This window comes from Microbacterium jejuense, assembly GCF_039544225.1.
In the GTDB taxonomy this organism is placed as follows: domain Bacteria; phylum Actinomycetota; class Actinomycetes; order Actinomycetales; family Microbacteriaceae; genus Microbacterium; species Microbacterium jejuense.
Map to the genome: position 1 here is coordinate 86,056 of NZ_BAABLG010000008.1, position 56,190 is coordinate 142,245.

General features: G+C 71.2%; 53 protein-coding genes and 1 tRNA gene (1 of these 54 only partly in view). 16 read left to right on the top strand and 38 right to left on the bottom strand.

Annotated elements, in window-relative coordinates; translation table 11 throughout:
- From ABEA46_RS13080 to ABEA46_RS13090, 3 genes are all read left to right on the top strand, one after another.
- Nucleotides 1–629 (top strand): YqaJ viral recombinase family protein (locus ABEA46_RS13080; protein ID WP_345544993.1); only part of this gene is annotated, 629 nt, incomplete at its 5' end.
- 144 nt (nt 630–773) lie between these two features.
- Entirely contained in the window at nt 774–2,519 is a 1,746-nt protein-coding gene (locus tag ABEA46_RS13085; protein ID WP_345544994.1) for an MDR family MFS transporter, read from the top strand.
- A gap of 11 nt (nt 2,520–2,530) precedes the next feature.
- Nucleotides 2,531–3,001, top strand: coding sequence for a MarR family winged helix-turn-helix transcriptional regulator (locus tag ABEA46_RS13090; RefSeq protein ID WP_345544995.1), 471 nt, complete (start codon nt 2,531–2,533; stop codon nt 2,999–3,001).
- A 6-nt stretch (nt 3,002–3,007) separates the two neighbouring features.
- Here the strand turns inward: ABEA46_RS13090 and ABEA46_RS13095 are convergent, their stop codons facing one another.
- Genes ABEA46_RS13095 through ABEA46_RS13125 form a run of 7 tightly spaced genes read right to left on the bottom strand, consistent with a single transcriptional unit; the run spans nt 3,008 to nt 11,038 of the window.
- Complete coding sequence (locus ABEA46_RS13095; RefSeq protein WP_345544996.1) at nt 3,008–4,015, bottom strand: sugar phosphate isomerase/epimerase family protein; 1,008 nt, start codon at nt 4,013–4,015, stop codon at nt 3,008–3,010.
- Nucleotides 4,016–4,057: 42 nt separating this feature from the next.
- Nucleotides 4,058–4,915 (bottom strand): sugar phosphate isomerase/epimerase family protein, encoded by an 858-nt coding sequence (locus ABEA46_RS13100; RefSeq protein ID WP_345544997.1) that lies wholly within the window; start codon nt 4,913–4,915, stop codon nt 4,058–4,060.
- Between the two features lie 58 nt (nt 4,916–4,973).
- Nucleotides 4,974–6,191, bottom strand: coding sequence for a substrate-binding domain-containing protein (locus ABEA46_RS13105; protein WP_345544998.1), 1,218 nt, complete (start codon nt 6,189–6,191; stop codon nt 4,974–4,976).
- Between the two features lie 2 nt (nt 6,192–6,193).
- On the bottom strand, nt 6,194–7,273 hold the full coding sequence (locus ABEA46_RS13110) for an ABC transporter permease (RefSeq protein WP_345544999.1): 1,080 nt from the start codon (nt 7,271–7,273) through the stop codon (nt 6,194–6,196).
- A complete protein-coding gene (locus tag ABEA46_RS13115) occupies nt 7,270–8,370 on the bottom strand; it encodes an ABC transporter permease (RefSeq protein ID WP_345545000.1) in 1,101 nt (366 codons plus the stop codon). The genes ABEA46_RS13110 and ABEA46_RS13115 overlap by 4 nt, the downstream gene beginning before the upstream one ends.
- The gene (locus ABEA46_RS13120; RefSeq protein ID WP_345545001.1) at nt 8,367–9,935 is read right to left on the bottom strand and encodes a sugar ABC transporter ATP-binding protein; all 1,569 of its coding nucleotides are present in this window, start codon (nt 9,933–9,935) and stop codon (nt 8,367–8,369) included. The genes ABEA46_RS13115 and ABEA46_RS13120 overlap by 4 nt, the downstream gene beginning before the upstream one ends.
- Nucleotides 9,932–11,038 carry a Gfo/Idh/MocA family oxidoreductase gene (locus tag ABEA46_RS13125; RefSeq protein WP_345545002.1) on the bottom strand — a complete coding sequence of 369 codons (1,107 nt, stop codon included), beginning with the start codon at nt 11,036–11,038 and terminating at the stop codon, nt 9,932–9,934. The genes ABEA46_RS13120 and ABEA46_RS13125 overlap by 4 nt, the downstream gene beginning before the upstream one ends.
- A gap of 114 nt (nt 11,039–11,152) precedes the next feature.
- Between ABEA46_RS13125 and ABEA46_RS13130 the strand changes: the two genes are divergently transcribed.
- Entirely contained in the window at nt 11,153–12,346 is a 1,194-nt protein-coding gene (locus ABEA46_RS13130; RefSeq protein WP_345545003.1) for an ROK family transcriptional regulator, read from the top strand.
- Between the two features lie 55 nt (nt 12,347–12,401).
- Here the strand turns inward: ABEA46_RS13130 and ABEA46_RS13135 are convergent, their stop codons facing one another.
- Nucleotides 12,402–12,704, bottom strand: a complete 303-nt coding sequence (locus tag ABEA46_RS13135) for a Dabb family protein (protein ID WP_345545004.1) — start codon at nt 12,702–12,704, stop codon at nt 12,402–12,404.
- A 142-nt stretch (nt 12,705–12,846) separates the two neighbouring features.
- Here ABEA46_RS13135 and ABEA46_RS13140 point away from each other — a divergent pair, with 142 nt between their 5' ends.
- Nucleotides 12,847–13,869, top strand: a complete 1,023-nt coding sequence (locus ABEA46_RS13140) for an NADP-dependent oxidoreductase (protein WP_345545005.1) — start codon at nt 12,847–12,849, stop codon at nt 13,867–13,869.
- A 9-nt stretch (nt 13,870–13,878) separates the two neighbouring features.
- Here the strand turns inward: ABEA46_RS13140 and ABEA46_RS13145 are convergent, their stop codons facing one another.
- A complete protein-coding gene (locus tag ABEA46_RS13145; protein ID WP_345545006.1) occupies nt 13,879–14,775 on the bottom strand; it encodes a LysR family transcriptional regulator ArgP in 897 nt (298 codons plus the stop codon).
- 68 nt (nt 14,776–14,843) lie between these two features.
- On the opposite strand from ABEA46_RS13145, the gene ABEA46_RS13150 reads away from it, so the two are divergent.
- Nucleotides 14,844–15,500: a LysE/ArgO family amino acid transporter gene (locus tag ABEA46_RS13150; RefSeq protein ID WP_345545007.1), complete on the top strand. Its 657-nt coding sequence runs from the start codon at nt 14,844–14,846 to the stop codon at nt 15,498–15,500.
- Nucleotides 15,501–15,504: 4 nt separating this feature from the next.
- Here the strand turns inward: ABEA46_RS13150 and ABEA46_RS13155 are convergent, their stop codons facing one another.
- Complete coding sequence (locus ABEA46_RS13155) at nt 15,505–15,882, bottom strand: iron chaperone (RefSeq protein WP_345545008.1); 378 nt, start codon at nt 15,880–15,882, stop codon at nt 15,505–15,507.
- 45 nt (nt 15,883–15,927) lie between these two features.
- Here ABEA46_RS13155 and ABEA46_RS13160 point away from each other — a divergent pair, with 45 nt between their 5' ends.
- The gene (locus ABEA46_RS13160; protein ID WP_345545009.1) at nt 15,928–16,203 is read left to right on the top strand and encodes an acylphosphatase; all 276 of its coding nucleotides are present in this window, start codon (nt 15,928–15,930) and stop codon (nt 16,201–16,203) included.
- Between the two features lie 12 nt (nt 16,204–16,215).
- Here ABEA46_RS13160 and ABEA46_RS13165 read toward each other — a convergent pair whose 3' ends face one another.
- The 7 genes from ABEA46_RS13165 to ABEA46_RS13195 form a co-directional block, all read right to left on the bottom strand.
- Complete coding sequence (locus tag ABEA46_RS13165) at nt 16,216–17,262, bottom strand: NAD(P)H-dependent flavin oxidoreductase (RefSeq protein WP_345545010.1); 1,047 nt, start codon at nt 17,260–17,262, stop codon at nt 16,216–16,218.
- An 84-nt stretch (nt 17,263–17,346) separates the two neighbouring features.
- Nucleotides 17,347–18,039: a 50S ribosomal protein L1 gene (gene rplA, locus ABEA46_RS13170; protein WP_345545011.1), complete on the bottom strand. Its 693-nt coding sequence runs from the start codon at nt 18,037–18,039 to the stop codon at nt 17,347–17,349.
- A 14-nt stretch (nt 18,040–18,053) separates the two neighbouring features.
- Nucleotides 18,054–18,485 carry a 50S ribosomal protein L11 gene (rplK, locus tag ABEA46_RS13175; protein WP_018172800.1) on the bottom strand — a complete coding sequence of 144 codons (432 nt, stop codon included), beginning with the start codon at nt 18,483–18,485 and terminating at the stop codon, nt 18,054–18,056.
- A gap of 104 nt (nt 18,486–18,589) precedes the next feature.
- A complete protein-coding gene (nusG, locus tag ABEA46_RS13180) occupies nt 18,590–19,693 on the bottom strand; it encodes a transcription termination/antitermination protein NusG (protein WP_345545012.1) in 1,104 nt (367 codons plus the stop codon).
- Nucleotides 19,694–19,773: 80 nt separating this feature from the next.
- Nucleotides 19,774–20,046, bottom strand: coding sequence for a preprotein translocase subunit SecE (gene secE / locus ABEA46_RS13185; protein WP_345545013.1), 273 nt, complete (start codon nt 20,044–20,046; stop codon nt 19,774–19,776).
- Between the two features lie 89 nt (nt 20,047–20,135).
- Nucleotides 20,136–20,208: transfer RNA gene (locus tag ABEA46_RS13190), tRNA-Trp, on the bottom strand.
- Nucleotides 20,209–20,362: 154 nt separating this feature from the next.
- Nucleotides 20,363–21,451: an FAD-dependent monooxygenase gene (locus ABEA46_RS13195; RefSeq protein ID WP_345545014.1), complete on the bottom strand. Its 1,089-nt coding sequence runs from the start codon at nt 21,449–21,451 to the stop codon at nt 20,363–20,365.
- 64 nt (nt 21,452–21,515) lie between these two features.
- Here ABEA46_RS13195 and ABEA46_RS13200 point away from each other — a divergent pair, with 64 nt between their 5' ends.
- A complete protein-coding gene (locus ABEA46_RS13200; protein ID WP_345545015.1) occupies nt 21,516–22,121 on the top strand; it encodes a TetR/AcrR family transcriptional regulator in 606 nt (201 codons plus the stop codon).
- Between the two features lie 16 nt (nt 22,122–22,137).
- Here ABEA46_RS13200 and ABEA46_RS13205 read toward each other — a convergent pair whose 3' ends face one another.
- Nucleotides 22,138–22,575, bottom strand: a complete 438-nt coding sequence (locus ABEA46_RS13205) for a pyridoxamine 5'-phosphate oxidase family protein (protein WP_345545016.1) — start codon at nt 22,573–22,575, stop codon at nt 22,138–22,140.
- 64 nt (nt 22,576–22,639) lie between these two features.
- Between ABEA46_RS13205 and ABEA46_RS13210 the strand changes: the two genes are divergently transcribed.
- Complete coding sequence (locus tag ABEA46_RS13210) at nt 22,640–23,254, top strand: hypothetical protein (RefSeq protein ID WP_345545017.1); 615 nt, start codon at nt 22,640–22,642, stop codon at nt 23,252–23,254.
- Nucleotides 23,255–23,352: 98 nt separating this feature from the next.
- Here ABEA46_RS13210 and ABEA46_RS13215 read toward each other — a convergent pair whose 3' ends face one another.
- The 5 genes from ABEA46_RS13215 to gabT all read right to left on the bottom strand — a co-directional run bounded on the left by ABEA46_RS13215 (nt 23,353) and on the right by gabT (nt 30,027).
- Nucleotides 23,353–24,714, bottom strand: a complete 1,362-nt coding sequence (locus tag ABEA46_RS13215) for an NAD-dependent succinate-semialdehyde dehydrogenase (RefSeq protein WP_345545018.1) — start codon at nt 24,712–24,714, stop codon at nt 23,353–23,355.
- 40 nt (nt 24,715–24,754) lie between these two features.
- A complete protein-coding gene (locus ABEA46_RS13220; RefSeq protein WP_345545019.1) occupies nt 24,755–26,323 on the bottom strand; it encodes an APC family permease in 1,569 nt (522 codons plus the stop codon).
- Nucleotides 26,320–27,201, bottom strand: coding sequence for a universal stress protein (locus tag ABEA46_RS13225; protein WP_345545020.1), 882 nt, complete (start codon nt 27,199–27,201; stop codon nt 26,320–26,322). Before ABEA46_RS13225 ends, ABEA46_RS13220 begins: the two co-directional genes overlap by 4 nt.
- Nucleotides 27,198–28,559 (bottom strand): flavin monoamine oxidase family protein, encoded by a 1,362-nt coding sequence (locus tag ABEA46_RS13230; RefSeq protein WP_345545021.1) that lies wholly within the window; start codon nt 28,557–28,559, stop codon nt 27,198–27,200. The genes ABEA46_RS13225 and ABEA46_RS13230 overlap by 4 nt, the downstream gene beginning before the upstream one ends.
- Nucleotides 28,560–28,665: 106 nt before the next feature.
- Nucleotides 28,666–30,027 (bottom strand): 4-aminobutyrate--2-oxoglutarate transaminase, encoded by a 1,362-nt coding sequence (gene gabT / locus ABEA46_RS13235; RefSeq protein WP_345545022.1) that lies wholly within the window; start codon nt 30,025–30,027, stop codon nt 28,666–28,668.
- 104 nt (nt 30,028–30,131) lie between these two features.
- On the opposite strand from gabT, the gene ABEA46_RS13240 reads away from it, so the two are divergent.
- Both ABEA46_RS13240 and ABEA46_RS13245 read left to right on the top strand, forming a co-directional pair.
- Nucleotides 30,132–31,664: a PucR family transcriptional regulator gene (locus tag ABEA46_RS13240; protein WP_345545023.1), complete on the top strand. Its 1,533-nt coding sequence runs from the start codon at nt 30,132–30,134 to the stop codon at nt 31,662–31,664.
- A 176-nt stretch (nt 31,665–31,840) separates the two neighbouring features.
- The gene (locus tag ABEA46_RS13245) at nt 31,841–33,232 is read left to right on the top strand and encodes an NAD(P)/FAD-dependent oxidoreductase (protein WP_345545024.1); all 1,392 of its coding nucleotides are present in this window, start codon (nt 31,841–31,843) and stop codon (nt 33,230–33,232) included.
- A gap of 2 nt (nt 33,233–33,234) precedes the next feature.
- Here ABEA46_RS13245 and ABEA46_RS13250 read toward each other — a convergent pair whose 3' ends face one another.
- Complete coding sequence (locus ABEA46_RS13250) at nt 33,235–33,582, bottom strand: ArsR/SmtB family transcription factor (protein WP_345545025.1); 348 nt, start codon at nt 33,580–33,582, stop codon at nt 33,235–33,237.
- 24 nt (nt 33,583–33,606) lie between these two features.
- Between ABEA46_RS13250 and ABEA46_RS13255 the strand changes: the two genes are divergently transcribed.
- Nucleotides 33,607–34,815: an MFS transporter gene (locus ABEA46_RS13255; RefSeq protein WP_345545026.1), complete on the top strand. Its 1,209-nt coding sequence runs from the start codon at nt 33,607–33,609 to the stop codon at nt 34,813–34,815.
- 124 nt (nt 34,816–34,939) lie between these two features.
- Here ABEA46_RS13255 and ABEA46_RS13260 read toward each other — a convergent pair whose 3' ends face one another.
- Nucleotides 34,940–36,418, bottom strand: coding sequence for a helix-turn-helix domain-containing protein (locus tag ABEA46_RS13260; RefSeq protein WP_345545027.1), 1,479 nt, complete (start codon nt 36,416–36,418; stop codon nt 34,940–34,942).
- Between the two features lie 231 nt (nt 36,419–36,649).
- On the opposite strand from ABEA46_RS13260, the gene aceB reads away from it, so the two are divergent.
- Both aceB and ABEA46_RS13270 read left to right on the top strand, forming a co-directional pair.
- Complete coding sequence (gene aceB, locus ABEA46_RS13265) at nt 36,650–38,290, top strand: malate synthase A (RefSeq protein ID WP_425563198.1); 1,641 nt, start codon at nt 36,650–36,652, stop codon at nt 38,288–38,290.
- A 25-nt stretch (nt 38,291–38,315) separates the two neighbouring features.
- Nucleotides 38,316–39,911, top strand: coding sequence for an isocitrate lyase (locus tag ABEA46_RS13270; protein WP_345545028.1), 1,596 nt, complete (start codon nt 38,316–38,318; stop codon nt 39,909–39,911).
- A 106-nt stretch (nt 39,912–40,017) separates the two neighbouring features.
- Here the strand turns inward: ABEA46_RS13270 and ABEA46_RS13275 are convergent, their stop codons facing one another.
- The 7 genes from ABEA46_RS13275 to pnuC are packed head-to-tail and all read right to left on the bottom strand — an operon-like array spanning nt 40,018 to nt 47,917.
- Complete coding sequence (locus tag ABEA46_RS13275; RefSeq protein ID WP_345545029.1) at nt 40,018–41,376, bottom strand: AMP-binding protein; 1,359 nt, start codon at nt 41,374–41,376, stop codon at nt 40,018–40,020.
- On the bottom strand, nt 41,369–41,977 hold the full coding sequence (locus ABEA46_RS13280; RefSeq protein WP_345545030.1) for a phosphohydrolase: 609 nt from the start codon (nt 41,975–41,977) through the stop codon (nt 41,369–41,371). The genes ABEA46_RS13275 and ABEA46_RS13280 overlap by 8 nt, the downstream gene beginning before the upstream one ends.
- Nucleotides 41,970–43,964 (bottom strand): VWA domain-containing protein, encoded by a 1,995-nt coding sequence (locus ABEA46_RS13285; protein WP_345545031.1) that lies wholly within the window; start codon nt 43,962–43,964, stop codon nt 41,970–41,972. The genes ABEA46_RS13280 and ABEA46_RS13285 overlap by 8 nt, the downstream gene beginning before the upstream one ends.
- Nucleotides 43,961–44,614 carry a potassium transporter Kef gene (locus tag ABEA46_RS13290; protein WP_345545032.1) on the bottom strand — a complete coding sequence of 218 codons (654 nt, stop codon included), beginning with the start codon at nt 44,612–44,614 and terminating at the stop codon, nt 43,961–43,963. Before ABEA46_RS13290 ends, ABEA46_RS13285 begins: the two co-directional genes overlap by 4 nt.
- Complete coding sequence (locus ABEA46_RS13295; protein ID WP_345545033.1) at nt 44,611–46,185, bottom strand: AAA family ATPase; 1,575 nt, start codon at nt 46,183–46,185, stop codon at nt 44,611–44,613. The genes ABEA46_RS13290 and ABEA46_RS13295 overlap by 4 nt, the downstream gene beginning before the upstream one ends.
- Nucleotides 46,186–46,194: 9 nt before the next feature.
- On the bottom strand, nt 46,195–47,298 hold the full coding sequence (locus ABEA46_RS13300) for an AAA family ATPase (RefSeq protein ID WP_345545034.1): 1,104 nt from the start codon (nt 47,296–47,298) through the stop codon (nt 46,195–46,197).
- Nucleotides 47,291–47,917, bottom strand: a complete 627-nt coding sequence (gene pnuC / locus ABEA46_RS13305) for a nicotinamide riboside transporter PnuC (RefSeq protein ID WP_345545035.1) — start codon at nt 47,915–47,917, stop codon at nt 47,291–47,293. Before pnuC ends, ABEA46_RS13300 begins: the two co-directional genes overlap by 8 nt.
- 153 nt (nt 47,918–48,070) lie before the next feature.
- Between pnuC and ABEA46_RS13310 the strand changes: the two genes are divergently transcribed.
- A complete protein-coding gene (locus ABEA46_RS13310; RefSeq protein WP_345545036.1) occupies nt 48,071–49,273 on the top strand; it encodes a pyridoxal phosphate-dependent aminotransferase in 1,203 nt (400 codons plus the stop codon).
- A gap of 345 nt (nt 49,274–49,618) precedes the next feature.
- Nucleotides 49,619–50,503: an endonuclease domain-containing protein gene (locus ABEA46_RS13315; RefSeq protein ID WP_345545037.1), complete on the top strand. Its 885-nt coding sequence runs from the start codon at nt 49,619–49,621 to the stop codon at nt 50,501–50,503.
- Between the two features lie 296 nt (nt 50,504–50,799).
- Here the strand turns inward: ABEA46_RS13315 and ABEA46_RS13320 are convergent, their stop codons facing one another.
- The 6 genes from ABEA46_RS13320 to ABEA46_RS13345 all read right to left on the bottom strand — a co-directional run.
- Nucleotides 50,800–51,936, bottom strand: coding sequence for a UDP-N-acetylmuramate dehydrogenase (locus ABEA46_RS13320; protein WP_345545038.1), 1,137 nt, complete (start codon nt 51,934–51,936; stop codon nt 50,800–50,802).
- Between the two features lie 3 nt (nt 51,937–51,939).
- On the bottom strand, nt 51,940–52,356 hold the full coding sequence (locus ABEA46_RS13325; RefSeq protein WP_345545039.1) for a MaoC/PaaZ C-terminal domain-containing protein: 417 nt from the start codon (nt 52,354–52,356) through the stop codon (nt 51,940–51,942).
- Nucleotides 52,353–52,802, bottom strand: coding sequence for an FAS1-like dehydratase domain-containing protein (locus ABEA46_RS13330; protein WP_345545040.1), 450 nt, complete (start codon nt 52,800–52,802; stop codon nt 52,353–52,355). The genes ABEA46_RS13325 and ABEA46_RS13330 overlap by 4 nt, the downstream gene beginning before the upstream one ends.
- A gap of 56 nt (nt 52,803–52,858) precedes the next feature.
- Nucleotides 52,859–53,665, bottom strand: a complete 807-nt coding sequence (locus ABEA46_RS13335; RefSeq protein WP_345545041.1) for a sulfite exporter TauE/SafE family protein — start codon at nt 53,663–53,665, stop codon at nt 52,859–52,861.
- Nucleotides 53,662–54,492 carry a DUF2510 domain-containing protein gene (locus ABEA46_RS13340; protein ID WP_345545042.1) on the bottom strand — a complete coding sequence of 277 codons (831 nt, stop codon included), beginning with the start codon at nt 54,490–54,492 and terminating at the stop codon, nt 53,662–53,664. The genes ABEA46_RS13335 and ABEA46_RS13340 overlap by 4 nt, the downstream gene beginning before the upstream one ends.
- 89 nt (nt 54,493–54,581) lie before the next feature.
- On the bottom strand, nt 54,582–56,190 hold the 3' portion of the coding sequence (locus ABEA46_RS13345) for a heavy metal translocating P-type ATPase (protein ID WP_425563187.1). 593 nt of this gene lie beyond the right edge of the window; only the last 1,609 of its 2,202 coding nucleotides appear in the window; its start codon lies off the right edge, out of view; the stop codon is at nt 54,582–54,584.

Consider the following 56,190-nt stretch of genomic DNA (forward strand, 5'->3'; position numbering starts at 1 on the left):
ATTCGCGCGACCGGGTCGCGTGGGTGCGGGCACGCTCCCGCGGGATCACCGCGACCGACGTCGCGACGCTCACGAGCGAGAACGCCATCGCCCGCGCGGCGGATGCGAAGCTGCTGGGCTCCGGCTTCTCGGGCAACGCCTACACCGCCCACGGGCGGGCGCGCGAGCCCGAGATCGCCGGCTGGGTCGCGGCCACGCACGGCATCCAGCCGTCGTCGGCGCTCTTCCACGCGATCGTCGAGAAGCGCCACCTGGCCACGCCCGACGGCATCGCCGTAGACGCGGCGGGGCGCGTGACGCTCGCCGAGATCAAGACGACGAACAAGGCGTGGCGGAGCATCCCCCGCTCCTACATGCGGCAGGTGTGGTGGCAGCAGCACGTGCTGGGCGCCGAGCGCACGCTCGTCGCGTGGGAGCAGCACGACGCCTTCGTGCCCGTCGGCGACGAGCCGCGCTGCGCCTGGGTCGATCGCGACGAGGTCGAGATCGCCAAGCTGGTGCACCTGGCGACCGCGCTCATCGATGAGCTCTACGTGCGTCACACCCGCGCGCGGCAGCGTTCCGAGGAGATGCCGCAGCCGCCCGCTCCCCCGCAGGAGCCCTTCCGCGCACTGGCGCTGGCCGACTGACCTTCGCCTCTCACCCCGGGAGGAATGGTTGACGTTCGTCAACCATGGGAGTATCGTTGACTTTCCTCAACTGTTGATGTTCATCAACCACTTCATGCGTCACCGTCGCCGCAGATCCCTTCCCTCCTGAAACGAAGGACCCCTATGGCCACGTCCACTTCGGCGACCGGAACCGTCGCCGCCACCGCCGCTGGCAGCAGTACCAGCACCGACGAGAAGCGCCGGCACCGTCAGGTGCTGCAGGCTCTCACCGGTCTGCTGCTCGGCATGTTCGTGTCGATGCTCGCCTCGACCGTCGTGTCGACCTCGCTGCCCGTCATCGTCCACGACCTCGGCGGCGACCAGGCCGCCTTCACGTGGGTCGTCACCGCCACCCTGCTGACCACGGCGATCTCGACGCCGATCTGGGGCAAGCTCGCCGACCTGTTCAACCGCAAGCTGCTCATCCAGATCGCCATCGTGATCTTCGTGCTCGCCACCGCGGCCGCGGGCTTCTCGCAGGAGCCGGGCACGCTCATCGCGTTCCGCGCCGTGCAGGGCATCGGCGCCGGCGGTCTGGCAGCGCTCAGCCAGGTCATCATGGCCGACATCATCAGCCCCCGCGAGCGCGGCCGGTACATGGGTCTGTTCGGCGCCGTCATGGCCGTCGCCACGGTCGGCGGCCCGCTCCTCGGCGGATTCATCACCGACACGATCGACTGGCGCTGGAACTTCTTCATCGCCCTGCCGTTCGCCGTGGCCGCGCTCATCATGATGCAGCGCACGCTGCACCTGCCGCCGCGCCCCAAGAAGAAGGCGCGCATCGACTACTTCGGCATCGTGCTGCTGTCGACGGCCGTCTCGCTGCTGCTCATCTGGGTGACCAACGCGGGCAAGGACTACGACTGGTGGAGCACCGAGACGATCCTGATGGTCGGCGGCGCCCTCGTCGCGGCGATCCTGTTCGTCGTCGTCGAGTTGCGCTCGAAGGAGCCGCTCGTCCCGCTCACGATGTTCCGCAACCGCACCTTCACCCTCGCGGTGGTCGCATCGATCTCGATCGGCATCGCGATGTTCGGCACGTCGGTGTTCCTCAGCCAGTACATGCAGCTCGCGCGCGGGGCCACGCCGACCGAGGCCGGCCTCATGACGATCCCGATGATCGCCGGCCTGCTGCTGGCCTCGATCGTCATCGGCGGTCTCGTGACCCGCACCGGGCACTGGAAGCCGTACCTGATCGTGGGCGGCGTGCTGCTGATCGCGGGCTCGTACCTGCTGTCGACGATCCACTACGACACGAACTTCGTGCTCGTCTCGGTGTACATGTTCCTGCTGGGTGCGGGCGTCGGCATGACGATGCAGAACCTCGTGCTCATCGTGCAGAACACCTCCAAGCCGTCGGAGATCGGCGTCGCGAGCTCGGGAGTCACGTTCTTCCGCAGCCTCGGCGGCACCATCGGCGTCTCGGTGATGGGCGCGGCTCTTGCGACCTCGGCGACGAACCTGTTCACCGAGCGCAAGGACGACATCGTCGCGGCCATCATGACGCTCGGCGCGAAGGGCGCCGCCATCGGCGAGCAGCTCCAGTCCGGCACCATCCCCCAGGTGTCGTCGCTGCCCGAGGCGATCCGCGTGATCGTCGAGGACATCTACGCCCAGGCCATCGCCCACTCGTTCCTGATCGCCGTGCCGCTGGCCGTCATCAGCCTCATCGCGATCATCTTCCTGCCGAACAAGCCGCTCACCCGCATGACGACGAGCGAGCGCGTGCAGGCGAGCGAGGCCGACCTCGCGACGGTCACCACGGCCGAGGCCATGGAGACGCTGGCGCCGAACGACGCCGACGAGACGGCCGAGGATGCCGCGCCCGGCGCCGAGCCGGCGGACGAGGCATCCAGCTCCCGGCGCTAATGTCGATCACGATGATCTCCGACGACACCCGAGCGGCGCGCACCGAAGCGGTGCGCGCCCTCGAGGCGGAGTTCGGCGAGCTGATCAACCGCTTCCGCCGGATCATCACCGAGAACGCGAACCGGGTGAGCCCGGGCCTGCTCCCCGGCGCCTACAAGGTCTTCACGACCATCGTGCGTCGCGAGAGCATCACGCTGTCGGGGCTCGCGGAGTCCCTGATGGCCGACAAGGGCCAGATCAGCCGCACGGTGCGCGAGCTGGAGGGCCTGGGGCTGATCCGGCGCACCCCCGATCCCGCCGACGGGCGCTCGAGTCTGCTCTCGCCCACGCCGTTCGGACTGGAGCGGCTCGAAGCGGCCCGCACACCGCAGGAGAACCTGCTGGTCGACGCGCTGGAGGAGTGGCCGATCGACGACATCCTCAACCTGACGCGGCTGCTGCACGCCCTCACCGCCGACGAGCTGCCGCGCACGGCCGACTGACGGCCGTCACTGGTTGCGGAAGGCGGCGTCGAAGGACGCCGCCGGCGCGTCGAACAGCAGCGACCGCACGAAGGCGAGCGCTTCGGGGGCGCCGTGGAGCCGGTCCATGCCGGCGTCCTCCCACTCGATCGAGATCGGCCCCGTGTAGCCTGTCGCATCCAGCGCGCGGAACGCGTCCTCCCACGGCACATCCCCGTGCCCGGTCGACACGAAGTCCCAGCCGCGCCGCGGGTCGCCCCACGGAAGGTGCGATCCGAGCACCCCGGCCCGGCCGTTGCGGGGGCGCAGCCGCGTGTCCTTGCAGTCGACGTGGTATATCCGGTCCTGGAAGTCCCAGATGAACCCGACGGGGTCGATGTTCTGCCACATCATGTGCGACGGGTCCCAGTTGAACCCGAACGCCTCGCGGTGCCCGATCGCCTCCAACGCCCGCACCGAGCTCCAGTAGTCGTACGCGATCTCGCTCGGGTGCACCTCGTGCGCGAACCGCACCCCCTCGCCGTCGAACACGTCGATGATCGGGTTCCACCGGGCCGCGAAGTCCTCGAACCCGGCCTCGATCACCGTCGCCGGGACGGGCGGGAACATCGCGAGATACGGCCAGATCGACGAACCCGTGAACCCCACCACGACGTCGATGCCGAGCTTGCGCGCCACCCGCGCAGACCGCTTCATGTCTTCGGCGGCGCGCTGCCGCACCCCTTCGGCATCCCCGTCGCCCCACACGTAGTCGCGCAGGATCGCCTGGTGCCGGAAGTCGATCGGCGCATCGCACACCGCTTGACCTGCGAGGTGGTTCGAGATAGCGAACGCCTTCAGCCCGTGGCGGTCGAGGATCTCGCGCCGGGAGGCCACGTAGTCGTCGTCCTCGTCCGCGCGCTTCAGATCGAGATGATCGCCGGATGCCGCGATCTCCAGCCCGTCGTAGCCCCACGAGGCGGCCAGCCGCGCGACCTCCTCGAACGGCAGGTCTGCCCACTGCCCGGTGAACAGGGTGACGGGATGCACGGCCATGACTCCTCCTCGAGTCGGACAGCGTTACGTCGACAGTAGTGGTCAGCGCGACGCCCCCAGCGCAGTGAGATATCGCAGTGAGCGCTCGGCGAGATCGTCCTGGCTGGACGCGAGCGGACGCCACACCGAAGCGGCGACGGCGATGGTCGCGTTCTCGCCGGTGAAGCTCTCCAGTCCCAGGATGCCGTCATAGCCGGCGTCGTCCAGCGCCGCGAGCATCGCGGGCCAGTCGGTGTGGTCGTCGCCGACAGCTCCGCGGTCGCTTCCGCACACCTGCACGTGAGCGATGTGCCCCGCGGCGGCTCGCACCGCGGATTCCGGTCGCTTCTCCTCGATGTTGAGGTGGTAGGTGTCCAGCGCCAGGCCGAGGCCGGGGCCGAACAGCGGTCCGAGTGCGTCGAGGCCCTGCTCGACGGTGTTGATGACGCTCGTCTCGTAGCGGTTGAGCGGTTCCACGGCGAGCGCGATACCGGCCGCGGCCGCCTCGTCGGCGAGCGGTCCGAGGTTGCGGCGCAGCTGCGCGACGACCTCGGTGCGCTCGTCGGGCGTCATGCGCCACGTCACACCGGTCGGCGCGTAGAAGGGGCCCGCGACGACCGCTGCTCCGAGCTCGTGCGCCGCGGCGAGGCAGGTGCGCAGATACGCCTGGGTGGCCGGGACGTTTCCGGCCCGGTCCACGAGAGAGCGCCCCGGACCCATCGCGCCGATCACGACCGGCACGAGGTCCAGCTCGTCGAGCAGGTCACGCGTGCGGGCGGCATCCCAGTCCCTCGCGTTCTCGAGCGGCAGTTCGATCGCCCCGAAGCCCATGCGTGCGATCTTGGGGGCGAGCGCTGCCAGCGACTCGTCGGTCAGTGGCGAGGTCCACACCCAGGTGTTGACGCCGATCGTGTGCGGCATGCGGGTCCTTTCGAGAGCGACGGGTCCCGCCCCAGGAGGGGGCGGGACCCGCTGCGGATCACGGGATCTGGCGCTGCTGCCACACCTCGGGGTAGCCCGGCAGGTTCTCGCCGCCGAACTTCGCGTAGTGGCCGTCGGGCATGCCGTCATTGGCCTCGAGGTATACATCGACCTCTTCGGCCGTGATGGGGTTCTGCGGCAGCACCCACTCCTTCGGGATCTGCTCGCCGGCGAAGATCATCTTCGCGGCCAGCAGCGGCGTGCGCCACTGGAAGTTGGAGTACACCGGAGCAAGGCCGGTGAGACCCGTCTCCTTCCACTTCCGCAGGAAGCTCATCTCGTCCTCGCCCGTCATGACGGGGTAGTCGACGCCGGCGTCCTCGAACGCCTCGATGGCGGCGACGGCGCCGTCACCGGCATCCATCCAGATGCCGTCGACGTCTCCCTTGGCGAGCTCGTCCGAGATGAAGCTCTTGATCTCGGCCGGGTCGGCGCCGGTGAAGTGGTCCACCGCTTCGATGCCGGCATCCGCGAACATCTTCTCGGCAGCCGCCCAGCGCTGTTCGAGCACGTCCACGCCCGGAAGGATGCGCAGGCCGACCACCTTGTCGCCCTCGTCGAGGTTGTCGATGAGGAACTGCGCGGTGTCGATGCCCCACGCGAAGCCGCCGATCGGGTGGATGAACGTCACCGGGCAGTCCGTCTGCACGCCACGGTCGAACACGATGACGGGCTTGCCGGTGTCGCACGCGCGTTCGACCGCCGGAGTCATCGCCGCCGTGCTGTTGGGCGAGATGATGAAGACGTCGCAGTTGCCCTCCGAGATGAAGTAGTCGATGTCGGCGATCTGCGTGTCGTCGTTGTCCTGTGCGTCGCGGGTCTCCATCTCGCTGATGACGCCCTCGTCCTGCAGCACCTTCAGCTGCTGGTTCATCGTGATCCAGCCGGTCTGGCGCCACGGGTTCGAGATCGACGCGTTCGCGAAGCACGCCTTCTTGGCGCCCGTGCTCGCGTACTGCGAGGTGTCGATCATCTCGGCGTCGATGTGCTGCAGGTAGGGCTCGTCCTCAGGCCCCTCGGGAACGACCTCCCGCTGCGCCATCTGGGTGTCGAACAGCTCCTGGTCGAACCACTCGTTGGCGTCGCTGCCGCCGTCGTCGGTCGGCGCGGCCGACGAGTCGGGCGGAGCCACGTTGGGATCGGTCGTACACCCTGCGAGGGCGAAGAGGCCGACGAGCGCCACCGCTGTGGTGGCGATCTTCACTGATCGTCGCATTGCTAGTCTCCTCTGTTCTGTGTGGCGCCCTCGCCTGCGAGGGCCGGTGATGCGGACGACTCCTCGGCGCCCTCGGGCGCGTCGGGTTCCTTCCCCGGAGAGGGAGAGGTCTGTGGCGCGCCGCCGCGCCTGCGGGACCGGAACACCAGGCCCGAGTACGCGACGGCGGCGATGATGATGACGCCCTGCACCGCGTCGCGCAGCGACGACGGCACACCGGCGATGTTGAGCAGCACGAACAGCGCTTCGAGCACGAACGCCCCCGCGACGGCCGCCACGATCCAGCCGCGTCCGCCGCCGAGCACGACGCCGCCCAGCACCACGGCGGTGATCGCGACGAACTCGTAGCCGCGGCCGACCGAGGGGTGCACGCCCGCGTAGCCGACGAGCAGCACCGCCGACGCTGTCGCCGACAGCGACGAGATCATGAACGCGCGCGTCGTGATCCACCAGTCGCGGGCACCCGAGTAGCGGGTCGCGCGCGCATTGTCGCCGATCGCGATGAGCAGCTTGCCGAGCGGGCGCTTGGTGATCCAGATGCCCAGCGCGAGCCAGACCGCCAGCACCAGCACCGACCACGGCAGGAAGTCGATGACCGGGAGGTCGCGCAGGCCGCCGCGGCCGATCTGGCGGAAGCTGTCGGCGGGGTTGCCCGTGGCCGCGCCGCCGGTCCACCACAGCACCAGGCCGAGCAGCGCGAGCATCATGCCGAGGGTCACGATGAACGACGGCACCTTCAGCAGCGTCGTGAGCAGACCGTTGACCAGCCCCACGAACAGGCCCAGCACGACCATCAGGCACAGCACCGGCACGGTGCGCGAGTCGTCCTGACCGACGAGGTTGCCCGCGACGATCACCTGCGCGGTGATGAGCGAGCCCTGCGACAGGTCGAACTCCCCCGCGACGATCACGAAGTACTGTCCGATCGCGACGATCGCGACGGGGGCCACGCGCTGGATGTAGCGCATGATCTGGCCGGGCTCGGCGAAGGCGGGGTTGAGCAGCATCACGGCGACGAGCAGGATCACCAGCAGCAGGAACACCGCGCCGCGCGGGCTGACGAGCGCCTTCAGGAACCTCATCGCGCACCTCCTTGCGCTGCGGGGGCGTCCGGGGTGGCATCGGCCTCGGCCTCGAGGGCTCGGGATGCCGCCACCATGGCCGGCGCGGCGGCCGCTGCCGTGGCATCTCCTCCGGTCCTCGTCCCGCCCGGGCCGAACCGGCTGCGACGACGCACGATTGCACGACGGCTGTAGACGGCGACGGCCGCGACGATCACCACACCGCGGACGACGTCCTTGAGGAACGGGTTGACCTGCATCACGCTCATGACGTTGTCTACGACGGCGAAGATCGCGACGCCGCCGATCGTGCCCCACACCGAGCCGCGGCCGCCGAGCAGCAGGGTTCCGCCGAGCACCACCGCCGCGATCGACAGCAGCGCGTAGCCGCCCTGCTGGCCGACGGTCGGGCTCCCGACGCCGAGCCGGCTCGCCAGCAGCAGTCCCGCGAGCCCCGCGAACACCGAGCACAGCACGTGCGCCGCGATGAGCGGCGGACGCGTGCGGACGCCCGACAGACGCGCCACCTCGGGGTCGCCGCCGACCGCGAACAGGTGGGCGCCGGTCCGCGTGCGATCCAGGAGCAGCCACACCACGACCGCGAGCGCGATCATGATGAGGGTCGACACCGGGATCGGGCCGACGCCCGTCGCCCCGATGAGCTGGAACGCCCACGGCACCGCGCCTGCGCTCCCCTGGAAGTTCGTGTTCAGCACCCCCTGGAGGATCAGCCCGACGCCCAGGGTCGCGATGAAGCCGTTGACCCTGAGCACCGTCACGATGAGGCCGTTGACGAGGCCGATCGCCGCGCAGACGAGCAGCGTGAGGGTGACCGCCCAGGGGATGTTCGCGGCGTTCCCGTTCATCGTCGTCGCCGCGATGAGGCTCGCGAGGCTGATGACATAGGTCACCGACAGGTCGAGCGACGCGCCCAGGATCACGAGGGTCTGCCCGATCGCGACCAGACCGAGCACGCTCATGCCGGTGAGGATGTCGCGGATGTTGCCCGGGCTGAAGAAGCTGCGCCCCACGGTGGCCACGAGGACCGCCCCGACCACGATGACGAGGATCAGGATGCCGAGCACGATGACCGTCGAGTCGACACGGATGCGCTTCATGCCCAGCCCCCCTCGTCCTCGGGCCGCGTATCGGCGGGCGCCTCCGGGGCCGATCCTGTCGCCGCCGCAAGCACCTCGTGCTCGGCCGCGCCGGCGGGCAGCTCGGCGACGAGTTCGCCGTCGCGCATCACCAGGATGCGGTCGCTCATGCCGATCACCTCGGGCAGTTCGCTCGAGACCATGAGCACGGCCTTGCCCTCGGCGGCGAGCTGCCGCATCAGCTGGTACACGGCGACCTTGGCTCCCACGTCGATGCCGCGCGTCGGCTCGTCGAACAGGACGATCTGCGGGTCGGTGACCAGCCACTTCGCGAGGACGACCTTCTGCTGATTGCCGCCGGAGAGGAACCTGACCTCCTGGTCGACGCCGCGCGAGGACACCTCGAGGGAGCTCAGGATGCCGGGCACGCGCCTGCGGGAGGAACCGGTGCGACCCGCGAACACGCTGCGGACGACCAGCAGCGAGTTGTCGAGCACCGACTGGCCGAGGGCGAGACCGTGCGCCTTGCGATCCTCCGTGACGAGCGCGAGCCCTGCCCGGACCGCCGCCCGGGGGCTGGTGAAGCGCGCCGGTCGTCCGTCGACGCTCATCCGGCCACGGGTGAAGCCGTTGACGCCGAAGACGCCTTCGACCAGTTCGGTCCGCCCGGAGCCCTGCAGGCCCGCCACGCTGACGATCTCGCCGGCGCGGAGCGTCAGCGACACGTCGTCGACGAACTGGTTGCCGCAGCCCGAGAGCTCGAGCCTCGGCTCTGCGACGACAGTGCCGGGCACCGCCGGCGGGAAGTAGGACTGCAGCGGACGGCCGACCATGCGGCGCACCAGCTCGGCGTCGGTCAGGTCGGCGGCGGCATCCGTCGACACCAGCGATCCGTCCTTCAGGATCGTGATCCTGTCGCACAGGTCGAAGATCTCTTTCAGCCGGTGCGAGACGTAGATGACGGCGACCCCGCGCGCCGTGAGCTTGCGGATGATGGCGTAGAGCAGCTCGACCTCGTGGTCGCTGAGCGCCGCCGTCGGCTCGTCCATCGAGATCACGCGCGCCTCGAACGACAGCGCCTTGACGATCTCGACGATCTGCTGCTCGGCGACCGTGAGCGAGCCGACGCGCGAGCCCGGTTCGATGAAGGCCACGCCGAGGCTCTCGAGCAGGTCACGGGTGCGCCGCTCCATGCCCTTCTTGTCGACGAAGCCGGCGCGGCGCGGCTCGCGGCCGAGGTACACGTTCTGGGCGACAGTGCGCTCCGGCAGCAGGTTGAACTCCTGGAACACCGTGACCAGTCCGGCATCCATCGCCTGACGCGGGTGCGCGAACGACACCGCCCGCCCCTCGAACTCCACCGTGCCGGCATCGGCATGGTGGACGCCGGCGAGCACCTTCATCAGCGTGGACTTGCCGGCACCGTTCTCGCCGACCAGCCCGTGCACCTCGCCGCGGCGGACGTCGAAGTCGATCTCCGAGAGCACGCGGACCCCGAAGAACGACTTCGAGATGCCGAGGGCCCGCAGCACGACGTCGGGGCCGTCGGCGGGCACGGGAGTGTCGGCGAGCATCGTGTCGGTCATGCGGGAACCTCGATCCAGGTCCGGGATGCGGATGCTTCCAGCACGGCTTCGGTGAGCACCGCCGCGCGCAGCCCGTCGGCGAAGGTCGGCATCCCCTCGGGCGATGCACCGGCGATCGCCGCGTACACGTCGGCGACGAAGCCGTCGAACGCGTCCTGGTAGCCCATCGGATGCCCCGCCGGAAGCCGTTGCAGGCGGGCGGAGTCGGGCGCAGCGGTGGCGGGGTCGCGCAGCAGCAGCCGCGACGCCTTGCGCGCGCCGATCCACAGCTCCTCGGGCCGCTCCTGCTCGAAGCGGATGCTGCGCCGCGTGCCGTGCAGCTCGATCACGAGCGCGTTCTTGCGACCGGGCGCCATCTGCGAGACGAGCAGGGTGCCGAGAGCCCCCGACCCGGTCTCGACGAGGAGCGCGGCGAGGTCTTCGTTCGACACCGGGCGTCCCGCGCGCTCGTCGTACACCCGGCGGGTCCGTGCGGCCAGGCGCACGATCCGCTCGCCGGTGACGAACTCGACCAGATCGCACAGGTGGGAGCCGATGTCGGCGAAGGCGCGCGACGGGCCCCCGGCTGCGGCATCCGCCCGCCAGTCGTCGTCGTCGCGGCGCAGCATCCAGTCCTGCAGATACGACGCCTCCAGCGTGAGGAGCGCGCCGACCCCGCCGGACGCCGCTCGCGCGCGGGCCTCGCGCACCAGCGGGTGATACCGGTACACGAAGGGCACGGCGGCGACGACGCCGGCGTCGTCGGCGGCGCGCACGAGTGCCCGCGCATCAGCGGCCGAGATCGCGAGGGGCTTCTCGCACACGACGTGCTTTCCTGCGGCGAGCGCGGCGGCCGCCAGCGGGGCATGAGTCGCATTGGGGGTGCAGATGTGGACCACGTCGACATCTGGCGCCCCGATCACGCGTGCGGCATCGTCCTCGACGCGCGCCACCCCGAGCTCCTGCGCCACGAGCTGAGCGCGCGAAGGGCTCGAAGACGCCACGGCGGTCAGAGCGGCTCCCGCGCGCCGGGCCGCGGCGGCGTGGACTCGCGTCATGAACCCGCCACCCACGAACCCCGTGCGGACGGTATCGACGACGATGTCGATGACTTCCGTAGTCATGCGGTGATCATGGCATGGAGCGAACGACTTTTGCTAGTGCGCCGTCAAAAGTGATCTTGTCGTGATGTTAAGTCGGCACCCGAGCAGCCAGAAGGCTTGTGCTTTACTGTCGCCATGGTCGATGCAGTGCGCAGCGCCGGGACCGCCGTCGGCACCGGCGCGGGTGAGATCTTCCAGATCCTCCGCGACGGTCGCGCGCGCACGAAGGCCGAGCTCGCCACGCTCACCGGGCTCGCCCGCTCCACCGTGTCGGGCCGCGTCGACGCCCTGCTGGCCGCCGGTCTGGTGCGTCCCGCCGGCGAAGCCGCGTCGACCGGCGGGCGCCCTCCCGCGCGCGTGGCCTTCAACCCCCTGGCAGGGGTGATCATCGCCGTGGATCTGGGCGCCACCCACGCCACGGTGGCGATCGCCGACCTCGCGGCCGACATCCTCTCGGCCGACACGCACCCGCTCGACATCTCGGACGGCCCCGAAGCCGTGCTCGACGGCGTGATCGCTGAGGCGAACGCGCTCCTGCAGCACAAGGGAATCGACCCGGCGCGCGTCGTCGGGGTGGGCATCGGCGTACCGGGCCCGGTCGAGCACTCCACCGGCCGACCGACGAATCCGCCGATCATGCCGGGCTGGGACCGCTTCGACGTGCCGCACTACGTGCAGCGCACGTTCGATGTGCCGGTCCTCGTCGACAACGATGTGAACATCCTCGCGCTCGGCGAGCAGGCGCTCAGCTGGCCCGGCGTCTCAGACCTCATCTTCGTCAAGGTGTCGACGGGCATCGGCGCGGGGATCATCTCCGGCGGGACGCTGCAGCGCGGCGCCCAGGGATCGGCCGGCGACATGGGTCACGTGCAGGTGCCCTTCAGCCACGACTCGCCGCGGCCTCCCGGCGATCAACGCGACCTCGAGGCGATCGCGAGCGGCACCGCGATCGCCGCCGACCTGCGCGCGCAGGGCATCGACGCCGCCGGCAGCTCAGACGTCGTCACGCTCGTGCGGACGGGGCACCCCGCCGCGATCACGGCCACTCGCCAGGCCGGACGCGAGGTCGGCGAAGTGCTGGCGACAGTCGTGAACATGCTCAACCCCTCGGTCATCGTCATCGGCGGGAGCGTCGCGCGGGCCGGGGAGCATCTGCTCGCAGGGGTGCGCGAGGTCGTGTACCGCCGCTCGATCCCGCTCGCGACGCAGCACCTCGGCATCGTCCAGTCGCAGGCCGGCGAGACGGCCGGTGTGCTCGGGGCGGCGATCATGGTCACGCACCAGGTGCTGTCACCGGCGGCTGTGGAGGTGCGCGCAGCACGGGCCTGATGCACTCACACCGCAGCCTGACGGGCTCCGCACACCTCGCCGGGCGGCCGTGGCGTCAGCCGCGGACCGCGACGAAGTCGTACTCCTGGAACGCGGCGACCTCGGGCACCCAGCGCTCCGCGACGAACGCGACGTGGGCCGGATGCCCGTTGTACGCGTCGTAGGCGGCCTGGTCGGCGAACACCATGGCGAACTGGAACGCCAGCTCGCTCTTCGCACTCACCTGCCGGCTGATCCGGAAGTCCTCGACACCGGGGATCGACGTCAGCGCCTGCCACGCGTCGTCGAGGAACGCGCCCTCCTCCGGCGAGCCGGGTGCGTGGACGAGGCGGAAGACGACGGTGTGGGCGATCGGCATCCCTCCAGTGTTCCCCATCTTCCGGGCCCGGCGTCGCGCAGCGGTAGCGCCCGCGTAACACGGGCGAGACGAACGCGCTGTTGACTGGGGTCACCGGGTTTTGTCCGTGCCGACGGCGGCACGCCCGCGGAGGGAGTTCGCGATGAGGATCAGGTCGCTGCGATCGACGTCGGCACCGCCGCTCGAGCCGGTCTCCGCGCCGCCCGCCGAGATGCGGGCGATGGTCGTCGAGGCCCCGGGCGGTCCGGACGCACTGGGTGCGGCATCCGTCCCCGTCCCGGCGCCTGTGCTGAGCGAACTGCTCGTGCGTGTCGTGGCCGCAGGGATCAACCCGATCGACGCGAAGACACGAGCCGGGGCCGGCGTCTCGGCGTCGACCCCGTTCCCCGCGACTCTCGGGTACGACTTCAGCGGCGTCGTGGTGAAGAGCCCGTACGAGGCGCATCCGCTCCCGCCCGGGACGCCGGTGTTCGGCATGGCGTCGTTCCCGCGCACCGGCGGCACCTATGCCGAGTACGTCGTCGTGCCGACGCTGTCGGTCGCGCGCAAGCCGGCGGCGCTGTCGCACGTCGAGGCGGCGGGCGTGCCGCTGGCCGCACTGACCGCGTGGGGGCTCGTGGTCGAGACCGCCCACGCGCACGAGGGCCAGCGCATCCTGATCCATGCGGCCAGCGGCGGTGTCGGTCACTTCGCTGTGCAGTTCGCGGCGTACTTCGGCGCTCATGTGACCGCCACCGCGTCGGGGCGCAACGCGTCGTGGGTGCGTGAGCTCGGCGCCGCGGTGGTGATCGACCACACCACGACGCGGTTCGAAGACGTGGTCGCCGACGTCGACGTGGTGATCGATCTGGTCGGCAACGTGCACGGCGACACCGGCACGCGTTCGCTGAAGGTGCTCCGGCCCGGCGGGCTGTACGCCGTCGTCCCGACCGGCTCGTGGCAGGGGTACGCCGAGGCGGCGGACGAGGCGGGCGTCCGCGCGACCTCGTACAAGGTCGTGCCCGACGGCGGCGCGCTCGCGACGATCGCCCGGCTGCTCGACTCGGGCGCCGTGCAGGTCTACATCGACCGGGTGTTCGACCTGGGCGACGCGGCATCCGCCCATCGCGAGCTCGAGCTCGGCCACACACGCGGCAAGATCGTGCTGCAGGTCGCGACCGGCTGAGGCTGCCCGTCAGTCGACGGGCGCGAGGACACGCCGCCCCTCGGCGACGATCTCGTCGGCGATCGCGTCGAGCAGCGGCGAGCGCAGGTTCCACTGCTGCCAGTGCAGCACCACGTCGACCGGATCGCCGCCGAGCAGCACCAGCTCGCCGGCATCGAGGGCGTCCTGCGACTGCAGCCGCGGCAGCATCGCCCACCCGAGACCGAGGATCGTCGCGGTCGCGAAGTCGTTCGACGCCGGCACGTAGTGCCGCGGCGGTCGCGCCGGATCCACGCCCTGCGCGAGGAGCCACGCGTTCTGCAGGTCGTCGCGGCGGTCGAAGTCCACGAGGGGCGCCGCAGCCAGATCGACGGCCCGTTCGCCGCCGAGCCAGTGCGCCGCGAACGCGGGCGTCGCGACCGCCTCATAGCGCATCGCCCCGAGCACCGAGACGAGGCATCCGCTCAGCGCGCCGGCGCGCGACGTGACCGCGCCCATCACCGTCCCCGATTCCAGCAGCCCCGCAGTGAAGTCCTGATCGTCGCGGTGCAGGTCGAAGACGACGGGATGCCGCCGCCCCAGCCGTGCGAGCGGTTCCAGGAACCACGTGCCGAGGGAGTCCGCGTTCACGGCGAGCGGCACGCGCATGAGGGAGCCGTCGGCCGGGCCGTCCCCGAGCGCGGCGAGCGTGTCGTGCTCGAGCAGCGCGGCCTGCCGCGCCAGCCGCACGATCGCGGCACCGGCCTCGGTCGCGCGGACCGGCTTGGAGCGCACCAGCACGAGCCTGCCGAGCTGATCCTCGAGGGTCTTGATGCGCTGGCTCACCGCCGACGGCGTCACATGCAGCCGTCGCGCGGCGGCGTCGAGCGTGCCCTCGTCGACGACGGCGGCGAGGGTCTCGGCGAGCTCGAACGGGATCCGCGACATAAGCAGAGCTAATGCTACTGAAGAATCATGAGCTGGACTGCGGATGCCGCCCGCCCTACCGTCGAGGAGTGCTCACGCCCCTCGCCGCCGGTCTCGGTCTCGGCCTCTCGCTCATCGTCGCCATCGGCGCGCAGAACCTCTTCGTGCTGCGCCAGGGGCTGCGCCGCGAGCACGTGTTCGTCGTCGCCGCGATCTGTGCCGCGTCGGATGCCGTGCTGATCGTCCTGGGCGTCTCGGGCATCGGACTCGTCCTGCAGGCGGTGCCGTGGCTCGTGGGCGTCGTGCGCTGGGCGGGCGCACTGTTCCTGGTCGCCTACGGCCTGCTCGCCGCGCGGCGCGCGTGGCGCCCGTCCGGCGAAGGGCTGGGGGGCTCCGCGGGACCGGGGGCGGCAGCATCCGGCAGAGCATCGACGGGCGTCGCGACACGGACGCGGCCGGCTCCTGTCGTGCTGACGTGCCTGGCGCTCACCTGGCTCAACCCGCACGTGTATCTCGACACCGTGTTCCTGCTCGGCACTGTGGCGAACACGCACGGCGCGGACCGGTGGATCTTCGCCGCCGGGGCGATGGCGGCCAGCGCGGTCTGGTTCTTCGCTCTCGCGTTCGGGGCGCGGCTGCTCGGGCGCTGGCTGTCGACGCCACGGGCCTGGCGCATCCTCGACGCGGTGATCGCGGTCGTGATGATCGCGCTCGGCGTCTCGCTCGTGCTGCCGAACGCGGGGTGAGGGCTCACGCCTTGCGGAGCGATGGGTCCTCGATCTCGGCGACCCGCGCGGCCACGATCGCGCGGATCGTGGCATCGGGCAGCGGCGCGTCGGGCTGGAAGCGGATGGTGCCCTTGTCGTGCTCGAAGCCCGCGCGCTCGGCATCGGGCAGCCCGGCGGCCACCACGTCGGGCACGCGCCCGCTGAACGGGTACACGCCGATGTGCTTCTTCGTGCGCATGACCGCGATGAGCGCCTTGCCTCGGTACAGCAGCGCCGGCATCCCGTAGCTCTTGCCCTGTTCGACATCGGGCAGCTCGGCACGCACGACGTCGAACACGTGCGCGACGACGGCGCGGTCATCGGGGTCGAGGCTCTCGAGGTACTCGTCGACGGTTCCCATACCGGCATCCTGGTCTGCACCGCCGTGCCGCGGCAAGATGGCGGCATGAGACGCGTGCACGTGATCGTCGGCGGCGAGGTGCAGGGCGTCGGCTACCGGTACACGATGCAGCTGGTGGCGCGTGAGGCCGGCGCCGCGGGCTGGGTGCGCAACCGCCGCGACGGCACCGTCGAGGCCGAGGTCGAGGGCACACCCGGTCAGGTCGACGAGGTGCTCGCGTGGATGGCTGCGGGCCCGCCCGGCGCACAGGTCGCGTCCGCGGCGGTGACGGATGCCTCGCCCACGGGCGCACGCGGCTTCGAGGTGCGCCCGACGGCGTGACGGCCCGGGCTCTCAGGCCGGAAGCCCCGCCGCGAGCTCGGCGAACACCTCGGTGGCGTCGTCGCTGGGCGCGAGACCGGCTGCCTGGCCCGCCCACAGTGACACCAGCTCACCCTCGCCGCGACGCCCCGCCTCGGCCCGGAACTGCCCGGTGAGCCAGTTCTGCGCCGGGAAGGGCGAGATGACCCCGGCGGTCTCGATCGCGCGCATCGCGCGATTCGGGATGCCGCGGGCCAGCCGCCCGCTCATCGCCCTGGTGAGCACCGTCGAGGTGTCGGTCGCTGCGGCGATCGCCTGCCGGTGGGCCTCGGTCGCGGCGGACTGCCGGGTGCGCAAGAACGCCGTGCCGACCTGCACGCCTGACGCGCCCAGCGCGAAGGCCGCGGCGACGCCCCGGCGGTCCGCGATGCCGCCGGCGGCGATCACCGGCACGCCCACGGCATCGACGACCTGCGGCACGAGGGCGAAGGTGCCGACGAGCGACGCCTCGGCCGGCTGCAGGAACGACACCCGGTGGCCCGCCGCCTCAGCCCCGGTGGCGACGATCGCGTCCACACCGGCGGCATCCAGTTCGACAGCCTCGGCGACCGTCGTCGCCGTCCCGAGGATCCGGATACCACGGCTGTGCGCCGCTTCGACCAGGCGATGATCGGGCACACCGTAGACGAGGCTCAGCACGGCGGGGGCGGCATCCATCACCGCCGTCAGCTGCGAGGCGACATCGGGAAGGAACTCGACCGGAGGCTGCGGCACCGGGATCCCGAGCGCCTCGTACAGGGGCGCGACGGCCGCGAGCGCCGGTGCCAGGTCGACGTCGCCCGGCGAGACCTCGTCGCCCGTCGGCAGCCAGAGATTCACGGCGAACGGGCGCGACGTGGTCGTCCGCAGCGCGGCGACGGTGTCGCTGATGCGGTCGGCGTCATAGCCGTACAGGCCGTACGAGCCGAGGCCGCCCTGGTCGCTCACCGTCGCGGTGAGCTCGATCGACGACAGCCCCCCGAACGGGCCGAGAACGATCGGCGCGTCGATTCCGAGGAGCTGCTGCAGTGTATCGGCCATGCCTCCGACGCTACTCCGGGCCCGGCGGACGACGAAGCCCCCGACCGGCGGACCGGTCGGGGGCTTCGTGCGGAATGCTTCGCGTCAGACGAGCGTGTTGACGTCCAGCGGGATGCCGGGGCCGAACGTGGTCGACACGGCGCCCTTCTGGATGTAACGGCCCTTCGAGCTCGAGGGCTTCAGACGCACGATCTCTTCGAGCGCGGCCTTGAGGTTCTCGTCGAGCTGGTCGGCCGAGAACGACGCCTTGCCCACGACGAAGTGCACGTTGGCGTGCTTGTCGACGCGGAACTCGATCTTGCCGCCCTTGATCTCCTCCACGGCCTTGGCCGGGTTGGGGGTCACGGTGCCGGTCTTGGGGTTGGGCATGAGGCCGCGGGGGCCGAGCACCTTACCCAGACGACCGACCTGGCCCATGAGCTCGGGCGTCGAGACGGCCGCGTCGAACGCGGTCCAGCCGCCGGCGACCTTCTCGATGAGCTCGGCGCCGCCGACCTCGTCCGCACCCGCGGCGATCGCGGCCTCAGCGGCCGGACCCGTCGCGAACACGATGACACGGGCGGTCTTGCCGGTGCCGTGCGGGAGGATGACGGTGCCGCGCACCATCTGGTCCGCCTTGCGGGGGTCGACCGAGAGCTTGAGCGCGACCTCGACGGTCGAGTCGAACTTCGCCGAACCGGTCTCCTTCGCGAGGGCGACAGCCTCGGTCGGGGTGTAGAACTTGTCCGCCTCGATCTTGGCGGCAGCAGCCTGGAAGGCCTTGGACTTGGTAGCCATAGTCGTTATTCCCCTCAGTCCTCGACCGTGATGCCCATGGAACGGGCGGTGCCGGCGATGATCAGCGAGGCGGCCTCGATGTCGTTCGCGTTCAGGTCGGGCATCTTCGTCTCGGCGATCTGGCGCACCTGCTCCTTGGTGAGCTTGGCGACCTTGACCGTGTGAGGCGTCTTCGAGCCCTTCTGGACGCCCGCAGCCTTCTTGATGAGCTCAGCGGCCGGCGGGGTCTTCAGGATGAACGTGAAGCTGCGGTCCTCGTAGACGGTGATCTCCACGGGGATGACGTTGCCGCGCTGCGACTCGGTCGCGGCGTTGTACGCCTTGCAGAACTCCATGATGTTGACGCCATGCTGACCGAGCGCGGGGCCGATCGGCGGCGCCGGGTTGGCTGCACCGGCGTTGATCTGAAGCTTGATCAGGCCGGTCACCTTCTTCTTCGGTGCCATTCTTCTTTCCTTTCATCGAGCGGATGCCTGACGGCATCCGTTCTCCCGCACACCCGGCATCTCCGGGCAGCGGTTCCCCCGGGACGATACCCGGGAAGTCTGTGTCAGAGCTTGGTGACCTGGTCGAACGACAGCTCGACCGGGGTCTCGCGCTCGAAGAGCGAGACGAGGACCGTGAGCTTGCCGCTCTCGGGCTTGATCTCGCTGATCGTGCCGGGCAGGCCCGCGAACGAGCCTTCCTTGATCGTGATGGTCTCGCCGACCTCGAAGTCGACTTCGGCGATGACGCGCGCGGCCGCGGGCTGGCCCTTCTTGGCGGCACCCTTCGCGGTGGCGACCTCCTTGACCTCGACCAGGCTCTTCAGCATGTTGAAGGCCTCTTCGAAGCGCAGCGGGGTCGGGTTGTGCGCGTTGCCCACGAAGCCGGTCACGCCCGGCGTGTGACGCACGACCGACCAGGTGTCCTCGTTGAGCTCCATGCGCACGAGCACGTAGCCGGGGATCCGGACGCGCGTGACCATCTTGCGCTGCCCGTTCTTGATCTCGACGACGTCCTCCATGGGGACCTCGATCTGGTAGATGTCTTCCTCGACCTCGAGCGTCGACTTGCGCTGCTCGATGTTGGCCTTCACCTTGCGCTCGAAACCGGCGTACGAGTGGATGACGTACCACTTGCCCGGCAGGGTGCGCAGCTCGAGGCGGAACGCCTCGTAGGGGTCCTCGTCCTCGTCGGCCTCTTCGACGGCGTCCTCGTCGGCCTCTTCGTCGGCCTCGACCTCGTCGACCACGGCGGCGGCGGCATCCACCTCGGCGACGAACTCGTCGTCGAGGACGGGCTCGTCCTCGTCGCCGTTCACGTCGGGGCCGTCGTAGGGGGTGACCTCGTCGGCGGCCTCGGCCTCGAGCTCGGCCACCTCTTCGGCGATGGAGTCGTTGATCACTTCGGCTGCAGCCTCGGTCTCAGCCGCTTCGTCCAGGTTCAGTGCGTCGTTCACGATCGCGTCGGCCTCCGGGTCGTCGATGTCGATGTCGTCCAGGTCGGAGTCGTCCTCGGCCTCGTCGTCCACCACGTGGATCGCGAGGTGCTCTGCGGCCTCGACCGAGTGCTCCTCCGCCGCCAGGACGTTGCCCTCCTGGGCCTCGTCGTCCTCGGACGACTGCTCTGCAGCCGTCGCCCAATCCGCGTCGTCCGAATATCTTTCCGTCACGTGAGTTCTCTTCCGTTCCGTCCGCTGCCGGACCTGCGGTCCGCCCGTGTCATGCCCTGGCGTGAGCCGGGCGCTCGGGATCAGGAGCCGGGCACTCCGAAGACGTTCGCCGTGATCCACACGAACAGCACGTCGAGGCCATAGACCACGAGCATCATCACCACGACGAAGCCGAGCACCACCAGCGTGTACTTCAGCAGCTCCTGGCGCGTCGGCGTGACGACCTTGCGGAGCTCCGCGAAGACCTGACGGATGAACAGGGCGATGCGAGCGAAGACGTTGGGCTTCTTCTCGCGAGGCGTGGTCGTTCCCGCAGCGGGGACGACTTCGCCCTTCGGCTCGTCCTGAACCATCGATGCCACCTGATTACCTTCCGTGAGCCGACACGGATCGGCACACTGTGTTTGTCAACCACCGGACGCTGCCGGTGTTGCGCTGAGCGCAGGGCGGACAGGAATCGAACCTGCAACCTGCGGTTTTGGAGACCGCTGCTCTGCCAATTGAGCTACCGCCCTAGAGACCCGGAGGTCTCGTCGAACCCGCACTCCTCCCCCGTCGTGAGACCGGGGAGCACCGTTCCTGACCAGCAGGCACAGCGAAAGAATGCAGACTTCAACTGCACGATCAAGTGTACGGCATGCCCGAGGGCCTCGCGAACCGAGCCGACCGTCAGAGCCGTCGCAGCGCCCGGGCCACGAGATCGCGGATGCCGAGTCCGACCGCTCCGGCGGGCACGAGGAATGCCGCACCCAGCGCGGCGCCGCTCTGCGCCCGCTCGACGACGGGCCGGTGACGGGCCTCGTACGCGGCGAGCGCGGCCGGCACATCCGGCGCTTCGCGCAGCGCGCGATCGAGTGCACGCGCCCCGAGGATCGCCATGCTGGATCCTTCTCCGAGGATCGTGAGGCTCGACGCCGCGTCGCCGAGCAGCGTCACCCTGCCGTGCGCCCACGAGCGCGCGGCCACACGACGCACGCGGTCGAAGTACAGGTCAGGGACGTCGTCCAGCACAGCCAGGAACTCGGCGGCGCGCCACCCGGTGGACGCGTAGCGGCGCCGCAGCAGCGCGATCTGGGCCGCGCGGTCCACGGGCGCATCGGCCGTCCGGAAGATGAAGGCGACGCCCGGCCGACCGCCGGCCGGATGGATCGTCAGTGAGACACCCGGCTCGTTGTACATCGCCACCACGCGTGGATCCTCGATCTCCAGCGACAGCGGCGCGGTGGCGATGGCCAGGCGCGGCGCACGCCGGTAGGCGGCATCCACACCCCACAGCATGCGGCGGGTCGCGGAGTTCTGCCCGTCGGCCCCGATGACGAGGTCGAAGCGCGCGTGCCGGCCTGAGGTGAACCGTACGCCGACGCCGCCGGCATCCGCAGCCAGGTCCGCGAAGGTGTCGTCGAACCGCACTTCGGCGACCTCCGCCGCCGCACCGGCCAGCACGGATGCCAGGTCGACGCGGGCGATCTCGATGTCGGCGGGGTCGCCGCGCATCCCGACGGTGGTGAACGGGCGGCCGTCGCGCCCCACCAGCGCGAGCGTGCGGGCTCCGGTGTCGCGTTCGCGAGCGACGGCCTCGAGACCGAGGTCCCGAACGACCCCGAGCGCCTCCCCTCGGATGTCGACGGGACTGCCGCTGGAGCGGACGCCCGCACTGCGTTCGACGAGGGTCACGTCGTGCCCGCTGCGTCCGAGCAGTGCTCCAGCGGCCGCTCCCGCGATCCCCGCGCCGACGATGAGGATCCGATATTTCTGCATGCACTGCAGATTAGCATTCAGTGCATTTCTGCACCACATGCAATTCGTGCGCTAGTCTGCGGGGATGACGGGACTGCGCGAACAGAAGCGCGAACGCACGCGCCGACAGCTCGTCGACGCCGCCGACCGCCTGTTCCGCGAGCGCGGGTATGCCGAGACGACCGTGGCCGACATCGCCGCCGCTGCCGGCGTCTCGACGCGGACCGCGTTCACGTACTTCGCGACGAAGGACGACCTGCTCTTCCCGGACGCCGACGAGCGCGTCCGTCTGGCCGTCGACGCGCTCGAGCAGCGTGCCGGGGACGACGAGCCCATCCCGGCCCTCCTCCGGGCGCTGCAAGGAGCCGACATCGCGGTCACCGACCTGATCGGAGACCGCGCCGCGCTGCGGGTCGCCCTCGTCGAGCGCGAGCCGTCGGTCCGCGGCCACGCGCTGCGCCGGCTCGCCGACGCGCAGACGGCCATCGGCGACGCCCTGCACCGCGCCTACCCCGACCGCTACTCCCCCGTGCAGGCGGCGGCGCTGGTGGGCGCGTTCGTCGGTGCGGCCTCGGCGGCCGCGGCCGCCGTCGCGCGCGAGGCGGAGGGCATGACGGAGGCCCAGCGGCACGCTGCGCTGACCGCTGCCGTCGGCGACGCGTTGGCGCCCTGGACGACCGAGCGCACCTGACGCCTGCCGGCGCCGCTCAGTACTCCTGGACCCCGTAGCGGTCGGGCTCGGGCGCACGGTCGAACGCGCGCCCCGAGACGACGGTGGGCTCGACCCTGACGTACGTGTACTTGAGCGTCGGGATCCAGGGACGCAGCCCCAGCCCGTCCGCGCGCTCGACGTCGGCGGAGCGGTCGAGCGGGTGCGCGCGGCCGCGCAGGATCACGCTCCAGGCATCGGTGTCGGTGTGGTCGTCGACCTCGAACAGCACCTCGTCGTTGACGGTGAGCTCGAACAGCTTGCTCCCCTGCGCGGTGCGGAACAGCACGCTCTCGCCGTCGACCACGTAGTTGACCGGAAAGATGTCGAGCACGTCGCCCACGTGCGTCACGAGGCGGCCGAGCTCCTGCATGCGCAGACGCTCCCAGCACTGCTCGTCCGACAGGGCGATCACGGGGTCGGATGTGTCAGCCATGGCTCCATCCTCGCTCTCGGCGCCCCGGCGCGACACCCCCGGATGTCGGGTCTAGCATTCCGGCATGGCTCTCCTGCAGGCGCGGCTCGACAAGCTGTGGGACTTCTCGGACCCCGTCACGTCGGAGGCCAGGCTCCGGCGCGCGGCCGACGACGAGCCGGATGCCGGCGTCCGCGCCGAACTGCAGACGCAGGTGGCCCGGTCGCTGGGGCTGCAGGAGCGCTTCGCCGAGGCCGACGAGACGCTCGACGCGGTGGCGATCGCCGACGACGCCGTCGCGGCACGGGCCGCACTGGAGCGCGGGCGTGTGCGCAACTCCGCCGGCGACCCCGACGCGGCGATCCCCTACTTCACCGCAGCGGTGGATGCGGCATCCCGTCCCGATCTCGTCTTCCTGCGGGTCGACGCGTTCCACATGCTCGCGATCGCCGACGCGGGGCAGGCCGACGAATGGACCGAGGCCGCGCTCGGGGCGCTCGAGGCCGTCGAGGACCCGCGGACGCTCCGCTGGCGCGTCGCGCTGCACAACAACACCGGCTGGCGCCGCCTCGACGAGGGGCGCGTCGAGGACGCCATCGCGTCGTTCGAGACGGCGAGGGATGCCGCCACCCGGTGGGGCACGCCGCAGCAGGTGCAGTGGGCCGACGAGGCCCTCGCCGAGGCGCGCTTCCTGCTCTGACGGACTCCGGTCGTCGAGCGAGCCGAGCGGGACGAAACGCGCCCGATTCTGCGCGAGGTCAGGCGCGTTCCGTCTCGCTCGCTCAACGACCGGTGCGGTCAGGCGCCGACGCGGATGAGCTTCTTGTTGACGAACTCGTCGGCGGCGAGGAAGCCCATCTCGCGGGCCGTGCCCGAGCGCTTCACGCCGCCGAAGGGCAGCGCGGGCTCATCGGCGAGGACCACGTTGACATAGACCATGCCGGCGTCGATCCTGTCCGCGACACGGGCTGCCTGCTCCTCGTCGGTCGTGAACACGTACGACCCGAGGCCGAAGCTCGTGTCGTTCGCGAGGGTGACCGCGGCGTCCTCGTCGGCGACCTTGTAGACGACGCCGACCGGGCCGAAGAACTCCTCGCGGTACGCGTCCATGTCGCTCGTGACGTCGGCGAGCACCGTGCCCGGGTAGTAGGCGCCGTCGCGGACGCCACCGGCGACGAGAGTCGCGCCCTGTGCCACGGCGTTGTCGACCTGCGCGGCCAGCCGCTCGGCGGCCGTGAGCGACGACAGCGGGCCGAGCACGGTGTCGTCGGCGAACGGATCGCCGACCTTCGCGCCGGCCATGGCGGCCGTGAACTTCTCGAGGAACGCGTCGTACAGGCCCTCGACCACGATGAAGCGCTTGGCGGCGTTGCAGGACTGCCCGTTGTTGTCGAGGCGCGCGGCGACCGCGGCGTCGACCGCGGCGTCCAGGTCGTCGGTCGACAGCAGGATGAACGGGTCGGATCCGCCGAGCTCCAGTGCGACCTTCTTCAGGTTGCGTCCGGCGATCTCGGCGACCGCGGCGCCCGCGCGCTCGGACCCCGTGACCGACACGCCCTGCACGCGACGGTCGGCGATCACGGCGGCCGCCTGGTCGTTGGTGGCGTAGATGTTCGTGTACTCGGCGCCGAGCCCGGCATCCGCGTACAGCTGCGCGATCGCGGCGGCCGACTCGGGGCACTGCGGCGCGTGCTTGAGCAGGATCGTGTTGCCCACCACGAGGTTCGGCGCCGCGAAGCGGGCCACCTGGTAGTACGGGAAGTTCCACGGCATGATGCCCAGCAGCACGCCCAGCGGCGAGCGGCGGATCACCGCGGTGCCCTCGCCGTCGATCTCCAGCGGCTGGTCGCCCGTGATGCGGTCGGCGTGGTCGGCGTAGTACTGCGTGATGTCGGCGGCGAAGTCGACCTCGCCCAGGGCCGCTTCCAGCGGCTTGCCCATCTCGCGCACGATGATCGCGGCCAGCTCCTCGCGACGCTCGCGATGCAGATCGGCGACCTTTCGGATGCGGGCCGCGCGTTCGGCGACCGGGGTGGTCCGCCACGTGCGGTACGCGGCATCCGCTTCCGCGATCGCGGCGTCGAGGGCCTCGTCGGTGATGGTCGGATACGTGGCCAGGGTCTCGCCCGTGGCCGGGTTGACGACGGCGTAGTCGCTCATGGATGCTTCTCCGATCGAAGGGATGGGGCCAGTCTGCCGGTCAGCGCCGGGCGCGTCGAAGGCTTTCGGGTGCGTCGATACTGAGTGTCTCACCGCGGAAGAACGCCGGACGCTTGATCGCCTGCCAGATCATGATGACGATGCCGACGACGATGATGCCGACGCCGAGCACGAACACGAGGCCGACGCCGCCGATGTTCGACCCGCTGCCGTAGGCGGGGTCCATCGAGTCGATGAGGGTCGTGACGAACAGCACCGCGAGGATCGCGCCGCCGACCAGCGGGAACAGGAACGTGAAGAAGAAGCTCCGCGCCGAGTCGAACCACTGCTTGCGGAAGTACCAGACGCACGCGAACGCGGTGAGGCCGTAGTAGAAGCAGATCATCATGCCCAGCGACAGGATCGTGTCGGTGAGGACATTCTCGCTGACGACGCGCATGACGGCGTAGAACACCGACGCGACGACGGCCGAGACGATGGTGGCGTAGCCGGGCGTGAAGAACCGGGGGCTCACCTTCGCGAACTTCGCGGGGATGGCGCCGTAGTGCCCCATCGCGAGCAGCGTGCGCGCCGGGCCGACGGCCGTCGACTGCAGTGAGGCCGCCGAGCTCGACAGCACCGCGAGCGACACCAGGAACGCGAGGGGGCCGAGGATCGGGTCCGACAGCGCGAAGAACACGTTCGCCGAGATCTCGTCGTTGGCCAGGCCCAGCGGGCCGTCGCCGACGCCCGCGAACATGATGAGGCCGATCGACAGCAGCAGGTACAGGCTCACCACGATGACGACAGTCAGCATCGCGGCGCGCCCGGGGGTCTTCGCCGGGTTCTTGGTCTCCTCGTTCATGGTGAGGACGACGTCCCAGCCCCAGAAGATGAAGATCGACAGCGACAGGCCTGCGGCGAAGGCGCTGAACGACGACACCTCGAACGGGTTGAACCACGACCACGAGAACGCGGTCGGGTCGGGCGCATCGCCCTGCACGGCCTTCACGATCGCGACGACCGCGAACACGACGAGCACCACGACCTGGAAGCCCACCAGGATGTACTGGAACTTCTGGGTGGTCTGCATGTCGCGGTACGAGATGAGCGTCGCGCCCAGCATGAACAGCAGGCACACCACGACGTTGATGATCGGGTTGAACGCCAGATCGGCGATGTCGGGGTTGCCTGTCAGCTGCGAGATCAGCAGGAACAGGAACTCCACCGCGATACCGGCCAGGTTCGACAGCACGATGACGGTGGCGGCGATGAGGCCCCAGCCGGTCATCCAGCCGATCCACGGGCCGAACGCGCGCACGCCCCACGTGAAGGACGTGCCCGAGTCGGGCATGGCGCGGTTGAGCTCGCGGTAGCCGAACGCGGTCAGCAGCATCGGGATGAAGCCGACCAGGATGATCGCCGGCACCTGCGTGCCGACGACGGCGACGGTCGGGCCGAGCGACGCCGTGAGGGTGTATGCAGGGGCGATCGTCGAGACGCCGATGACGACGGCGCCGAGGACGCCGACAGCGCCGGCGCTCAGGCCCTTCTTCGACAGCTCGCCGGCGTGGGCGCCGGAAGCGGGGGCGAGCGGCGCCGCGGCGCCGGAGCTCTGTGGAGCGCTCATCGTGACGCGCCTTCCTGGCGCGTGCGCGGCACGACGACCATCGGTACGGGAAGCTCGTGCAGCATCTTCGCCGCCGTCGAGCCGAGGAACAGGCGCCGGGGCTGGGCCAGCCGGCTGGAGCCGACGACGGCGATCTCGCCCGGCTCCCACCCGAGGTGGGCGACAGCGTCTTCGATGCTGTCGCCGCGGGCGACGACGACATCGGCCTCGACGCCGTCGGGGAGGGCGTCCAGCGCCTTGCCGAGGACGTCGTCGGCGTGCGCGGCGCCCGCGATGCGGATCACGCCGGTGTCGACGCTCGCCGGAAGGTCCACCGACACCAGCGACAGCAGGCGCAGCTCGGCGCCGGTGGCGGAGGCCAGTGCGATGCTCGCATCGAGCAGCGCGTCGGCACCCGGGCGGGTGCCGATCGCCGCCGTCACGCGGGTGATGCCGGTCGCCTCCATGCGGCGCGATCCCTCGGGGGCGAGCACCACCGGGACGTCCGACGAGTGCAGCAGCTCGCTCGCGACCGTGCCCAGGCGGTGGCGTCCGCGCAGACTGCCGCCCGCGGCGCCCACCACGATGAGGGATGCCGCGAACTCGTGCGCCGCGGCGACCAGGCCCTCGGCGAACGAGTCGGCGAAGCGGACGTGCGACCGCGAGGTGACGGCATCCGGGATCGTCGCCGTCGCTTCGGCGAGCCACGTCTCGGCCTGCCCCTGCAGGTACCGGTCGTAGCTCGCGTCGGGCGGGGTGATGACGCTGCGGTCCTCACCCGGCAGCACGAGGACGAGGTCGAGCTCGGCGCCTGCGGCCACTGCGAGACGCGCGCCGAGCGCGACGGCATCGGCGCCGGCGTCGGTCGCGGTGTACCCGACGACGATCCGGACGGTCACCGTCGTGCCGCTTCGAGGACGTTGGCCGCGGCGAAGCGGCCCATGCGGATCGCGCCGTCGACGTGCTGGTAGCCGGCGCCGGCCATGTCGCTGCACGCGAAGTGGATCGGACCGACGGCGGTGCGCAGGTCGGCGCCGTAGCGGTGCAGGCCGCCCATGTCGAAGCTCGCGGCGTAGGCGCCGCGCGTCCACTCCTCCGAGCCCCAGTCGCTCTCGTAGTACACGACGGGGTTCTTGGCCTCGGGGCCGTAGTAGTGCGACAGCGACTCGAGGATGCGCTCCTTGCGCTCCTCGGCCGACAGGGTGAACAGGTCGTCGGCGTTCTGGTCGCTGACGAAGCCGACCAGGGTGCCGCGCTCGTCGCCGTGGTTGGTGTTGTCGTACGCCTCGTGCGACAGCTCATACGGACTGAACGCGGTGCCCGACAGGCCCTGCTCGCGCCAGAACGGGCGATCGTAGACAGCGTGCACCTTGATGACGAAGCCCATCGAGAGGTGCTGGTGCAGCTGGTGCTGGCGACGCGGCAGCGCCGGGACGAACGAGATGCGGTCGTACAGCACGGGAGCGTGGGCGAGGATCGCGTAGCGCGCGTTGACGTGCAGGTCGCCGTCGGCGTGGACGGTGACACCGTCCTCCGACCACTCCAGCGTGCGGACCGCGTGCCCGAGCAGGACGTCGTCGCCGAGGCGCTCGGCGAGCAGGATCGGGACCTGCTGCAGGCCGCCGACGACGCGCTTGTCGAGGATGAAGTCCGCGTCGACGAGGTTGGAGTAGGAGCCTGCCGAGGCCGCCATCAGCAGCGACTGCAGCAGCGAGAACGTGTGCGTGGGCTTGGTGAGCATGGCCGAGCCGGTCGCGAACGCGAGGTTGCGCACGGCCTCGTCGTCGTCGGTCTGCGCGCGCAGCCAGGCATCCCACGTGACGGCGTCCCACTCGGCCGCGTTCGGGTGCTCCCACGGGCGGTCGGGGTCGATCTCGGCGACCATCGCGTCGAGGCGCTCGGTGATGTCCGCGATGACCTTCTCGGTCTCGGGCGAGACGGGGAACATCTCACCGGTGAAGCGGTGCAGCGTGCCGTCGGGTCCGACGTAGACGCTGTCGCCGTCGCGGTAGCGGCTGTAGGTCTCGAGGCCGAGCTCGGCGATGGTCTCTTTCAGCGCTTCCTGATCGGGCGAGACCCACTGGCCGCCGATCTCGAGCATGGCGCCGTCGATCACGTCGGTCCACAGGCGTCCGCCGACGCGGTCGCGGGCTTCGAGCACGACGACCGACAGGCCGGCCTTCTTCAGCTCGTTGGCGGCGGTGGTGCCGGCGGCGCCGGCGCCGATGATGACGACGTCACGGGTCAGCTCGGTCATTCGGACTCCTTTGTCAGGGGCGCGCCGGCCGGCGCGCGTCGTGCGGGTTCTTGCGTGGGGAATGGATGCCGCGACCGCCGTGCTGCAGCGGTCGCGGCATCCCGGATCAGATGGCCGACAGCGCGGCTGCGACGACGTCGAGGCCCTCGTGGAGCAGGTCGTCGGTGATCGACAGCGGCGGCAGGAAACGGATCACGTTCCCGTAGGTGCCGCACGTGAGCACGATGACGCCCTGTGCGATGGACGCCTTCGCGACCGCGGCGGTGAGCGCGGCATCCGGCTCTCCCGTCGCGGGGTCGACGAACTCGGCCGCGATCATCGCGCCGTGGCCGCGGACGTCTCCGACTCGGGGGTCGGCGGCCTGCAGCGCGCCGAGGCGGTCCTTGAGGATCACCTCGATCTCGCGGGCGCGCTCGATCATGCCGTCGTTCTCGAACACGTCCATCGCGGCCACCGCGGCGGCGCAGGCGATCGGGTTGCCGCCGTACGTGCCGCCCAGGCCGCCCGAGTGAGAGGCGTCCATGATCTCGGCCCGGCCCGTCACGGCCGCCAGGGGCAGGCCCCCCGCGATGCCCTTGGCGGTCGTGATGAGGTCCGGCACGATGCCGAACACCTCGCTCGCGAACATGCGTCCGGTGCGGGCGAAGCCGGTCTGGATCTCGTCGGCGATGAACACCACGTCGTTCGCGCGGCACCACTCGACGATGGCGGGGAGGAACCCGTCGGCGGGGACGATGAAGCCGCCCTCGCCCTGGATGGGCTCGATGATGACCGCGGCGAGGTTGTCGGCGCCGACCTGCTTCTCGATCATCGAGATGGCCTTCTTGGCGGCGAGACCGCCGTCGAGACCGTCGCGGTAGGGGTACGACAGCGGCGCGCGGTAGATCTCCGACGCGAACGGGCCGAAGCCGCTCTTGTAGGGCATCGCCTTGGCGGTGAGCGCCATCGTGAGGTTGGTCCGGCCGTGGTAGCCGTGGTCGAACGCGACGACCGCCTGCTTGCCGGTGTACTTGCGGGCGATCTTGACGGCGTTCTCGACCGCCTCGGCGCCCGAGTTGAACAGCGCGCTCTTCTTGGCGTGGTCGCCGGGCGTGATGCGGTTGAGCGCCTCGGCGACCGTCACGTACGAGTCGTACGGCGAGATCATGAAGCACGTGTGGGTGAACTGCGCGACTTGCTCCTGCACGGCCTTGACGACCTTGGGGTGCGCGTTGCCGATCGTGGTGACGGCGATGCCCGAGCCGAGGTCGATGAGCGAGTTGCCGTCGGCGTCGACGACGACGCCGCCGCCCGCGGCCACCGCGTGCACCGGGACGGTGTGCCCGACGCCGGCGGGCACGGCTTCGGCCTTGCGGTCCAGCAGCTCCTGGGAACGGGGACCGGGGATGCTGGTGACGAGGCGCCGCTCCTGCGGAAGGGACGGACCGCCGAGCGGGGTTTCGATGATGATGTCGGCTGCGCTGCTCATGGTGGGGAGCGTATGTCGCCCCTTCCCGCGCGCGCACCCGCCGTAGCGTACATTCTGTGCGGGCGAGTGTACGGGTCGTACATCGTGACACGTACACTCGCACCATGGACGCCGACGACGCCCCCACGCTGCGCGCACTGCTCGCGCGCCGCGATCTGAACCTGTCACCCGCGGTCGACGACATCGACCCGGCGGCGCTGGATCGCACGATCCGCTGGGTGCACAGCTCCGATCTGGCCGACCCTACGCCGTTCCTGTCGGAAGGTCTCGTGCTGCTGACGACGGGCACGCAGTTCCCGGGCGGCGACGGCGCGGACGCATCGGAGCTGTACCGGGCGTACGTGCACCGGCTCGCCGCGCGGGGCGTCGTCGGCCTCGGCTTCGGCACCGAGGTCGTGCGTGACGGCATCCCTCCCGCCCTCGTCGACGCGTGCCGCGACGAGCGGATGCCGCTGTTCGAGGTGCCGTACCGCACGCCGTTCATCGCCGTCGCGCGCGCCAACGCCGAGGCGATCGCGGCCGAGGCGTACGCGCGGCGCAGCTGGGCGCTCGCGGCGCAGCGGGCGATCGCGCTCGCGGCGCTCCGGCCCGACGGCCTGGGCGCGACCGTCGCCGAACTCGCCAAGCAGCTCGACACGTGGGTGGGCATGTTCGACGCGGCGGGCGAGCCAGCGCGCGAGCATCCGCTGGGCGGGCTCGACCCCGAGACCGCGGCGGCGCTGCAGCGCGAGGTCACGGCCGTGCTGCACCGCGGCGCACGCGCCGGGTCGTCGCTGCGCATCGGCGACACCCCGTTCACGCTGCAGACGCTGGGCCGCGGCGGGCACCTGCGCGGCGTCATCGCGATCGCCGCGGGCGACCTCGATCAGGAGGGCCGCGTCGTCGTGACAGCCGTCATCGCGATGGCGGGGCTCGCTCTGGAGCAGCAGCAGGGCTTGGTGCGGGCGCGCAGTGCGCTGCGCGCGGGGCTCGTGCAGTCCCTCCTCGCCGGCGACCCGGCGCTCGCGCGGCGCACATCGCGGGAGCTGTGGGGACCCCTTCCGCCTGCGCCGGTGTCGGTGGGGCTGACCGATGCCGCCTCCGCGCGCATCGACGGCATCGCCGAGCTGCTCGAGCTGTGGGCCGACGAGCGGCGCGGCGCGCTGTTCTTCGGGCGCACCGACGACGGGCTCGTGCTGGTCGTCCCCGCGGGCGATCTCTCGGGGATCCGCGACCTCGCCGACAGGTTCGATCTGCGCATCGGGCTGTCGGATCCCACCGGCTACGACGGCTTCGCGGCCGCGGTGGGCCAGGCCCGCGTCGCCCGCGACCGGGGCATCGGCCCGATCACCGCGTTCGCCGACGTGTCGCGCGCCGGCGTGCTGTCGGCGTTCACCGACGAGGCGCGCTCCCTGGCGCGTGCCGAACTGGCCCCGCTGTACGAGCACGACGCGTCGCAGGGCACCCACCTCGTCGAGACGCTGCAGGTGTGGCTCGACGAGGACTGCTCGCACGAGGCGACCGCTCAGGCTCTCGGCGTGCACCGCCACACCGTGCGCACCCGGCTGGCGCTCGTCGAGCGCGTGCTCGGGCGCGACCTGTCGTCGTTCGCGACCCGCGCCGAGCTGTGGGCGGCGCTGCGCGCCCTCGACGTCTGATGCCCCGCCGGCCGCGGGTCGCGGCATCCCCCTCCGTTCGTTCGTCGTATGCGTACGCCGAACCGGCGAGATCGCGTACACATACGACGAACGAACCGGGAGGGGTGTCGGGCTCGGGCGCGAGTTCGGACAGATCGGCCGGGACGCCGCGGGCTCGCACTCGGCAGGATGAGCCCATGAACGGATCCGTCGTCCCCAACGGACAGGTCTCGTGGTGGTGGCGGAGCCTCGGCGGCACGCCCGCGCCTCGCGCGCCGCTGCCCGCAGACCTCGACGCCGACGTCGCGATCGTCGGCGCCGGCTACACGGGCCTGTGGACGGCGTACCACCTGAAGCGCGCACAGCCCGACCTGCGGATCGTCGTGCTCGAGCAGCGCTTCGCCGGGTTCGGCGCCTCGGGCCGCAACGGCGGCTGGCTCACCAACTCGGTCACCGGCGGCCGTGAGGGCTATGCCACGACCCACGGCCGCGACGCGGCGATCGCGCAGCAGCGGGCGCTCAACGACAGCGTCGACGAGGTGATCGCGACCGCCGCACGCGAGGGCATCGACGCCGACATCGTGAAGGGCGGCGAGCTCGAGGTCGCGCGCACGCCCGCACAGCTGGCACGGATGCACGCGTTCGCCGCGGCGGAGCAGGCCCGGCCGCACACCGATGTGGAGCTGATGGATGCCGGGGCCACGGCATCCCGGATCCGCATCGACGGCGCACTCGGCGCGGTCTGGCACCCGCATTGCGCGCGGGTGCACCCCGCCAAGCTGGTACGCGGCCTCGCCGAGGCCGTCGAGCGGCTGGGCGTCACGATCCACGAGCAGACCCGCGTGATCGAGATCGCGTCGGGCCGTGCGGTGACCGACCACGGCACCGTGCGCGCAGCGCACGTGCTGCGGGCGACCGAGGGGTTCACGGCCGACCTGCGCGGCGAGCACCGCACGTGGCTGCCGATGAACTCGTCGATGATCGTGACCGAGCCGCTGCCGCCGGCATTCTGGGATGCCGTCGGCTGGGGTGCGCGCGACACCCTGGGCGACTTCGCGCACGTGTACATGTACGCGCAGCGCACCGCCGATGACCGCATCGCCTTCGGCGGACGCGGCGTGCCGTACCGGTACGGCTCGCGGGTCGACACCGACGGCACCACGCAGGAGCGCACGATCGCCTCGCTCGCGCGGCTGCTCCATGCCTTCTTCCCGGATGCCGCGGGCACCCCGATCGCCCACGGCTGGGCCGGCGTGCTCGGGGTGCCGCGCGACTGGTCGGCGGCCGTCGTCCACGACCGTGCCACCGGACTCGGCTGGGCGGGCGGCTACGTCGGCACCGGCGTCACGGCGACGAACCTCGCCGGGCGCACGCTCGCCGACCTCGTGCTGGAACGCGACACCGAGCTCACCCGCCTGCCGTGGGTCGGGCACCGGACGAAGCGATGGGAGGTCGAGCCGCTGCGGTGGACGGCCGTGAACGCGATCTACACCGCGTACCGGATGGCCGACCGGTCAGAGGCGTCCGCTCGCTCGTCGCGCACCGCGTGGCCCGCGCACGTCGCCGACCGGGTCGCCGGGCGCCACTGACCTCACTCGCGGACGAGCGCCTCGATGAGGCCGGGGAACCGCTCGTCGAGCTCGGCGCGGCGCAGCTGGATGGCGTGCGTGCGACCGCTCACGATCGTCCGCGTGAGGCCTGCTTCGCGCAGGGTCTTGAAGTGGTGCGAGAGGGTCGACTTCTGGATGTCGAGGCCCCACACGTCATAGCCCTTCGAGTGCGGCTCGCCGTCGGCCAGCACGCGCACGATCGCCAGGCGCGCGGGGTCCGCGACCGCGCGCAGCACCCCGACGAGGTCGACGTCGGCGATGTCGGGCGCCGGGTACGGGTCGACGGCGTCGGCGGGCACGGTGTCCTCCAGAAATTGTTTGACGGTCATCGAACAATGATTTACCGTGACCGTATGACAACGATCGAACAATCGTACCGCGGAACCCTCGGCAGGCTCATCGTGCTCGCCGGCGCGACCTTCCTGGTGGGCACCAACGCCTTCGTCATCGCAGGCCTCCTCCCCCGCATCGCCGGTGCGCTGCACGCCGGTCAGAGCGCGGTGAGCTACACCGTCACCGCCTACGCGCTCGTCGTGGCGCTCGCCGCGCCCGCCATCGCCGTGCTGCTGCCCCGCGCCCCGCAGCGGGTGCTGATGGCGAGCGGCGCACTGCTCTTCGCCGCCGGCGCCGCCATCACCGCCCTGGCCACCGGCATCGAGTGGTTCACCGTCGGCCGCATCGTCGCGGCGCTCGGCGGCGCCGCCCTCGTCCCCACCGCCACGGCGGTGGGCGCACAACTCGGACCCTCCGAACGCCGCGGCCGCGCGCTCGCGATCGTCGGCGCGGGCTTCACCCTCGCGACCGCACTGGGCGCGCCGCTGGGCACCGTGCTGGGCAGCGCGGTCGGCTGGCGGGTTCCCCTCGGCATCCTCGCGGTGGCCGGCCTGGTCTGGGCACTGCCGCTGCTCACGGCATTCCGCCTGCCCTCCCGCGGCGGATCGGGGACCCTGCGCGACCGCTTCGCACCGCTCGCCGACACCCGGGTCGTGCTCACCCTCGGCGCCGTGGTGCTCACGGTCGCCGCCTTCAACATCGTGTACATCTTCAGCGCCGCCGTCTCGGCGCCGGCGACCGGCGGATCGGGCACGCAGCTGGCGACCCTCCTGCTCGTGTACGGCGCGGCGGGCGTGGTCGGCAACGCGATCGCCGGCGGGCTCACCGACCGGCTGGGCAGCCGCGCGGCCGCGATCGCGGCGCTGGCGGTGCAGTTCGTGTGCCTCATTGCGATCGCCCTGCTCGAAGGCTCGTACATCGGGCTTCTCATCGCGTTCGCGGTGTGGGGCGCGGCCGCCTTCGCCATCACCATCCCGATCCAGCACCGCCTCGTGGCGCTCGCCCCCGAGTCGGCTGGATTCACGATGTCGTGGTTCTCGACGGCGATGTACCTCGGCATCGCGATCGCGCCGCCGCTGGGCAACGCCGCGGACGCCGTCGGCGGCGCCGTCCTGATCCCCGTCGCGGGCGCGCTCGCGACGGTCGCCGCGATCGCCCTGTTCCTCGCCGCCTACCGTCGCCGCGCTGTGCGACCCGCGCTCCCCGACGTGACCCGCTCGGCGGCCTGACGCGCCGCCGCGCGGCCCCGGAATTCGGAGAATCGCGTGTTCTCCGGACGCTGCGGCCGCGGGCATCCGGAAAACCGACGAAACTCCGATATTCGGAGCCGCGAGAGGGGGTGAGGATCTCGAGTCAGCGCGGGGCGTGCGACTCCAGGAACTCGTAAAGATCGGTCGTGTCGACACCGGGGAACGCCCCGGTCGGCAGGGTCGCCAGAAGCGTCCGCGGCGTGCGGACGTTGGGCCAGGACTGATCGCGCCACGAGGATTCCAGGTCGGCGGGAGCGCGCCGGCAGCAGACCTCGACGGAGTGCTTCGACACGCCGCGGTTCTGCGTGTCGCGGCCGAGGAACCACTTGGTGTCGTCGAAGCGCACGCCGACCGACACCGAGTGCGCGCCCTCGCGCGACAGCTCGACGCGGGCCGTGCACCAGTACGTGCCGTTGCCCGTGTCGGTGTACTGGTAGTACGGGTTGAAGTGGTCGTCGACGTCGAACACGACGCGCGAGGTCCACTTGCGGCAGCACATCTGCCCCTCGATCGAGCCCAGGCGGTCGGTCGGGAAGTTCACGTCGTCGTTCTCGTACACCTTCGTGATGACGCCCGACTCGTGCACCTTCAAGAAGTGCACGGGCAGGCCGAGATGGACTGTCGCGAGGTTGGTGAACCGGTGCGCCGCGGTCTCGTACGACACCGAGTACGCGTCGCGCAGGTCCTCGATAGAGATGGCGCGGTCGTTCTTGGCGTCCTGCAGGAACGGCACCGCGTGCGCCTCGGGGATGAGCAGCGCACCCGTGAGGTAGTTCGTCTCGACCCGCTGGCGCAGGAACTCGGCGTACGACGTCGGCTCGCGATGCCCGAGGATGCGGCTCGACAGCGCCTGCAGCACGGCCGTGCGGGGGTCGCCCTTCTCGGTAAGCCGGCTCGACAGGTACAGCCGCCCGTTCTTGATGTCCGCCACCGACCGCGTCGTCTGCGGCAGGTCGGGGACATAGTGCAGCGTGAACCCGAGATGGGCGGCGATGTCGGATGCCGTGCGCTGGGTGAGCGGACCGCCGGGGTGGTCCACCGCATCGAGGATGCGACGCGCCTGCTCCTCGAGCTCGGGGAAGTAGTTGTTCTGCGTGCGCATGAGCCTGCGCAGCGCCACGTTCGCCCGCCGGGCCTCTTCCGGCGTGGCCGCGCGCTCGTCGCGCAACCGTTCGATCTCGCCCTGCAGCGCGATCATCGCCTTCAGCGCCTCGGTGGGGACGGTCTTGCCGATGCGGAACGGCGGGATGCCGAGCGCCTGGAACGTCTGCCCGCGCATCGCGCGCTCCAGCGAGATCTCCAGCGTGGCGCGCTCGTCGAGGGGCTCGGACTCCAGGATCGCCTCGATCGAGGAGCCCAGGGCGCGGGCGATCGCCTGCAGGAGCGTGAGCTTCGGCTCGCGGCGGCCGTTCTCGATCATCGACAGCTGACTCGGCGCGCGGTCGACGGCCGCGGCGAGCTCTTCGAGCGTCATGCCGCGGTCGGTGCGCAGCTGCCGGATGCGGCGGCCGATGGTGAGCGGGTCCACCTCTCCATCGTCGGGTTCTTCTGCGCGGCGATCGGTGCTCGTGAGCGTCGTCATCGCTCGATTCTGTCACGAAAACAGAAATCTCCCGAAACTTCACACCTGATTTGGTCGGTTTCGACCCCGAACTTCACCGGATAGTGGACACACGCACCTCCGATCGATCCAGAACGCGGATCAGGGGACGCCCCGACCCGGCACACACGCCGGGAGGTGGCATCCCTCTCCCCTCTCAGAAGCAATCGCTCACAGGAAGGCAGGGACATGACACCTGCAACCGCCACCCCGATGCGCATCCGCACGGGACCGATCCCCACCCAGACCCACCAGCCGATGCTCGAGATCGCCGGCCGACTCGGTCCGCGCTACGACGAGATCCTCACTCCCGAGGCCATCGTCTTCCTCACCGAGCTGCACCAGCGCTTCGGCGCCCGCCGTCACGACCGTCTCGCCGACCGCATGCGTCGCCGGTTCGAGATCGGCAACGGCCACGACCCGCAGTTCCGCGACGACACGCGTCACATCCGCGACGATGCGAGCTGGCAGGTCGCCGGCGCCGGCCCCGGCCTGGAGGACCGCCGCGTCGAGATCACCGGCCCGACCGACCCCAAGATGACGATCAACGCGCTGAACTCGGGCGCGAAGGTGTGGCTCGCCGACCAGGAGGACGCCACCAGCCCCACCTGGAAGAACGTCATCGAGGGTCAGCTGTCGCTGCGGGACGCGATCCGCGGGGAGCTGGAGTACACGAGCCCGGAGGGCAAGCGCTACGAGGTCACCGCCGCCGAGACGCCCACGATCGTGATGCGCCCGCGCGGCTGGCACCTGCCCGAGCAGCACCTGCGCTTCACCGACCGCACCGGCCGCACGCTGGCCGCGTCGGGGTCGCTCGTGGACTTCGGGCTGTACTTCTTCCACAACGCGCAGCAGCTCATCACGAACGGCCGCGGCCCCTACTTCTACCTCGCCAAGCTCGAGTCCAGCGAAGAGGCGAAGCTGTGGGACGACGTCTTCACGTTCAGCGAGCAGTACGTCGGCATCCCGCACGGCACGATCCGCGCGACCGTGCTGATCGAGACGCTGCCCGCGGCGTTCGAGATGGAGGAGATCCTCTTCGAGCTGCGCGACCACGTCGCGGGCCTGAACGCCGGCCGATGGGACTACATCTTCTCGATCATCAAGAACTACCGCGGCCGCGGCGCCCGCTTCGTGCTGCCGGACCGCAGCGAGGTGACGATGACGGTCCCGTTCATGCGGGCCTACACCGAGCTGCTCGTGCAGACGTGCCACAAGCGGGGTGCCTTCGCGATCGGCGGCATGAGCGCGTTCATCCCGAACCGCCGCGACCCCGAGGTGACGGCGCGGGCGTTCGAGAAGGTCGCCGCCGACAAGAAGCGCGAGGCCGGCGACGGCTTCGACGGCACGTGGGTGGCCCACCCCGACCTGATCCCCACTGCGCGTGCGGAGTTCGACGCGGTGCTGGGCGATCGTCCCAACCAGCTCGAGCGTCAGCGCCCCGAGGTGCACGTGACCGCGGCCGACCTGATCGACGTGCACATCGGGCGACCGATCACGGCGGCCGGCGTCCACGCGAACGTGTCGGTGGCGATCCGCTACCTCGAAGCGTGGCTGCGAGGCCTGGGAGCCGTCGCGATCGACAACCTCATGGAGGATGCCGCGACCGCCGAGATCAGCCGCAGTCAGGTGTGGCAGTGGATCCACCAGGACCGCACGACCGACGACGGCACCCCGATCACCCGCGACTACGTCGAGGGTCTGATCGGCCAGGTGCTCGGCGAGGTCGACCGCACCGACGAGGACCGGTTCGACGACGCGGCCGAGATCTTCCGCGAAGTCGCGCTGGGCCAGGAGTTCCCGGCGTTCCTGACCCTCCCGGCCTACACCCGCTACCTGGCCGACTCCGAGTGACCGACTCCCCGAAGAAGGAAGAGACATGACCTCCTACCACGACGACATCGACGCCATCCGCGCGCTCAAGGAGCAGAACGGCTCGGGCTGGGACGCCATCGACCCCGAGCCGGTCGCCCGCATGCGGGCGCAGAACCGGTTCCGCACGGGCCTTTCGATCGCGCAGTACACCGCCGACATCATGCGCCGCGACATGGCCGAGTACGACGCCGACTCGTCGGTGTACACCCAGTCGCTCGGCGTCTGGCACGGCTTCATCGGCCAGCAGAAGCTCATCTCGATCAAGAAGCACCTGAAGTCCACGAACAAGCGCTACCTCTACCTGTCGGGGTGGATGGTCGCCGCGCTCCGCTCGGAGTTCGGCCCGCTGCCCGACCAGTCGATGCACGAGAAGACGGCGGTGCCGGCACTGATCGAGGAGCTGTACACGTTCCTGCGCCAGGCCGACGCCCGCGAGCTCGACCTGCTCTTCACGCAGCTCGACGACGCCCGCTCGGCAGGCGACGACACCGCGGTCGACTTCATCCGGTCGCAGATCGACAACCACGAGACCCACGTGGTGCCGATCATCGCCGACATCGACGCGGGCTTCGGCAACCCCGAAGCCACGTACCTCCTCGCCAAGAAGATGATCGAGGCCGGCGCCTGCGCCATCCAGATCGAGAACCAGGTGTCGGACGAGAAGCAGTGCGGCCACCAGGACGGCAAGGTCACCGTTCCGCACGAGGACTTCATCGCGAAGCTCAACGCCGTCCGCTACGCCTTCCTGGAGCTCGGCATCGACAACGGCGTGATCGTCGCCCGCACCGACTCGCTCGGCGCCGGACTCACGCAGAAGCTGGCCGTCACCCACGAGCCCGGCGACCTCGGCGACCAGTACAACGCGTTCCTCGACGTCGACGAGATCTCGCAGGACGAGCTGGGCAACGGCGATGTCGTCATCAAGCGCGACGGCAGACTGCTGCGCCCGAAGCGCCTGGCGAGCAACCTGTACCAGTTCCGTTCGGGCACCGGTGAGGAGCGCTGCGTGCTCGACTGCATCACGTCGCTGCGCAACGGCGCCGATCTGCTGTGGATCGAGACCGAGAAGCCGCACGTCGAGCAGATCGCCGGAATGGTGGATGCCATCCGCGCCGAGATCCCCCACGCCAAGCTCGTCTACAACAACAGCCCGTCGTTCAACTGGACGCTCAACTTCCGCCAGCAGGCGTACGACCTGCTCGCCGAGCAGGGCGCGGACGTGTCGGCATACGACCGGGCCGACCTGATGAGCGTCGCCTACGACGGCACCGAGCTGGCGCAGCTGGCCGACGAGAAGATCCGCACGTTCCAGCGCGACGGCTCGGCGCGCGCGGGCATCTTCCACCACCTCATCACGCTGCCGACCTACCACACCGCGGCGCTGTCGACCGATGACCTCGCCAAGGGCTACTTCGGCGACGAGGGGATGCTGGCGTACGTCAAGGGGGTGCAGCGTCGCGAGATCCGCGAGGGCATCGCCACGGTCAAGCACCAGAACATGGCCGGCAGCGACATCGGCGACAACCACAAGGAGTACTTCGCCGGCGACGCCGCCCTCAAGGCCGGCGGGCAGCACAACACGATGAACCAGTTCGGCTGAGCCCGCGGCACCACGAGTGCGGGACGAAGGGATGCCGTCACCCGGCCGGGTGGCGGCATCCCTTCGTCTCGGGGACCGTGTCGACGGCCCCTGTCGGCGGACCGCGTCACCTGCCGCCGACGGCGCTGCGGTACCGGCGCGGCTTGCCCTCGCCGAGATCGGAGACCCGCTCCACGCGCTCGACGTCGAGGGGCTGATCCAGCAGCGCCGCGAGCGCCAGGCGCACGGCATCCGCGTCTCCACCCGCGATGCGCGCGCGCACCGCTCCCGCGGCGTCCTGCTCGACGCTCCAGCCGCGCGCCCCGTAGGTCTGGAGCTGCTGCGTGAGGTCCACGCACGGCACGCGGGAGCCGTCGCCGCGCACGAACACCGTGTGCTCGCGCCCCTCCAGGTCGGCGATGCCGATCCCGCCGTCTGGCAGCGCCACGAGCCGCCCGTAGTCGCCGGTGCGGTAGCGCACGAGGGGCAGCAGCGGGTTCTCGCCCGCCGTCACGGTGAGCTCGCCCACCTCGCCGTCGGCGACCGGACGCCCGTCGGCGCCGAGCGTCTCGACAAGCACGCGCCGGTCGAGCACGCGGAACGGCCCGTCGTCGGTGCGGACCGCGATAGGCCGTGTCTCGTGCAGTCCGTACACGTCGAACACCGGGCATGCGAACGCGTCCTCCAGGTCGGCGCGCAGCGGCGCCGACAGCGCCATCGCCCCCGAGAACAGCACGAGCGGCCGCAGGACCGCACGCAGATCCGGCTCGAGCAGCTCGGCGAGGCTGGTCGGGTTGCCGGCGACGGCCTGCGGCGCGGCATCCCGCAAGAAGTCGGAGCGATCGGATGCCGTCGCCCACGCGCTCCCGTCCAGATTGAGCCGAGCCATCGCGCGCCGGGCGAACGAGCTCACGAGCGACACATAGGTGAACGCCTGGCGCTGGTGCACGAGGTTCACCAGCGCGAGCCGCTCGCCGTCGGGGCGCCAGTCGACGCCGGCCCCGCGGGCGAGCGCGACGAGCAGGTGGAATCCGCGGGCGACCTCTTCGACGTCGTCGGGGATGACCAGCGCCGCGCCGGTGGACCCCGAGCTGGAGCCGTGCAGCATCCGGTCGAGGTCGGCATCGAGCGGCACGAACGCCGCGAGGTCGTCGACGAGGTCCGCGCGGGTGATCGGCGGGAAGTCCGGCAGCCCGTCGAGGCCCGGCATACGGCGGTAGTGCAGCAGCCGGCGAGCGGTGTCGAGGTGCTCCGGCAGCCAGTCCTCTGTCGGCAGCGGCACGCGCACGCGTTCGACGGCGGCGGCGGTGAGCCGGTCGCCCGTCTCGTGGACCCAGCGGGGGGCGGAGGGATGCCGCCGCCACCGCTGCAGACGAGCCGCGCCGTCGGCGTCCATCGTCGGCCAGCGCTCGGCGTCGGTCAGCACCGCGGCATCGCCCGGTACGTACTCGGCGAGCGCGAGCGGGTCGTCGGCGTGATCACTCACTCGAATACCTCGCGGCGGCTTCGCGGGCGCGGGCTTCGGCGAGCCGGCGCGCGATCTCGGCCCGGTGGGCGTGCTCGGCGTACGCCTCGGCGAGGGCGGCGTTGCGGCGCAGGGAGTCGCGGGCGTCGAGGAGGGACCGCGCGGTGCTGGCGTCCTCGCCGGCGGGCAGCAGAGCGCACCACAGCAGGAACGTGCGCGCGGCCTCTTCGCGGCGCTCGTCGTCCGACAGCCACTCCAGCGGGGCGGCGACCGGTGCGAGCCGCAGGGCCAGTGCGTCGACGGCGAGCGCACAGCCGGCGGGCGTCAGCGGCGGGTCGAACGGCTCGACCACGTCCTCGCTCGCGATGAGCCACAGGGCGATGGCCGCGCCCTGCCGCACGCGCTCGTCGTCGGCGTGTGCCGCGGCGGTCACCGGGCGGCCGAGGATGTCGCCGGCCAGCGCCGCGATCGACACGTCCTCGTCGAGGAAGGGCCTCGGCACGCTCGACAGCCGCGCCGCGACGGCGGCGAGCGACGGACCGGGCTGCGCGTCCTCCCACTGCGCGTCCACGGCGGGTGCGGCGGCCGCCCACGCCGCGAGGATCTTCTCCGCCTCAGCCATGCAGCACCTCCGCGAGTCGCGCGCACGCCGCGGGCGCGTCGTCCATCTTCGTGACGTAGAGCATCCCGTACCCGGCGGCGGCGGCGAGCGCCTCGACCCGTCGCGCCGAGTCGAGCACGACCAGCGACCCGGTCGTGAGCTTGGTCCGCACCCGGGCGGCGACGTCGGCGAACGGCTCGTTGCCCACGCCGAACATCGAGGCGAGACCGTCGTCCGACAGCACGACGAGATGACGACGGATGCCGGCGTCCGTGGCGGCGGCGGCGCCCGGCAGTGCGGGGAGCGGATCGTAGCGCCGCGCGAGCAGATCGAGCGGGAAGGACGTCCCGCCGCCGAAGTAGAGTGCGAGGTCGCCCACGATGCGGACGTGGTCACGGGTGAAGCCGCCGGAGCCCGCCGCCTCCCCCGGCCCCGAGAAGCTCGTGACGCGCACGCGTCCACCGCCGCGCAGCACCGACAGGGCGAGGATCGTGCCGGCGAGCACGGCGGCCGAGCCCCGCGACGGGTGAGGCATCGAGCCGGACGAGTCGATGTACAGGTCGAGCTCGATACCGGTCTCGGTCGGCGCCTGATCGTCGTCGAGGTACGACCGCCGCCGCGTCGTGACGCCGGGCACGACGACCGGCGCCGCCTGCAGGGTGGCGGGCCAGTCGAGGTCGGCGAGGTCGTCCCCCGCCTCCCAGGTCTCCAGCGGTCCGGGAAGCTCCGCGGCGGGACGCGCCGGGCCGCGCTGGGTGAAGGGGCGCACCCATCGCGCCGCCTCGGCGCGGTACCAGGCTGCGAGCACCGCGGCGGCATCGGACCCCTCGTACAGCGCAAGGGTCTGGGCGACGCCGAAGCCCTGGCCGGCTCCTTGCGCACCCGGCGCGGTCGGGTCGGCGATGCCGGCGCCGGCCCTGCCGGGATCGCTCGCGCGCACACGGAGCGGAACGTTGCCGTGCAGCCTGGGGTCTGCGAAGACACGGCCGAGTTCGTCGGAGCTGGCCGGCGTCGCATCGGCCGCGCACGCGCCGCCGGGGCCTCCGGCTCCAGGCCCGCCTCGCCCTCCGGGAGCGGAGCCGCCGGAGCCGGTGGCCTCGCGCTCGCGCGCCCGCTCCTCGGCGACGATGTACGGCCCCATCACGATGCCGAAACGCAGCGCGCCCGAGACCGCATCGCTCGCGAACGTGCGCACGATGCGCGCGACGTCGTCGGCGTCGAGGGCAGGGTGCGCGGTGACGGCCGCCTCCAGCTCGGCCGCGACGCGCGCCGCCGCCGAGCGCGCCTCGCGCAGGGCCTGCTCCTTCTCGCGGAAGCGCTCCGGCACGCGATCGAGCGGACGCTCGGCGGGGTCCGCCGCGACGGGCGCGGGAGCGGGCAGGGGCGGCGGGTTCAGCGCGCACAGCTCGCCGGCCGGCAGGTTCCACAGCAGCTCGTAGGCGCGCAGGTACACCCACCACAGCGCACGCGTCGTCTCGTGGCCGCCGCGGTACATGATCCGCGACGTGCGGACGATCCCCGGTGCGCCGACGGCTCCGGTGCGATGCGCGGCATCCCGCCGGCGCTGGAGCAGGGCGACGCGGGTGTTGACCAGCAGGTCCGTCCACAGGTTCGCCAGCAGTGAGACGTCGTCCTCACGGAGGGTCTTCGCGCCCGCAGCGACGAGCGCCCGTGCGAGCTGGTGCCGGATCTTGAGTTGGTCGATGCGGGTGCTGGGGGCGAGGGCGTGGTGTCCGAGCTCATGCGCGAACACGCTCTCGAGCTCGCCGTCGGCGCCGAGCTGACGGAGCATCGCCGGATCGACGACGATCGCCGGCGGGAACGTGAACCAGGCCGCCGCGCCGTGCTCGGCACCGGCGCCGGGCAGCAGCTGCGCATCGCCCATCTGCACACCCCACAGCTCCTGCGCGCGCTCCCACGCCGCGCGTGCCGGCCCGTCCAGCACGGCGTGCTCGGGTGCCGGATGCGCGGACGCCGCATGCGTCGGCGCCGGCCACGGCCATCTCACGCGGCGTCCTTCACGTGGACCCACGCCAGGTACGAGTCCTCGAGGCACACGATCGACGCGCGGGGATCGGGTGCCGCCGCCCGCGGCTGCCCGTCGAGCACGGCGAGCCGGGACCCCCACACGTCGGCGTCCAGCCGCCACCAGTCGGCGCCGGAGCGGATCGCGAAGACGCCGTCGTCGCCGAGCGCCCGGCCCGCGTCGGGCGGGGCGGTCCACGCGCCGCCGAGTCCGCGGAACCCGCCGACCGCGCAGACGTACCCGCGCGCCGCACCGCGCCCCGGCCACCAGAACCGGTCGGTCCGCTGGCGCTGCGCGAACTCGTCGAGGGCGTCCTCGGCGAGGAACAGCGCGGCCGCGACCGCGCGTCGCCCCGCCGCGTCCGCGCGCAGCACCTCGAGCCGCGCGAGGGCGTCGTCGCGGAAGGCCAGCGCGCCCGCACGCCAGGCCGCGATGCCCGCGAGCGCCACCGTGTGCTCGGGTGCGGCATCCCTCCGCTGTGCAGCCGCGAGCGACGCGCCGAACCGCCCCGCGCTGCCGCCGGCAGCCCGCACGTTGCGTGCGGCGAGCGCGAGATCCAGGCCCGGCACCTGGTCGGGAGCGCCCGAGGCCGGCACGTCACGATCGGCGAGATGCCCGGGCCGGCGGATCATGCCCCGTGCTCCGCCCAGCGCAGGTAGGCCGTGTAGCGCTGATGCAGGTACTTGAGCGTCGTCAGGTCGTCGAAGTCGCGGCCGTAGAGCTTGCCGGCGGCCGAGATCGCGCGCACGCGCGCCTCGATCTCGGTGAGCCGGCGGGATGCCTCGACCGCCGACACGCCGTCCAGGCCCTGGTCCAGCTGCGAGAGCAGCTCGCGCACCGGGTCGCCCTGATCGCGGCCGAGGGCCTCGTACTGCCGGCACGACTCGGCGAACAGGTCGCCGAGCCAGCTGACGACGTCGGTCGCGAGCTCGTGCTCGGCGCCGATGTCGAACCGGGGATGCGTGGTGTTCGGCAGCAGCTTGCCGCGCAGCACGAAGGGCAGCACGGCCGCCACGTCATCGATGCCCACGGCGGGGCGGCCGCGGAACCACGCCACGGCCTTCGCGTAGACGATCAGGGTCTGCAGCGCCCGCACCGACAGCCCGTTGAGGGTCTGCGCACCGAGGTCGGCAGTGAGGTCGGCGCCGGAGTTGCCGTCGATCACCTCGGCGACGCGGCCGCCCGCCGTCGTCACGGTGTCCTTCGTGCGGTACTCGAAGCGGCGGCCGCCGCCCTGCACGAACTCGAAGTGGCTGAGGAAGAACTCCAGCCGTCGGCGCACCTTCGGCGGCAGGGGCACCGCGCGGATCTCGTCGCGCATGCGGCGGTGCTCACCGGGCGCGAACACCAGTTCGCCGGGCACGTGCTCCTCGGGCTTCTCGCCGGCCTCGACGCGGGTGACCAGCTCGTCGAGGAACCGGCTGTTGAAGCTCGCCGCCTGCACCGTGACGTCCATGCGGTCGCGCAGCGCCTGGATCACCGGGAACGTGCCGCCCCCGGCGTCGTCGTTGGCCGTGAAGAACCAGCTCTCGACGCCCCGATCGGGGTTGGTGGGGTGCATCTGGTCGTGGCTCTCGACGTAGCCCTCGGCCACCATCGTCAGCAGGGCGGACTGCGTCTTGGTGGGGATGCGGTTGTACTCGTCGACGATCTTCACCGGGCGCGTCAGCCAGCCACGCCACGCGATGCCGATGTCGGTCAGGCTCGACGCGTTGATGAGGTCGCGCGGCAGCGGGATGCCCACGAGGTCGCTGATCGTCAGCTGGGGCTGCCCCTGCTGCACGCCGCGACGCACCTCTTCGGCCGACGAGCCCGACAGCACGCCCATGATCACGGCGACTGTCGTCTTGCCGCGACCGGGACCGCCGACCAGCAGGCACTTGCCGCCGACCGCGAACGACAGCAGCGGCAGCAGCACGTTCGACGAGAACGAGGCATCGCTCGGCAGCGTCAGCACGGCGCCGGCGTCGCCGAGCGGAAAGCTCAGCGGCGCCCCGTTCGAGAACTCGATGTCGTAGTACGGCGAGATGACGGCGCGGTTGACGATCCAGTAGTACGTGCGGCGCAGCTTCTCATCGAGCGGGACGTGCGCGTCGCCCGGCGCCTCGACGCGGAACAGGTCATCGGCGGTGAGCGGTTCGATGCCGTCCGAGGCCGTCAGCGTGGTGGGTGACTCCGAGACCTTGTGCCAGCGATCCGCCATCGCGCCAGCCTAACCGTGACCGATCACGGTGCCCGCCGCCGCGGCCTGCAGCGCCAGCTGCTCGTCGTGCGGCCGGCCCTCCAGCGGCGCGGTGAACGACAGACGGCGCGCGATCGCGGCGTCGATGAGTGGGAGGGATGCCGCCACCCGCGCCGCGATGTCACCTCTCACCTCGGCCCACGGCACGTCCTGCGCCGCCAGCACGTCGCGGAAGCGGTCCTGCATGGCGTGGCGGATGTGCTCGCCGTCGCGCGTGCCGTCCTGCACGAACGGGATCTCGTCGCCGGTGAGCAGGTACAGGTCGGGGCGGTGCGCCCGCGCGCGTGCCAGGAGCCGCTCGGTCGCCGCGGGGGCATCGGCAGTGCCGACGTACCGTTCGTGCCACAGCGCGGTCGCCAGCACGTCGGTGTCGCACACCAGCAGCGGCACGGGGACGCGGCGCAGGGCGGCATCCTCCCACGCGATCTGGCGGTCGACGATCAGGTCGAACTCGTCGCTGCGCCACGGCGCGTCGAGGCCGCCCTCGCGCGTGAGCGACAGCTCCCGGCCGTACTCGGGCACCCACGCGGTGTGGCAGGCGTCGGCGAGCGCCTCGGCGAGCGTCGTCGAGCCGGTGGACTCGGCGCCGAGCACCACGACACGGGCGGTGAGGGACGCCCGCACCGCCGGCGAGAGCTCGTGCCAGTGCGCGGCGGGATCGGCGCGGATCGCGGTCCCCGACACCGGGTTGCGCTCCCGGCCGGCGTCGACCTGCACCCATTGCGCGCCCAGGCGGCGTGCCAGTTCGGCACCGTACTCGTCTGACGTGAACACCGCGTCGACCGGTCCGTCCAGCAGCCCGGCGATGATCGCCGTGTGGGCGTCCCACGCCGCCTCGGACGCGAAGTCGACGGGCGCGTCGTCGATCGCGGCGACCACGCGCGCGGTCGGGTGCTCGTCGCGGATCCAGTCCACCCGCGTCTGCAGCGGAACGGATTCGACGGATGCCGCCAGCACCTGCACCGTCACCTTGTCGCTGGCGCGCAGCGCCTCCCGGATGAGGTGCGAATGACCGGCGTGCAGCGGGTAGAACTTGCCGATCACCAGTCCGTGGTCGAAGCGGCGCTCACGCACGGGCGGCCTCCGGCGCGGCATCCATCCCGCTCTTCTCCCGCCCGGAGCCCGCGCGCTCGACGATGCGCCACGAACGCCAGCCGTAGACGCACAGCGCGATGAACAACGCGTACAAGGCGGCGATGATCCACAGGCCGGTGACGATCGACAGCGCCACGAACGCGATGTCGACGCCGATCCAGACGAACCAGTTCTCGATCCACTTGCGGTTGAGCATGTACTGCGCGACCAGGCTCGCGGCCGTCGTCGCGGCGTCCGCGAGGGCGACCTGCGAGTCGGTGAAGGTCGCGAGCACCCACGTCAGCACCGCGGCGCCGACGGCTCCGGCGGCGATCAGCCAGCCGATCGCCCGGCGCGGCGTCCTGGCGATGTAGCCCTTGTCGTGCTCTGCGCCGCGGGTCCACCGGACCCAGCCGTGCACGCCCAGTGCGAGGTACACCAGCTGCAGCCCCGCGGCCGCATACAGCCCCGCCGGCACGAAGACCACGAGGAACACGAGGTTGTTCGCGATGCCGAGCGGGTAGGTCCAGACGTTCCGCCGGCCGGCGAGCAGCACGCAGGCGGCACCGGTCGCGAAGCCGAGGATCTGCGTCCACTCGGCGAGAAACCAGTCGATCACCCTGCGAGCCTACGCAGGGTCCGGGCGGCGCGGAGCGCCGATCACCCCGCCAGGGGATGCGGCATCCACCCGCCGGAGCGTTCCTACACTCGTCGGTCCACAGAACCCGGATCGGCGGCTGACCCGCGCCCGCGCGCGGACTACGCTCGAGGCGTGACCGAACGCGCACCGCTCTCCCGCAAGCTCTCCGCCATCGCCGAGTCCGCGACCCTCAAGGTCGATGCCAAGGCGAAGGCGCTGCAGGCCGCCGGCCGCCCCGTCATCTCGTATGCCGCCGGCGAGCCCGACTTCGCGACGCCCCAGTTCATCGTGGATGCCGCGGCCGAGGCGCTGCAGAACCCCGCGAACTTCCGCTACACGCCCGCCGCGGGCCTCCCGGCGCTGCGCGAGGCGATCGCGGCCAAGACGCTGCGCGACTCGGGGCTCGAGGTCGACCCGTCGCAGATCATCGTCACCAACGGCGGCAAGCAGGCCGTCTACCAGGCTTTCCAGACCGTCGTGAATCCGGGCGACGAGGTGCTGCTGCCGGCGCCGTACTGGACGACCTATCCCGAGGCGATCGCCCTGGCCGACGGCATCCCCGTCGAGGTCTTCGCCGGCGCCGACCAGCACTACAAGGTCACCGTCGAGCAGCTGGAGGCCGCGCGCACCGACCGCACCGTCGCGCTCGTCTTCGTGTCGCCGTCGAACCCGACCGGCTCGGTCTACACGCTCGAAGAGACGCGGGCCATCGGCGAGTGGGCCGTCGAGCACGGCATCTGGATCATCTCGGACGAGATCTACCAGAACCTCGTGTACGAAGGCACCCGCGCGGTGTCGATCGTCGAGGCCGTGCCGGCCGCCGCCGAGCAGACGATCCTGGTCAACGGCGTCGCCAAGACGTACGCGATGACCGGGTGGCGCCTGGGCTGGATGCTCGGACCCAAGGACGCCATCAAGATCGCCGGCAACCTGCAGTCCCACCTGTGCTCGAACGTCAACAACATCGCGCAGCGCGCGGCCGTCGCGGCCCTCACCGGCCCGCAGGACGAGGTCGAGCAGATGCGTCAGGCCTTCGACCGTCGCCGCCGCACGATCGTCGCCGAGCTGTCGAAGATCGACGGCGTCGAGGTCCCCACGCCGCTCGGCGCGTTCTACGCCTACCCCGACGTGCGCGGCCTCCTCGGCCGCGAGTGGGCGGGCACCACGCCGACGACCTCGCTCGAGCTCGCGGACCTCATCCTCGACAAGGCCGAGGTCGCCGTGGTCCCCGGTGAGGCCTTCGGCCCGTCCGGCTACCTGCGCCTGTCGTACGCCCTCGGCGACGACGCACTGCTGGAGGGCGTGCAGCGCCTGCAGCGCCTGTTCGCCTCCTGACGCCGCACATCATCACGGAACGTGGATGCCTCACCCGAGGCATCCACGTTCCGTTTTTCGGCGCCCGTCCCCTGTCGCTCCGGTCGTTCTTGGCGAGTCGCCACGAACGCCGTATCGGACGCGCAGAGTGTGGCGATCCACCCCAGTGGCCGCGCCGGCCCCGTTCGGGCAGATCCCGGCGAGTCGCCACGAACGCCGTATCCGACGCGCAGAATGTGGCGACACGAGGCGTGGCGATGGCGGGGTGGGGCGGACCTTCCTCCACACCCGACGTGCTCACGAGGCTTCCCACAGATCGCACGGGGCGAGCGGTCCTGATGCGCAGGTGACCGGAACCATCGAGGCATGAGCATTCCGGCCCTGCCACAGCGCCTGCTCCCGGCGTTCACCCTCGCCGAAGGAAGGGATGCCGGACTTGACGAACGGCAGCTGCGCAGTCGCAGGCTGCGCAAGCCGTTCCAAGGTGCCCGCGCCGTTCGCGAGCTCGACGACGTCGCCCGGCTCGCGCTGCTGATGCGAACCGTACCTGCGCACGCCTTCATGTGCGGTCCGACGGCCGGCACGGTATGGGGACTCCCGCTGCCGGCCGCGGTTCATCGGGATGCGTTGCGCCGACCGACCATCGCGGTGAGTCACCCGCGCAATCGCCTGCGCGGCCGCGGAGTCCGCGGACGGGCGCTCCGCATCGATCCCGCTGACCTCGTGACACGACGCGGCATGCGATCAACGAGCGCGGCGCGCACGTGGATGGACCTGTCCGCAGAACTCGATCTGCCGGCGCTCGTCGCAGTCACCGACCACCTCATCGCGCGACGACGACGTCACTGCACGAAGGACGAGCTGGCGGCAGCCCATGCCGCGTCGCCGCGCGCGCCGGGTGCAGACGGTCGCCGTCGCGCGCTGGAGCTGTGTTCGGATGCATCCGAGTCGCCCCGCGAGTCGGAGCTGCGCTGCGCACTCGAGCTGGCTGGGCTTCCGCGGCCGGAATGCAACATCGAGATCTACGACGGGACGCGGTTCATCGCACGGGTCGACATCATCTACCGCAAGCAGAGACTCGTGGTGGAGTACTACGGCGACTATCACCGCGATCCGGACCAGTGGAGTCGCGACGAGATGCGGCGTGCCGAGTTGGAATCCCTCGGCTACCGGGTGACGGTCGTGACGCGCCGCGACTTCGACGACCTCGACGCCCTGGCAGCACGGATCCAGCGCCTCCTCGATCCATGACGATCCGTGCGCATGTCGACGCGTCGCCAAGAAGCGCACGGACGGCGCGACGATCCTGGCGACTCGTCGGCCGGGTTGTGCTGCGCACGTGGCGACAGAGGGCGTGGAAGGCATCCACGTTCTCCTTTGTCGAGAACACGCGCGCCCGTTCGTCGCCCTTCGTGAAGACCACGAAAGGACACTCCCATGAGAAGACGACTGACGATCGATGCCGTGGTGGCCGCGGCCCTGGCGAACCTCGCCCCGACGCAGCGCGACCTTCTGCTCGCGCAGCTCGATCACGACCGGTGCGAAGACTAGAGCTCGACGTTCACCAGCACGGGCTCGGGCTGCAGCACCAGGCCGAACTCGGACTGCACGCGGCCCTGGATGAACCGTGCGAGCTCGGCGAGTTCGGCAGCGGTGGCGTGGCCCCGATTGGTGAGGGCCAGGGCGTGCTTGGTCGACAGGCCGGCGCGCGAGCGCGGCAGCTTGAACCCCTTGCGGACGCCCGCGTGCTCGATGAGCCAGCCGGCGCTGACCTTGACCTCGGACTCGACGGGCTTGGAGGCGGGGACGTAGCCGTCGAAGCTCTCGAGCGGGATCACGAGCACCGGGTCGAGATCGGGGTGCACCGGCCAGCGGGGGCATTCCTCGGGGAGAGTGCGGGCGAAGGATGCCGACACGACGGCGTTCTGGAAGAACGAGCCGGCGCTGTAGGTGTCGGGATCGTCGGCGTCGAGCACCATGCCCTTGCTGCGGCGGGTCTCCAGGATGCGCTCACGCACCCATGAGAGCGTCACCACGTCATCGGGCGCGAGGCGCAGCGCCGTGCGCAGCTGGTCGCCCGCGATGCGGCGGGCGCCGGAGCCCACCTCGGGGAGGTCGAGCGTGACAGACAGGATCACCGCACGCCGCGCGGGGACGGAGCCGTAATGGTGCTTGAGCACCGAGGTGCGGAAGCCGAGGCCGAGCTCGGGTGCGGGGACCAGTGAGACTTCGCCGGTCGACTCGTCCAGCAGCTCCACCTCGCTGAGCGTCTGCACGATCTCCTGACCGTACGCGCCGATGTTCTGCACGGGCGCGGCGCCGACGGTTCCCGGGATGCCCGACATCGCCTCGATGCCGCCGAGTCCCTCTGCGACCGCGTAGGCGACGACCGCGTCCCAATCGTGGCCTGCCTGCACGCGGATCCGCGCGCGACCGGGGATGGGCGACGGCATCCGCTCGATGCCGTTCGTGAGCACGCGCACGACTGTCCCCTCGAAGGGGTCGTCGCCGACGAACAGGTTCGAGCCGCCGCCGAGCACGAGCCACTCGTCACCCGAGGCCCACACGTCGCGCAGCGCGGCGACGAGCTCGTCGGTCGTGTGCGCGTCGATCATGCGCTCGGGGGCACCGCCGGTGCGCAGCGTGGTGAGCCGCGACAGCGGGATGGGGTCTACGTCGGGCATGCGTCAGCTGGTCCGCACGCGCACCTGCGCCTTGACGAGCACCGTCGTGCCGTCGTGCGACACGGTGAGGTCGATGCGCGCGGACTCCTCGTCGACCGCACCGACCTTGGCGATGACTGTCACATCGGCGCCGGTCTCGGGGCCGACCACGACGGGCTTGGTGAACCGCACCCCGTAGTCGAGGATGCGTCCGGTGTCACCGTCTCCCCAGGAGCGCAGCCACGGCTCGATCGTGCCGACGGCCAGGCCCATCGTGAGCATGCCGTGCGCGAGCACCCCGGGGAGCCCGACGGCGGCGGCCACGTCGTCCCGGTAGTGGATCGCGTTGAAGTCCCCGGAGGCCCCGGCGTAGCGCACCAGGGACTCGCGGGTCAGGTGCACGGTGCGCTCGGCGACGACGTCGCCCACTGTCAGGTTCATGCCTCGCCCTCCCCCACCAGCAGGACCGACGTCGTCGTGACGACGTGCGTGCCCGCGGCATCCGTGATCTCGGACTCGCTCGTCACCATCGCGGCGGCGCCCATGGCGCGGATGCCGGTGACCGAGAGCGTCGCGGTGAGCTCGTCTCCCGCCACGATCGGCCGGGTGTACCGGAACTTCTGCTCGGCGTGCAGCACGTTCTGCAGCACGATGCCGGAGTCCGGCTGCGACAGCAGCTGCTGCAGCGTGGCCTCGGTCACGACGATCGCGAAGGTCGGCGGCGCGACGACGTCGGCATAGCCGAGCGCCTGTGCGGCGACGGGGTCGGTGTGCTGCGGGTCATCGGCGAAGACGGCGCGTGCGAACTCGCGCACCTTCTCACGACCCACGAGGTACGGGGGCGTCGGCGCGAAGTCGCGGCCGACGAGCTCGGGGTTCACTGGCACCCTGCCATCCTACCGAGCGGGTCCGGGGCCCCCGGCGGTGGCGGCCCGGCGCCGGCTCAGGCCGGGCGGCGGCGTCCGCGCCAGGCGCGCAGCCCCATCTGCACCGCGATGAACACGAGGTACAGCGCGAAGAGCACGTTGCCGACGAACGGGTCGACGAGGGTCGCGATCCAGGCACCGAGCGCTGTCGTGGTGCAGGCGGCGAGACCGACGACAGCCGCCGCGACGAGGTCGACGTTGTGCCGGCGGATGTTGCCCACGGTGCCCGACACCGCGGTGGGGATCATCATGAGCAGCGAGGTGCCCTTGGCGACGAGGTCGCTCGTGCCGAACAGCACCATGAGCACCGGGACCACGATGATCCCGCCGCCGACGCCGATGAGGCCTGACAGGATGCCGGTGCCCACGCCCACCGCGACCAGTGCCGCTCCGCTCCACCAGGTGAGGATCAGCTCGGCCTCGCGCGAGGGGATCACGAGGAAGAGGCTCACGATCACCGCGACGAGGAAGCCGACGAACGCCCACCGCAGCACGGTGAGCGACAGGCGCGGCAGCAGCCATGTGCCGATCTGGGCGCCGAAGACCGCGCCGAGCGCCAGGAGCAGGGCGGCGATCCACGCGACCGAGCCGGTCACGGCGTACGAGATGACCCCGACGGTCGCGGTCGGCACGATCGCGGCCAGCGACGTGCCGGCGGCCAGGCGCTGATCGAAGCGCAGGAACAGCACGAGGAAAGGCACGATCACGGTGCCGCCGCCGACACCGAAGAGGCCCGACAGCACGCCCGCGACCAGGCCGATCCCGATGCAGGTCAGGTAGAAGCGGGTGTCATGGGGGCGCCGCTGCGTGTCAGGCGCGCTCATTCGTCGTACGAGAGGTAGTCGATCGCCCAGCCGCCGTCGGATTCCACCACCGTGTAGTGGACGACCGAGGCCCCCGGCGCGGGGGCGGCGGGATCGCCGTTCTCATCGACCAGGAGCGTGTAGGTCTCGTTCGTCGTGACCTCGACACCCTCGTCGGTGGTCTCGACCCCGGTGACGGCCAGCTCGTAGTCGTCGAACGTGTCGTCGAACGCAGCGGCGTCGCTGTGGAACCCCTCGCAGTCCGTGTAGTCGCTCAGCTCGCGGAACTGCTCGGTCGTGGCCGACACCAGTTCGTCGCAGTCGCCGGTCTGCCAGGCGTGGTCGTACGTCTGGACCGCCGTGACGGCGGCCTTCTCGTCGTCGGACTGCGCGCCGCCCGGCGCGGCCAGGTTGAGGATCAGCAGCGGCACGAGCACCGCGACGGCGATGACGATGCCCAGCAGCACGACGCCGAGCACGACCCATACGATCCAGAGCTTCGACGTGCGAGGCTCGGTCGCGGCGGTGAACGCACCGCCCGCCGGTGCACCCGGGTAGGCGGCCCCGGCGTGCGCCGGATCGGCGGCCGGCTGCGCGGCGCCGGCGTAGGGCTGGCCGGCGTACTGTTGCGCCGCGGGCGCAACGGTCTGTGCCGGCTGCGCCGCGGGCGCAACGGTCTGGGCCGGCTGCGGCTCGAAGCCGAGCTGGGCGGCGACGATCTCGGCCTCGGTCGGGGCGGGCGACGGCTCGGGGTCGGGCTGTGCGACGTGCTCGGTCCACTGGGCGCCGTCCCACCAGCGCAGGGCGCCGTGACCGTCGTCGTACCAGCCGGGAGGAGTCGTCGTCATCCTCAAACCCTATCCCCGCACGACGCGGGGGACGGATGCCGCAAGCCGCGGCCCGGGCCGCGCCCGGGCCGCGGCATCCACTCCCCCGCTCAGCGGCCGAGGACCGCCCGGACGCTCGCCTCGGGCGTGAGGTCGAGGCGGCGCAGCAGCTGCGCGTTGAGTGCGACCACGACCGTCGACAGCGACATCAGGATGGCGCCGACCGACATCGGCAGCACGAACCCGATCGGCGCGAGTACGCCGGCCGCGAGCGGCACCGAGATGAGGTTGTAGCCGGCCGCCCACCACAGGTTCTGGGTCATCTTGCGGTAGCTCGCGCGCGACAGCTCGATGACCGACAGCACCGACCGCGGATCGCTCGAGGCGAGGATCACGCCGGCCGAGCCGATGGCGACGTCGGTGCCGGCGCCGATCGCGATGCCGACATCGGCGCGGGCGAGCGCCGGAGCGTCGTTCACGCCGTCGCCGACCATCGCGACCTTGAGCCCCTCGCTCTGCAGCTCGGCGACCTTGGCAGATTTGTCTTCGGGACGCACCCCCGCGAAGACGCGCTGGATGCCGAGAGCCTGGGCGACGGCGCGGGCGACGGGCTCGGCATCCCCCGTGATCATGACGACTTCGACGCCGAGCCTGCCCAGCGCCTCGACGGCCTCGTGGGACTCGGGGCGGATCTCGTCGGCCAGCGCCAGCCCGCCGACCACCGCACCGTCGCGCACGACGTGCAGGACGATCGAGCCCTGTTCGCGCCATGCCTCCGCCGCCGCCACGTCAGCGGCGCCGACCTCGTCGAGCAGGCGCGGCCCGCCCACGCGGACCACAGCGCCCGCGACCGCCGCGGTCACGCCTACGGCGGGCGAGGACTGGAAGCCCGCCGCGGGGGCGAGCGCGAGACCGCGGGCCTCGGCCGCCCGCACGATGGCGCGGGCAAGCGGGTGCTCGCTGTCGGCCTCGGCCGATGCCGCGAGCGCGAGCACGCCGTCGGCGTCGAGGTCGCCCGTCGCGGCGATGTCGACGACGGTCGGCTCGCCCTTGGTGAGCGTGCCGGTCTTGTCGAACAGCACGGCACCGATGGTGCGCATGCTCTCCAGCGCCAGTCGGTCCTTGATCAGCACGCCGCCGCGGGCCGCGCGCTCGGTCGCGATCGAGACGACCAGCGGGATGGCGAGCCCGAGCGCGTGGGGGCACGCGATCACGAGGACGGTGATGGTGCGGACGACAGCTTCGTCGGGCATCCCGACCGCACTCCACACCACCGCGGTGATCGCGGCGGCACCCAGTGCGAACCAGAACAGCCAGCCGGCCGCGCGATCGGCCAGCCGCTGCGCGCGCGAGGTCGAGTTCTGCGCTTCAGAGACCAGGCGACGGATGCCGGCGAGCGTGGTGTCGTCGCCGGTCGCGGTGACCTGCACGCGCAGTCCGGAATCGGTCGCCACAGTCCCCGCGGTCACCTGGTCGCCCACCGTGCGGGCCACGGGACGCGACTCGCCGGTGATCATCGACTCGTCCATGTCGGCGCCGCCGTCGACGATGCGGCCGTCGGCCGGCACCCTGCCACCGGGGCGCACCACGACGACGTCGCCGACCCGGAGGGCGGACGGCGCGACCGTCACGACGCGGTCGCCCTCGACGCGCTCGGCCTCGTCGGGCAGCAGCGCGGCCAGCGAGTCGAGGGCCGAGGTGGTCTGCGCGAGCGAGCGC

Bases quoted from the DNA above. Each gene is read 5' to 3' on its own strand.
- ABEA46_RS13085 (WP_345544994.1), top strand. From the start codon at position 774: ATGGCCACGTCCACTTCGGCGACCGGAACCGTCGCCGCCACCGCCGCT.
- ABEA46_RS13090 (WP_345544995.1), top strand. From the start codon at position 2,531: ATGATCTCCGACGACACCCGAGCGGCGCGCACCGAAGCGGTGCGCGCC.
- ABEA46_RS13095 (WP_345544996.1), bottom strand. From the start codon at position 4,015: ATGGCCGTGCATCCCGTCACCCTGTTCACCGGGCAGTGGGCAGACCTG.
- ABEA46_RS13100 (WP_345544997.1), bottom strand. From the start codon at position 4,915: ATGCCGCACACGATCGGCGTCAACACCTGGGTGTGGACCTCGCCACTG.
- ABEA46_RS13105 (WP_345544998.1), bottom strand. From the start codon at position 6,191: ATGCGACGATCAGTGAAGATCGCCACCACAGCGGTGGCGCTCGTCGGC.
- ABEA46_RS13110 (WP_345544999.1), bottom strand. From the start codon at position 7,273: ATGAGGTTCCTGAAGGCGCTCGTCAGCCCGCGCGGCGCGGTGTTCCTG.
- ABEA46_RS13115 (WP_345545000.1), bottom strand. From the start codon at position 8,370: ATGAAGCGCATCCGTGTCGACTCGACGGTCATCGTGCTCGGCATCCTG.
- ABEA46_RS13120 (WP_345545001.1), bottom strand. From the start codon at position 9,935: ATGACCGACACGATGCTCGCCGACACTCCCGTGCCCGCCGACGGCCCC.
- ABEA46_RS13125 (WP_345545002.1), bottom strand. From the start codon at position 11,038: ATGACTACGGAAGTCATCGACATCGTCGTCGATACCGTCCGCACGGGG.
- ABEA46_RS13130 (WP_345545003.1), top strand. From the start codon at position 11,153: ATGGTCGATGCAGTGCGCAGCGCCGGGACCGCCGTCGGCACCGGCGCG.
- ABEA46_RS13135 (WP_345545004.1), bottom strand. From the start codon at position 12,704: ATGCCGATCGCCCACACCGTCGTCTTCCGCCTCGTCCACGCACCCGGC.
- ABEA46_RS13140 (WP_345545005.1), top strand. From the start codon at position 12,847: ATGAGGATCAGGTCGCTGCGATCGACGTCGGCACCGCCGCTCGAGCCG.
- ABEA46_RS13145 (WP_345545006.1), bottom strand. From the start codon at position 14,775: ATGTCGCGGATCCCGTTCGAGCTCGCCGAGACCCTCGCCGCCGTCGTC.
- ABEA46_RS13155 (WP_345545008.1), bottom strand. From the start codon at position 15,882: ATGGGAACCGTCGACGAGTACCTCGAGAGCCTCGACCCCGATGACCGC.
- ABEA46_RS13160 (WP_345545009.1), top strand. From the start codon at position 15,928: ATGAGACGCGTGCACGTGATCGTCGGCGGCGAGGTGCAGGGCGTCGGC.
- ABEA46_RS13165 (WP_345545010.1), bottom strand. From the start codon at position 17,262: ATGGCCGATACACTGCAGCAGCTCCTCGGAATCGACGCGCCGATCGTT.
- rplA (WP_345545011.1), bottom strand. From the start codon at position 18,039: ATGGCTACCAAGTCCAAGGCCTTCCAGGCTGCTGCCGCCAAGATCGAG.
- rplK (WP_018172800.1), bottom strand. From the start codon at position 18,485: ATGGCACCGAAGAAGAAGGTGACCGGCCTGATCAAGCTTCAGATCAAC.
- secE (WP_345545013.1), bottom strand. From the start codon at position 20,046: ATGGTTCAGGACGAGCCGAAGGGCGAAGTCGTCCCCGCTGCGGGAACG.
- ABEA46_RS13195 (WP_345545014.1), bottom strand. From the start codon at position 21,451: ATGCAGAAATATCGGATCCTCATCGTCGGCGCGGGGATCGCGGGAGCG.
- ABEA46_RS13200 (WP_345545015.1), top strand. From the start codon at position 21,516: ATGACGGGACTGCGCGAACAGAAGCGCGAACGCACGCGCCGACAGCTC.
- ABEA46_RS13205 (WP_345545016.1), bottom strand. From the start codon at position 22,575: ATGGCTGACACATCCGACCCCGTGATCGCCCTGTCGGACGAGCAGTGC.
- ABEA46_RS13210 (WP_345545017.1), top strand. From the start codon at position 22,640: ATGGCTCTCCTGCAGGCGCGGCTCGACAAGCTGTGGGACTTCTCGGAC.
- ABEA46_RS13215 (WP_345545018.1), bottom strand. From the start codon at position 24,714: ATGAGCGACTACGCCGTCGTCAACCCGGCCACGGGCGAGACCCTGGCC.
- ABEA46_RS13220 (WP_345545019.1), bottom strand. From the start codon at position 26,323: ATGAGCGCTCCACAGAGCTCCGGCGCCGCGGCGCCGCTCGCCCCCGCT.
- ABEA46_RS13230 (WP_345545021.1), bottom strand. From the start codon at position 28,559: ATGACCGAGCTGACCCGTGACGTCGTCATCATCGGCGCCGGCGCCGCC.
- gabT (WP_345545022.1), bottom strand. From the start codon at position 30,027: ATGAGCAGCGCAGCCGACATCATCATCGAAACCCCGCTCGGCGGTCCG.
- ABEA46_RS13240 (WP_345545023.1), top strand. From the start codon at position 30,132: ATGGACGCCGACGACGCCCCCACGCTGCGCGCACTGCTCGCGCGCCGC.
- ABEA46_RS13245 (WP_345545024.1), top strand. From the start codon at position 31,841: ATGAACGGATCCGTCGTCCCCAACGGACAGGTCTCGTGGTGGTGGCGG.
- ABEA46_RS13250 (WP_345545025.1), bottom strand. From the start codon at position 33,582: ATGACCGTCAAACAATTTCTGGAGGACACCGTGCCCGCCGACGCCGTC.
- ABEA46_RS13255 (WP_345545026.1), top strand. From the start codon at position 33,607: ATGACAACGATCGAACAATCGTACCGCGGAACCCTCGGCAGGCTCATC.
- ABEA46_RS13260 (WP_345545027.1), bottom strand. From the start codon at position 36,418: ATGACGACGCTCACGAGCACCGATCGCCGCGCAGAAGAACCCGACGAT.
- aceB (WP_425563198.1), top strand. From the start codon at position 36,650: ATGCGCATCCGCACGGGACCGATCCCCACCCAGACCCACCAGCCGATG.
- ABEA46_RS13270 (WP_345545028.1), top strand. From the start codon at position 38,316: ATGACCTCCTACCACGACGACATCGACGCCATCCGCGCGCTCAAGGAG.
- ABEA46_RS13280 (WP_345545030.1), bottom strand. From the start codon at position 41,977: ATGGCTGAGGCGGAGAAGATCCTCGCGGCGTGGGCGGCCGCCGCACCC.
- ABEA46_RS13290 (WP_345545032.1), bottom strand. From the start codon at position 44,614: ATGATCCGCCGGCCCGGGCATCTCGCCGATCGTGACGTGCCGGCCTCG.
- ABEA46_RS13295 (WP_345545033.1), bottom strand. From the start codon at position 46,185: ATGGCGGATCGCTGGCACAAGGTCTCGGAGTCACCCACCACGCTGACG.
- ABEA46_RS13315 (WP_345545037.1), top strand. From the start codon at position 49,619: ATGAGCATTCCGGCCCTGCCACAGCGCCTGCTCCCGGCGTTCACCCTC.
- ABEA46_RS13320 (WP_345545038.1), bottom strand. From the start codon at position 51,936: ATGCCCGACGTAGACCCCATCCCGCTGTCGCGGCTCACCACGCTGCGC.
- ABEA46_RS13325 (WP_345545039.1), bottom strand. From the start codon at position 52,356: ATGAACCTGACAGTGGGCGACGTCGTCGCCGAGCGCACCGTGCACCTG.
- ABEA46_RS13335 (WP_345545041.1), bottom strand. From the start codon at position 53,665: ATGAGCGCGCCTGACACGCAGCGGCGCCCCCATGACACCCGCTTCTAC.
- ABEA46_RS13340 (WP_345545042.1), bottom strand. From the start codon at position 54,492: ATGACGACGACTCCTCCCGGCTGGTACGACGACGGTCACGGCGCCCTG.